The sequence below is a fragment of the uncultured Sphingomonas sp. genome, from assembly GCF_964237335.1.
Taxonomy (GTDB): domain Bacteria; phylum Pseudomonadota; class Alphaproteobacteria; order Sphingomonadales; family Sphingomonadaceae; genus Sphingomonas.
In genome coordinates, this window is record NZ_CAXSHM010000022.1 from 1 (window position 1) to 52321 (window position 52321).

Annotated in this window: 41 protein-coding genes and 1 tRNA gene; 20 read left to right on the top strand and 22 right to left on the bottom strand. The window is 68.0% G+C overall.

Features of this window, described 5'->3' with window-relative positions:
- Nucleotides 1-39: 39 nt before the first annotated feature.
- Nucleotides 40-1281, bottom strand: a complete 1242-nt coding sequence (locus ACFE65_RS11695; RefSeq protein ID WP_375382537.1) for a beta strand repeat-containing protein — start codon at nucleotides 1279-1281, stop codon at nucleotides 40-42.
- Between the two features lie 1184 nt (nucleotides 1282-2465).
- On the opposite strand from ACFE65_RS11695, the gene ACFE65_RS11700 reads away from it, so the two are divergent.
- Both ACFE65_RS11700 and ACFE65_RS11705 read left to right on the top strand, forming a co-directional pair.
- A complete protein-coding gene (locus ACFE65_RS11700; protein WP_375382538.1) occupies nucleotides 2466-2633 on the top strand; it encodes a hypothetical protein in 168 nt (55 codons plus the stop codon).
- 98 nt (nucleotides 2634-2731) lie between these two features.
- The gene (locus tag ACFE65_RS11705) at nucleotides 2732-2980 is read left to right on the top strand and encodes a hypothetical protein (protein WP_375382539.1); all 249 of its coding nucleotides are present in this window, start codon (nucleotides 2732-2734) and stop codon (nucleotides 2978-2980) included.
- A 320-nt stretch (nucleotides 2981-3300) separates the two neighbouring features.
- Here the strand turns inward: ACFE65_RS11705 and ACFE65_RS11710 are convergent, their stop codons facing one another.
- Entirely contained in the window at nucleotides 3301-5211 is a 1911-nt protein-coding gene (locus ACFE65_RS11710) for an energy transducer TonB (protein WP_375382540.1), read from the bottom strand.
- 209 nt (nucleotides 5212-5420) lie between these two features.
- On the opposite strand from ACFE65_RS11710, the gene ACFE65_RS11715 reads away from it, so the two are divergent.
- The 3 genes from ACFE65_RS11715 (at nucleotide 5421) to ACFE65_RS11725 (ending at nucleotide 9331) form a co-directional block, all read left to right on the top strand.
- Nucleotides 5421-5543, top strand: a complete 123-nt coding sequence (locus tag ACFE65_RS11715; protein WP_375382541.1) for a hypothetical protein — start codon at nucleotides 5421-5423, stop codon at nucleotides 5541-5543.
- Between the two features lie 294 nt (nucleotides 5544-5837).
- Nucleotides 5838-7358 (top strand): ATPase domain-containing protein, encoded by a 1521-nt coding sequence (locus ACFE65_RS11720; protein WP_375382542.1) that lies wholly within the window; start codon nucleotides 5838-5840, stop codon nucleotides 7356-7358.
- Nucleotides 7358-9331, top strand: coding sequence for an ATP-binding protein (locus ACFE65_RS11725; RefSeq protein WP_375382543.1), 1974 nt, complete (start codon nucleotides 7358-7360; stop codon nucleotides 9329-9331). The genes ACFE65_RS11720 and ACFE65_RS11725 overlap by 1 nt, the downstream gene beginning before the upstream one ends.
- Nucleotides 9332-9458: 127 nt before the next feature.
- On the opposite strand, the gene ACFE65_RS11730 is transcribed toward ACFE65_RS11725, so the two are convergent.
- Together ACFE65_RS11730 and ACFE65_RS11735 are read right to left on the bottom strand one after the other, a co-directional pair.
- A complete protein-coding gene (locus ACFE65_RS11730; protein ID WP_375382544.1) occupies nucleotides 9459-9728 on the bottom strand; it encodes a hypothetical protein in 270 nt (89 codons plus the stop codon).
- 144 nt (nucleotides 9729-9872) lie between these two features.
- On the bottom strand, nucleotides 9873-11360 hold the full coding sequence (locus ACFE65_RS11735) for a M20/M25/M40 family metallo-hydrolase (protein ID WP_375382545.1): 1488 nt from the start codon (nucleotides 11358-11360) through the stop codon (nucleotides 9873-9875).
- A 127-nt stretch (nucleotides 11361-11487) separates the two neighbouring features.
- Here ACFE65_RS11735 and ettA point away from each other — a divergent pair, with 127 nt between their 5' ends.
- Complete coding sequence (gene ettA, locus ACFE65_RS11740) at nucleotides 11488-13167, top strand: energy-dependent translational throttle protein EttA (RefSeq protein ID WP_375382546.1); 1680 nt, start codon at nucleotides 11488-11490, stop codon at nucleotides 13165-13167.
- A 135-nt stretch (nucleotides 13168-13302) separates the two neighbouring features.
- Here the strand turns inward: ettA and ACFE65_RS11745 are convergent, their stop codons facing one another.
- The 3 genes from ACFE65_RS11745 to ACFE65_RS11755 form a co-directional block, all read right to left on the bottom strand.
- Nucleotides 13303-13824 carry a hypothetical protein gene (locus ACFE65_RS11745; protein ID WP_375382547.1) on the bottom strand — a complete coding sequence of 174 codons (522 nt, stop codon included), beginning with the start codon at nucleotides 13822-13824 and terminating at the stop codon, nucleotides 13303-13305.
- 10 nt (nucleotides 13825-13834) lie between these two features.
- A complete protein-coding gene (locus ACFE65_RS11750; RefSeq protein ID WP_375382548.1) occupies nucleotides 13835-14398 on the bottom strand; it encodes a Uma2 family endonuclease in 564 nt (187 codons plus the stop codon).
- 62 nt (nucleotides 14399-14460) lie between these two features.
- A complete protein-coding gene (locus ACFE65_RS11755; RefSeq protein WP_375382549.1) occupies nucleotides 14461-15384 on the bottom strand; it encodes a neutral zinc metallopeptidase in 924 nt (307 codons plus the stop codon).
- 111 nt (nucleotides 15385-15495) lie between these two features.
- Between ACFE65_RS11755 and ACFE65_RS11760 the strand changes: the two genes are divergently transcribed.
- Both ACFE65_RS11760 and ACFE65_RS11765 read left to right on the top strand, forming a co-directional pair.
- On the top strand, nucleotides 15496-16281 hold the full coding sequence (locus ACFE65_RS11760; protein ID WP_375382550.1) for a 3-hydroxybutyrate dehydrogenase: 786 nt from the start codon (nucleotides 15496-15498) through the stop codon (nucleotides 16279-16281).
- A gap of 22 nt (nucleotides 16282-16303) precedes the next feature.
- Nucleotides 16304-17626, top strand: coding sequence for a chloride channel protein (locus ACFE65_RS11765; protein WP_375382551.1), 1323 nt, complete (start codon nucleotides 16304-16306; stop codon nucleotides 17624-17626).
- Here the strand turns inward: ACFE65_RS11765 and ACFE65_RS11770 are convergent.
- Genes ACFE65_RS11770 through ACFE65_RS11790 form a run of 5 tightly spaced genes read right to left on the bottom strand, consistent with a single transcriptional unit; the run spans nucleotide 17623 to nucleotide 20942 of the window.
- Nucleotides 17623-18411 (bottom strand): hypothetical protein, encoded by a 789-nt coding sequence (locus ACFE65_RS11770; protein WP_375382552.1) that lies wholly within the window; start codon nucleotides 18409-18411, stop codon nucleotides 17623-17625. The two genes, ACFE65_RS11765 and ACFE65_RS11770, sit on opposite strands and share 4 nt — an antisense overlap.
- A gap of 47 nt (nucleotides 18412-18458) precedes the next feature.
- Complete coding sequence (locus ACFE65_RS11775; RefSeq protein ID WP_375382573.1) at nucleotides 18459-19430, bottom strand: cation diffusion facilitator family transporter; 972 nt, start codon at nucleotides 19428-19430, stop codon at nucleotides 18459-18461.
- Nucleotides 19427-20389 carry an aldo/keto reductase gene (locus ACFE65_RS11780; protein WP_375382553.1) on the bottom strand — a complete coding sequence of 321 codons (963 nt, stop codon included), beginning with the start codon at nucleotides 20387-20389 and terminating at the stop codon, nucleotides 19427-19429. Before ACFE65_RS11780 ends, ACFE65_RS11775 begins: the two co-directional genes overlap by 4 nt.
- Nucleotides 20386-20589: a hypothetical protein gene (locus ACFE65_RS11785; protein ID WP_375382554.1), complete on the bottom strand. Its 204-nt coding sequence runs from the start codon at nucleotides 20587-20589 to the stop codon at nucleotides 20386-20388. The genes ACFE65_RS11780 and ACFE65_RS11785 overlap by 4 nt, the downstream gene beginning before the upstream one ends.
- On the bottom strand, nucleotides 20586-20942 hold the full coding sequence (locus ACFE65_RS11790; protein WP_375382555.1) for a hypothetical protein: 357 nt from the start codon (nucleotides 20940-20942) through the stop codon (nucleotides 20586-20588). The genes ACFE65_RS11785 and ACFE65_RS11790 overlap by 4 nt, the downstream gene beginning before the upstream one ends.
- 129 nt (nucleotides 20943-21071) lie before the next feature.
- On the opposite strand from ACFE65_RS11790, the gene ACFE65_RS11795 reads away from it, so the two are divergent.
- The 4 genes from ACFE65_RS11795 (at nucleotide 21072) to metH (ending at nucleotide 26732) form a co-directional block, all read left to right on the top strand.
- Nucleotides 21072-22040 (top strand): ArsR/SmtB family transcription factor, encoded by a 969-nt coding sequence (locus ACFE65_RS11795; RefSeq protein ID WP_375382556.1) that lies wholly within the window; start codon nucleotides 21072-21074, stop codon nucleotides 22038-22040.
- Nucleotides 22037-22978 carry a methylenetetrahydrofolate reductase gene (gene metF / locus ACFE65_RS11800; protein WP_375382557.1) on the top strand — a complete coding sequence of 314 codons (942 nt, stop codon included), beginning with the start codon at nucleotides 22037-22039 and terminating at the stop codon, nucleotides 22976-22978. The genes ACFE65_RS11795 and metF overlap by 4 nt, the downstream gene beginning before the upstream one ends.
- An 11-nt stretch (nucleotides 22979-22989) precedes the next feature.
- Nucleotides 22990-24036: a homocysteine S-methyltransferase family protein gene (locus ACFE65_RS11805; protein ID WP_375382574.1), complete on the top strand. Its 1047-nt coding sequence runs from the start codon at nucleotides 22990-22992 to the stop codon at nucleotides 24034-24036.
- 104 nt (nucleotides 24037-24140) lie between these two features.
- Nucleotides 24141-26732, top strand: coding sequence for a methionine synthase (gene metH / locus ACFE65_RS11810; RefSeq protein ID WP_375382558.1), 2592 nt, complete (start codon nucleotides 24141-24143; stop codon nucleotides 26730-26732).
- Between the two features lie 22 nt (nucleotides 26733-26754).
- Here the strand turns inward: metH and ACFE65_RS11815 are convergent, their stop codons facing one another.
- The 4 genes from ACFE65_RS11815 to map form a co-directional block, all read right to left on the bottom strand.
- Nucleotides 26755-27516, bottom strand: coding sequence for a TorF family putative porin (locus ACFE65_RS11815; protein WP_375382559.1), 762 nt, complete (start codon nucleotides 27514-27516; stop codon nucleotides 26755-26757).
- Between the two features lie 59 nt (nucleotides 27517-27575).
- Nucleotides 27576-28988, bottom strand: a complete 1413-nt coding sequence (gene glnA, locus ACFE65_RS11820) for a type I glutamate--ammonia ligase (protein WP_375382560.1) — start codon at nucleotides 28986-28988, stop codon at nucleotides 27576-27578.
- Between the two features lie 96 nt (nucleotides 28989-29084).
- Entirely contained in the window at nucleotides 29085-29423 is a 339-nt protein-coding gene (locus tag ACFE65_RS11825) for a P-II family nitrogen regulator (RefSeq protein ID WP_375382561.1), read from the bottom strand.
- A gap of 92 nt (nucleotides 29424-29515) precedes the next feature.
- The gene (map, locus tag ACFE65_RS11830; protein WP_375382562.1) at nucleotides 29516-30340 is read right to left on the bottom strand and encodes a type I methionyl aminopeptidase; all 825 of its coding nucleotides are present in this window, start codon (nucleotides 30338-30340) and stop codon (nucleotides 29516-29518) included.
- Between the two features lie 63 nt (nucleotides 30341-30403).
- Here map and ACFE65_RS11835 point away from each other — a divergent pair, with 63 nt between their 5' ends.
- On the top strand, nucleotides 30404-31171 hold the full coding sequence (locus tag ACFE65_RS11835) for a competence/damage-inducible protein A (RefSeq protein WP_375382563.1): 768 nt from the start codon (nucleotides 30404-30406) through the stop codon (nucleotides 31169-31171).
- Nucleotides 31172-31396: 225 nt separating this feature from the next.
- Here the strand turns inward: ACFE65_RS11835 and ACFE65_RS11840 are convergent, their stop codons facing one another.
- Nucleotides 31397-31807 (bottom strand): DUF2147 domain-containing protein, encoded by a 411-nt coding sequence (locus ACFE65_RS11840; RefSeq protein WP_375382575.1) that lies wholly within the window; start codon nucleotides 31805-31807, stop codon nucleotides 31397-31399.
- 252 nt (nucleotides 31808-32059) lie between these two features.
- Between ACFE65_RS11840 and ACFE65_RS11845 the strand changes: the two genes are divergently transcribed.
- A complete protein-coding gene (locus ACFE65_RS11845; protein WP_375382564.1) occupies nucleotides 32060-33055 on the top strand; it encodes a YncE family protein in 996 nt (331 codons plus the stop codon).
- A 23-nt stretch (nucleotides 33056-33078) separates the two neighbouring features.
- Here the strand turns inward: ACFE65_RS11845 and ACFE65_RS11850 are convergent, their stop codons facing one another.
- The 3 genes from ACFE65_RS11850 to ACFE65_RS11860 form a co-directional block, all read right to left on the bottom strand.
- Complete coding sequence (locus ACFE65_RS11850) at nucleotides 33079-36144, bottom strand: efflux RND transporter permease subunit (RefSeq protein WP_375382565.1); 3066 nt, start codon at nucleotides 36142-36144, stop codon at nucleotides 33079-33081.
- Nucleotides 36141-37085 (bottom strand): efflux RND transporter periplasmic adaptor subunit, encoded by a 945-nt coding sequence (locus ACFE65_RS11855; protein ID WP_375382566.1) that lies wholly within the window; start codon nucleotides 37083-37085, stop codon nucleotides 36141-36143. The genes ACFE65_RS11850 and ACFE65_RS11855 overlap by 4 nt, the downstream gene beginning before the upstream one ends.
- 101 nt (nucleotides 37086-37186) lie before the next feature.
- The gene (locus tag ACFE65_RS11860) at nucleotides 37187-38560 is read right to left on the bottom strand and encodes a TolC family protein (RefSeq protein ID WP_375382567.1); all 1374 of its coding nucleotides are present in this window, start codon (nucleotides 38558-38560) and stop codon (nucleotides 37187-37189) included.
- Nucleotides 38561-38742: 182 nt separating this feature from the next.
- Between ACFE65_RS11860 and ACFE65_RS11865 the strand changes: the two genes are divergently transcribed.
- The 5 genes from ACFE65_RS11865 (at nucleotide 38743) to ACFE65_RS11885 (ending at nucleotide 47170) form a co-directional block, all read left to right on the top strand.
- Nucleotides 38743-41166 carry a TonB-dependent receptor gene (locus ACFE65_RS11865; protein ID WP_375382568.1) on the top strand — a complete coding sequence of 808 codons (2424 nt, stop codon included), beginning with the start codon at nucleotides 38743-38745 and terminating at the stop codon, nucleotides 41164-41166.
- Entirely contained in the window at nucleotides 41163-41852 is a 690-nt protein-coding gene (locus ACFE65_RS11870; protein ID WP_375382569.1) for a phosphatase PAP2 family protein, read from the top strand. The genes ACFE65_RS11865 and ACFE65_RS11870 overlap by 4 nt, the downstream gene beginning before the upstream one ends.
- Nucleotides 41853-41971: 119 nt before the next feature.
- Nucleotides 41972-43240 (top strand): TolC family protein, encoded by a 1269-nt coding sequence (locus tag ACFE65_RS11875; protein WP_375382570.1) that lies wholly within the window; start codon nucleotides 41972-41974, stop codon nucleotides 43238-43240.
- A gap of 37 nt (nucleotides 43241-43277) precedes the next feature.
- Nucleotides 43278-46421 carry an efflux RND transporter permease subunit gene (locus ACFE65_RS11880; RefSeq protein WP_375382576.1) on the top strand — a complete coding sequence of 1048 codons (3144 nt, stop codon included), beginning with the start codon at nucleotides 43278-43280 and terminating at the stop codon, nucleotides 46419-46421.
- A 32-nt stretch (nucleotides 46422-46453) separates the two neighbouring features.
- On the top strand, nucleotides 46454-47170 hold the full coding sequence (locus ACFE65_RS11885) for a VIT1/CCC1 transporter family protein (RefSeq protein ID WP_375382577.1): 717 nt from the start codon (nucleotides 46454-46456) through the stop codon (nucleotides 47168-47170).
- Nucleotides 47171-47262: 92 nt separating this feature from the next.
- On the opposite strand, the gene ACFE65_RS11890 is transcribed toward ACFE65_RS11885, so the two are convergent.
- Nucleotides 47263-47336 (bottom strand) — tRNA-Gly (locus tag ACFE65_RS11890).
- Between the two features lie 163 nt (nucleotides 47337-47499).
- A complete protein-coding gene (locus tag ACFE65_RS11895; RefSeq protein WP_375382571.1) occupies nucleotides 47500-50136 on the bottom strand; it encodes a M1 family aminopeptidase in 2637 nt (878 codons plus the stop codon).
- 183 nt (nucleotides 50137-50319) lie between these two features.
- Here ACFE65_RS11895 and ACFE65_RS11900 point away from each other — a divergent pair, with 183 nt between their 5' ends.
- A complete protein-coding gene (locus ACFE65_RS11900) occupies nucleotides 50320-52179 on the top strand; it encodes a potassium transporter Kup (RefSeq protein ID WP_375382572.1) in 1860 nt (619 codons plus the stop codon).
- Nucleotides 52180-52321: the final 142 nt, after the last annotated feature.

A 52321-nucleotide genomic window follows, 5' to 3' on the forward strand; every position in this document is an offset into this window, starting at 1 on the left:
GACCCGGGTCATTTCTCGATGAAAACTCCGGGTCAACTCTCAGTGCAAATCAACAACGACATAGCTGTTGGTCGATCCGCCTCCAGTTATCGAGCCTTCGTTCGCGAACAGCCGCACGCTGTTGAAGCTGTAGTCGCTGCCGTCGTTGACGCTCTGGATCGCGGCTTGGTTCGTGACGCTGCCGGCGCCTCCCAGGATCAGTGCCGACGACGTCGTGAAGCCGGACTGGAGCGTGGCCGTGATGCCGGCCGCAGGCGCGAACACCAGTTGCTGGAAGCCAGCATCCAGGTCGATCGGCGTGGTAACGCTGGTGTTGCCGGTGAAAGCCACCATCTCGGTGTTGAAGCCACCGCCGGCGTTGATCGTGCCGGTTACGCCGGTCGCCAGCTTGCGCGTTCCCGCATAGCGGGCGATGAGCGTGTCGCTGCCGGAGCCGAACGTCACTGATCCTGTGATCGTGCCTGCCGACGAGTCGACCGTGCTCGCGCCGTTGCCGGTCGAGACGTTGCCGACGATCGTGCCTTGGTTGACCAGGGTGAGTGCGCTCGACGCGGCGATGGCTGTCGCGCTGGCGCTGGTGATCCGGCCGCCGGCTTGGTTCGTGACGACCACCAGGCCGCCGGACAGTGCGGCACCGTTCCCGGCGTTCGCGATGATCCCCGCGTTCGTGATCGACTGATAGCCGGTACCGGTAGAGATCGTCGCGCCCGTCGACGTCGACCGGATCGCGCCGGTGGCCACGTTGGTGACGGTGGTCGAGGACGACAGGCTGCCGGTATCGACGGCACTGACGCCTCCCCCGTTGATCGAACCGGCGTTCGTCAGCATCCCGACCGGTCCCAGGATGCCCCCGACGATGCTCCCGCCGGCGCGGTTGTTGATCGTGGTAAAACTGGCCAGCGACGCCGCGTAGCCGTTGGCGGTCGACACCACATTGCCCGTCAATGCCGTCCCGCCGGTACCGGTCAGGACGCCGGCGTTGTCCACCGTGGCGGCGACGGTCCCGCTCGCGTTTCCGGCCGACTGGATCAGGGCGAGCGCCGTCGTACCCGACACGCTGGCGCCTGATGCCACGGTGAGCGCGAGCTGCTGGTTGCTGTAGTAGTTGCCGGAAAGGGACAGCGTTCCACTCGTGGCGGTGATGCCGCTCTGTCCGGTGCCGGAGACGGTTCCGAGCACGTTGACGGTGTCGTAGATCGAAGATCCCGGACTGCGCGGCACGTCCACCAGTATCGCTGGGGTGGCGGATGAGGTTACGGAGGCGGTCGCGCCGACGATCACCGTCGTACCCGTCGTCGTCGCACGAATGCCGTCGCGATCGGTTCCCGTGCACGTCGTGGTACCGTACGCCACGGTCGGATCGGGTGCGCATTGCGCGTGGGCGGCCATGGGAGACGCAAGGCTCCACGCCAGCGCACTCGTGCCGAGCGCAAGCGTCGAACGGCGGAGCGGCCGCCCGTGACTTTTCATGTTGATATCCCCCGCTCACGACAATGTCTGCCGTCAGCCGCTTAGAACCAAACGCCTAGCGTTTGTCCAGTTTCGCAAGCAGAGACAGGATTGCTGTGATACGACCGGAAGCGGCAGGTTAACGGAGGACGCCGCTTCGGGTAAACAAGTCGTGCGCGGACACCGCGACGGTGCAGGCGCACATGGCGTCGGACCACGTCAAGGCGTTCGGCCTCGCCGTCCGGAAGCTGGCGTCGGCTCGCCCCACCATCGTCGTGACGCACCCGGTCGACGTCGAGCATGCATTAAACCGGGTATAGCGCAGGTCGACATTTCCGGGTTTCCCACGCCAAGGCGCTTTCGCTAGGGAACTCCTGATAGGCGGCCTTGGCGCAAGCTGGGAAGAGGCTGGGTCGCTGGGCAAGGTCGGGCGGAAACATCCCAAAACCCGCAGAAGTCCTCACTTTTCCACCTCGTTACCCGAGCCTTCGTAATGCGGGGGTCGCAGGCTCGAGTCCTGCAAGCGGCACCACCTACTTACAGGCACTTAGAGACAGTAGTTGCGGCTTTCCTTGCGCAGGGCCGTTGGCAATGGAACCCACGTGGGTCCTGGCTGGGAGGCCTTCCAGATTAGCGCGGCGACCTTTGTACCGGCCACGGAGCAGTTGCCGCCGCGGTGCGACCCTCGCATCGACAATGCGCGGCCGGGGTTCGGCTGTCTCACAATTCCTGCCTCAGAGCAGTCAGTCGAAGGGGAGCAGCGGTGCGCACGAAGCTAAGCGTCTGCCTCAGGAAGAGGCGCTTCCCGTCTGAGGAGGCCGCCCTCTCGGCCGCCCGCGAGGTCGAGCCGCCGCTCAGGCCCTACCGCTGCGACCGCTGCCGCCTGTTCCACCTGACAAGCCGCACGAAGGGCAAGCGGGTGCCACGGCTCTCGTGCTGACCGCGCGCGCCGCTTGCCGTCGCCAACCGGTCAGACAGTAGACACTCCGTTAACCGACGCCGCCGATAGCGCCCACATGACCGACTGCGACGACCTGATCGAACGTTTCCACGTCCAGGCGCAGACGCACGTCGCCCTCGCGGTAATCGCGGAGACAACCCCGGTGGTCGAGATGCACATCGACCTGGCGCTGTTCAGCGAGGAGCGGGCTCGGGCGTTCAAGGAACTGTGCGACGACGGCTGACGCCCGCCCCTTGGTCGGCCCACCGCGGTCAAGATCATGGCGCGCCCGGTGCGCCCGTGGTAGCTCGCCCGCCAACGTGCTGAGATTTGGGCCAGATAATGATCTTCGACAGGATGACAGCCGCCAAAGAGAAGAGCGTCTCCGAGCATGGGAAGCCGGAACAGTTCACCCTCGCCACCGCCGACTACCTGGCCTTCATCGGCACCCCGCACCCGCTGCGGACCGCCAACCACGCGGCCACGATCTGGCAGTTCGACAAGCTGTCCGTAACGGAGGACGCGGCGGGCAAGTCCAGCCTCCACTTCTTCAGCGGTAAGAGCGGCACGACCGAGACGATCGACTTCTAGGCACGATCGGGCACTCAGGCCTTCTCGCAGCCCGACATGAAGCCCTTGCGCGGCTTGCCGTACAGCCTTTTCAACGTCGGCTTGCCTGGAGCAGTCGATCGACTTGGCGGCTCGGACGACTGGCGCGTTCGGGGTGTGGGCAGGGGCCTTGGTGACGACGGCCGCGCGAGACGGCGTCTGGGCAGCGGCGGTTCCCGCCATCAGCGCGGCGGCGGCGAGCGCGGCAAGGGTGGGTGCGCATGGGAGGGCTTCGGTGAAGTTCTCAGGGTTCCCTTCCTACCCTCACCGGTCGTCCGCTCACTTCGTCGGCCCACCAAACGTCAATACGGTAGCTGCCAGCGTATCGCCTGTGTCTGCGCATGACAGCGGAACGCCGTTCCAGCCTTCTTCGCTGGCTCGTAAACGAGGGTCGAGGTTTTCGCGATGGCCACCGTGTCGAAGGCGAACGGCGGGTCCGACACAAGGATGCGCGGGCTTTTCGCGACGCCGACAGGATCAAGGTCGAACTCCAACACCGTTCGTCCCTGCAACAGGGCTTGGACCAGATCTGGCGGATAGTCTTCGGAGGTGATGTTGGATGAGGCGAACCGCACCGGAGGAACGGCGACGCTGCACAGATCGGTCGCGAACTTGTACTCGTCGACCAGGCTGGTCGCGGCAGCGACGTCACCCTGCTCCCCTCGAACGCTGATCAGGCGCAGGGCGAGGGCCAAGGCTCGGGGATCTTGTGACGTCGAGCGGGCGCGAACGACGGCGATGGCCTGTTCGAGCAGTTGAGCCCGCAAAGCGCTGGGCGCCTGCGAGGAAGCCGTGGCGCCACTCACGAGCATGTAAAGCGTATCGAGCGAGACGGCGGCGTTCTTCTCAGCCTGGCTCAGAAGCATTTGAAAATTGGCCTGCGCCGCGGCGACGGACTTCGTTTGCGCTGCCACATCGAGGGACGTGGTCGACAGCGTGCTCAGCAAGACAAGGTCAGGCGGACCGTCGTTCGCGGTGATGATGTCGACCACGCGATGCGAGAGCGCCGCTGCACGCGTTCGCCCTTCCTGGTCGCCGAAACCGCCTGCGACTGTCGCGGACAGGACGCGGAGGAGCACAGGCATCAGCATGACCGACTTGGGACCATAACGCCGTTCACGCTCGGCAAGCGCGCTCGCCAACGATGATGCGTCGCTTTCCTCGCCGGTCTCCAGGAGCGGATAGGCCCCGCGGCTCGTGCTCCAGCTCAGTATCTGGTCGCCGAGATTGGCATTGACCCGATAGTCGGCGGCAGGCCCGAGACGACACCGCAATATCACGGCCGTGGCCTGCCCATCTTCGATCTTGTACCCTGCAGATCGCGCGACGGCGTTGAGGAAGGGGGCAGCGATGCTGGCGCGACTGGCCCAGACGAGGGAGAATCTCGGGCGTCCGGGCGGTGCCTGCCGCACGAATTGTACGGCGACGCTGTCGCCCGGCGCGATGCCGGACGAGCCGCAGATCGGGGCGTCCGCCGCCAACGCATCCTGACCGGTGCTGATGCCGCGATTGAGGCGGTCTACGGTGAGCAGCGCGATCAACTGGTCGCGTCTGCCCGTCCGACCCGCCGCGACCAACATGTCGGAGGCGGTTCGCGCCGCGGCTCCCTGCTCGGCACCGGCAAGCGGAGCCTCCGCCCAGGCGCGGGCCAATGACGATCTGGCGGCGTCGTCATGTCCGCCCAGCGTCTCTGCTCGGGCACGCTGGAGGTCGACCTCCCATGCTTGCGCCGGCAGCGGCTGCGCGGCCTGCAACGCGGCGACGGCCTCGTCCGGGTTGGTCATCATCCGCAGACGTGCATAGCCTATCGCGGCGCTCGTGCGATCGCCTCCGGTTGCGTCGTGATTCATGCTTACGGCATGATAGGTCTGTTCCGCCTCGCCGAGCTGGCCAGCCTCTTCGCGCGCCGTCGCGAGCAACAGGCGATAGTGGCCGATGTTCTGCAGCTTAGGGTTCGACGTCAGCCTCGTGAGCAACGTGATCGCGCTGGCTGGCGATCCGTTGACGGAGATAAGCTCCGCGAACAGGCGATCCAGCAAGGGGTCGGGTCCTGCCTTGTCGGTTGCTGGCAGACGCCGAGTGACGAGAGAGTTCAGCTCGATTTCAGCGCGTCGATAATCGTGCGCCGCCAATGCACGCTCCACCGCACTGCCATCGTCGGGCGAGCTTACAGGGGCGGCGTGCGCTGGCGAACAGGTGGAGGCCAGCAGCATCCCTGCCCAGATTGCTCCGGTACGTCTCATTCAAATCTCCCCCGCGCTGGTGTCTCGCAGCCGAGTGCGACCGTCAAGCGAGGGCGGGCGACCTCGTTCAGTCGAGATGGAGCGGTCGCGGCAATCAATCGGCGACCGATGATTAACAAAACGTTGCGGTTGTCGCGCAGCGGCGTCGTCTTGTAGGCGAGACCAAAGGGGGAATAACGATGAGGGCGGACGGTGGGCATACGGAAGCGGTCGGCGCGCAGCTGGGCCTCGTGATCGGCGCGAACCTTTTCGTGCTGTTGCTGATAGGCATGTGCAAAGCGGCCTATGCGGCCCTTTATTGACGCATGAGATCGCCTTCGTCATCGATCTGACGACATACGGCGAGCTTGGAGGCGCAGCGTTCGGGGCATGGCACCCCCGCTTGAGTTAACATCGCGCGAGGTGCGCGCCTTCTGCCTGAGCGTACGCACGTTCGCGGACGTCCAAACCTCTGGCGGAACGACAGCCCTCCAAATGGCCGCGCGTCACTTACTTGATCTGCGTCAGTCCAGTGCCGGATCCGCTGTAGACATGACTGCTGGCAAGGATGCCCGCCCGTCCTTATGGATGGCGGGTGGGGCCGGGAGGGACGTGGGTTGACTGCAACGATAACGTATCGACGGGACATAGCGTCGACCGGCGTCGATGGCCTGGACGACATCCTGGACGGCGGCCTGACCCGCGAGCGCATCTACCTCGTCGAAGGCACGCCCGGCACGGGCAAGACGACACTGGCGATGGGGTTTCTTCTTGCCGGGACGCGAACCGGCGAAGCGGGGCTCTACATCACCCTGGCCGAAACCAAGGTCGAACTCCTGGCGGTCGCGCAAAGCCATGGCTGGTCGCTCGATGCGGTCGACCTCGTCGAGATGGTTCCGGTCGATGGTCTCGGCGAGGATCAGGAACAGACGCTGCTCCACCCCAGCGAGCTCGAACTCGGCGAAACCGTGCGGGACATCATGGCGAAAGTCGATGAGACCAAGCCCAGCCGCGTGGTCATCGACAGCCTGTCCGAGCTGCGTCTGCTTGCGCAGACCCCGGTGCGTTATCGTCGTCAGATCCTGGCGTTGAAGCATTTCTTCGCGTCGCGCCAGTGCACGGTGCTGATGCTGGACGACAAGAGCGCGAACGGCAGCGACCTTCAGTTGCAGAGCATCGCGCACGGCGTCGTCATGCTCGAACAGACGTTGTCCGGCTTCGGCGCGCAACGGCGCCGCGCCCATGTCGTCAAGATGCGCGGCGTGCGGTTCCGGGGCGGATACCATGATTTTGAGATCGAGCGCGGCGGCCTGTGCGTCTACCCGCGCCTGATCGCGGCCGAACACGGAAGCAGCTTCGACGATACACCGGCATCCACGGGATCGGAGCATCTCGACCAACTCCTTGGTGGCGGCCTGGTGCCCGGCACCGCGACCTTGCTGTCGGGCCCATCGGGCGTGGGCAAGACGACGGCGGCCGTCCAGGCGATGACCGCCGGGCTGAAGCGGGGCGACAAGGCGTCGTACTTCCTCTTCGACGAGCGTCTGCCGACGCTCCTCAAGCGATCCGCCGCTCTGGGCATGGACCTCGAGCCCCATATCGAGAACGGTCACCTCGACATCCGTGGGATCGATCCCGCCGAGCTGTCGCCCGGCGAGTTCGCCGGCAAGGTGCGCCACGCCGTCGAGCAGCATGGTGCGAAGACGATCGTGATCGACAGCCTGAACGCCTATCTCCAGTCGATGCCGAACGAGCAGTTCCTGACGCTCCAGATGCACGAGTTGCTGAGCTACCTCGGGCAGAAGGGTGTCGTCACGATCCTGATCCTCGGCCTGCACGGCCTGGCCAACGACGTTCGCGTGGACATCGATTTGAGCTACCTGGCCGACACGGTCGTCCAGCTGCGCTATTTCGAGGCGCGGGGCGAAGTGCGACAGGCGATTTCCGTCATCAAGACACGCACAGCCCGACACGAGCGGACGATCCGCGAGTTCCAGATTTCGGAAGACGGCCTTTCGGTGGGCGATGTCCTGCGCGACTTCCAGGGCGTGCTCACCGGCGTCCCGACCTTCTCGGGCGCGGGATCGACACTCATGCGTAGGACGGGCGAACCGGCGGTGGCAGCGGGCGCCGCCTGATGGAAGACCGTGTCCTGATCCTTGCGCCACGCGGTCGCGACGCCGAGGTCGCGGCGACGCTGCTGACCAGGAGCGGTCTGACGGTGCTGGTGTGCCATGACGTCGGCGACCTGCTCGACGCCATCGCGGCGGGCGCCGGCGCGGTGATGATCACCGAGGAGGCTCTGGCGGGGAGCGAGATCAGGCCGTTGTCGGAGTGGATTGCGGCGCAGCCGGCCTGGTCCGATCTGCAGTTCGTCGTGCTGGCGAACGGCCACAGGGCACCCCGGAGCGCAGCCGCACTGGAACGGCTACAGGCGCTCGGCAACATCGTGCTGCTGGAGCGGCCGCTGCATGCCGAGGCGATGATCGGCGTCGTGCGATCGGCGCTGAAGGGCCGCCAGCGGCAGTATGAGGTTCGTGGATTTGCCGAAGCGATGGAGCGGGCGGTCCTCGATCGGACCGTGGAGCTCGAGGCGGCGAGGGGCAGTCTCGAATTCGCGCTCGAAGCGGCCGGCATGGGAAGCTGGGACATCGACCTGGCGACGCACACGGTCACCCGCACCCTGCGGCACGACCAGATCTTCGGCCACGACACGCTTATTCCTGACTGGACCGTATCGGTATTTCTCGGTCACGTCGATGCGGATCAGCGCGACATGGTGGAGGCGCATTTCGCAGAAGCGCCCTCGACCGGCTTGCTCGATCTCGAATGCGGGATCACGACCAAGACCGGCGAGCACCGCTGGATCGCCGCGAAAGGGCGGACGCGATACGATGCGACGGGCAAGGCCGTCCGCATGACCGGGGTCGTCTCCGACATCACGGCCCGCAAGGAAGCTGACGCGCAGCTTGCCCAGGCGCACAAGATGGACGCGATCGGCCAGCTCACCGGCGGCGTCGCGCATGACTTCAACAACCTCCTGACGCCGATCGTCGGCAGCCTCGACCTGTTGCGGCGCCGCACCCTGCAGGACGAAAAGGCGCTTCGCCTGATCGGCAGCGCGATGCAGGCGGCGGAGCGCGCCGCGACTCTGACGCAGCGTCTGCTCGCCTTCGCACGCCGTCAGGCATTGCAGCCACAACCGGTGGATGCGGGTGCGCTCATCGAGGGCATGTCGGACCTGCTCAAGCGCTCGCTCGGGCCGACAATCGCGATCGTTCTCGAACTGCCGCATCATCTGCCGTCCGTTCGGGTCGATCCGAACCAGCTCGAACTTGCGCTCCTTAATCTCGCGATCAACGCGCGGGACGCGATGCCGGGCGGTGGCCGCCTGACGATCAGCGCCAGCAGCACCGACGCCGACGATCGCAATCTGCTGGATCTAAAGCCCGGCCGATACGTCCGGATCACCGCGACCGACATCGGCACGGGTATGGACAAGACGACGCTCGCCCGCGCCACGGAGCCGTTCTTCTCAACGAAGGGTGTCGGCAAGGGAACCGGCCTCGGGCTATCAATGATCTACGGCCTTGCCGCCCAATCGGGTGGAACATTGCAGATCGAGAGCGAGCCGGGGCGGGGCACCTCGATCACGATCTGGCTGCCCGTGACCGACGAGGCGGTCGCCACCGCGGCGGATGCCATCGGCGAAATGGTTCCTGCCCGCACGGCCGCGCGGATCCTGCTGGTGGACGACGAGGAGATCGTCCGGGTCGCGACCGCGGACATGCTGCGCGACATCGGCTATGTCGTGACGGAGGCGACATCCGCATCGCAGGCGCTGGCCGCGATCCGGGGCGGGATCGAGGTCGATGGGATCGTGACCGATTATCTGATGCCAGGGATGAACGGCGCGCAACTGATCCAGGAGCTGCGCCGCGCGAACAAGTGGCTGCCGGTGCTCCTGATCACCGGCTATGCCGCCAAGGGAGAGGACGTGCCGACCGGCGTCGCGGTCCTGTCCAAGCCGTTTCGGCAGTCCGATCTCGCTCGGCACCTCAACGAGGCGCTGCAACAGGTGAAGGGCGGAGCGAGGTTGCGCGCCGTCTGACCCGGCACCCGGCCGGCTCCACCGAGCTTCCGACACACCATCGCGTCAGCTCCGCGTGCACGAAAAAGGGCGCCACCCTCGCAGGTGGCGCCCCTCGATCGCTTGGCAGGCAGCGCCCGCCGGCGACTTACTGCATGTTCTTGGCGGTCGCCTTGCCGCTGTCGCGGACGTTGCTGGCCGCGTCGTGCAGGTTGTCGGCGGCGTTCGACATCATGTCCGACGCCATCGCGTTCGACGAGTTGTCGGCGAGGGCCGTGATGTTGTCGGCGCTGGCGTCGATGTTGTCGGCGACGGCGTCGGCATTGTTCTCGACCGCGCCGGCCTCCGGGGACTTGCTGTGGCAGGCACCGAGCGACATCAGTCCGGCAGCAACGAAAACGGTGGCAAACTTCTTCATGCGGGGCTCCCCCAAAGGACACAAAACCATTCGCGTCCGACCCCAACGTCGTCGCGAGGGGCCAGAATGCCGCGACAGCCCCCACCGGGTCAATGGGAAATCGTTCCGGCCTGCCGCGGCGTTCGGCCCCGCCCGGCACACGGCTCAACGATTGCGGACGACCTTGCCGATGTCCTCCGGCGCATCGGCGACGATCGCCAGCATGGTCGTCCACGCCGCGACGTTCTGCCGCAACTGCGCGGGGTCGATCCGATCGAGCGTATCCTCCGGCGTGTGATGGACGTCGAAATAGCGGGTGCCGTCCTGGCTCATGTCGACCGCCGCGACCTGATTGGCCTGGAGGATCGGGTCGACGTCCGTTCCCTCGCCGGCCGGATCGCGCCCGCGCACGATGCCGAGCGGCGTCAGAGCGGCCTGCAGCCGGTCGCCGATCGACTTGGCGGGATCGGCGAAGTTCGTCTCGAACCGCCAGACGCGATCGGCGCCGAAGTCGCTCTCCGCCGCCGTCGCGTGACGTTCGCCCGTGTGAGCCTTGGCATAGGCCTCACCGCCGAACCCGCCGGTCTCCTCATCGCCGAACCAGACGACGCGGATCGTGCGGCGGTGCGGGCCGGCGTCCATCATCAGCTTGGCCGCCGCCGCCGTGATCGCGATGCCCGATCCGTCGTCGATCGCGCCGGTGCCGAGATCCCAGCTGTCGAGGTGGCCGCCGACCAGCACGATGCCGGCTGCGGGATCGGTGCCGGGCACCTCGGCGACCACATTGCCCGAGTCGCGCATGCCGACCTGATGATCGTCGAGCACCAGGTGCATCGTCACCGGCTGGCCGGCCGCGAACATCCGCTCCAGATTTTCGGCGTCTGCGACCGACAGGGCGGCGGCCGGGATCGGCTTGACGCCCGCCGGGAAATTGGTGGTGCCCGCATGCGGTCCCCGGCCATGATCCGTGCCGATCGACCGGATGACGATTGCCGCCGCGCCCTTCTTCGCCGCGACGCCTGGACCGACGAAGCGCGCCGGACCCGCTGTGCCGTAACTCGATCCGTCCTGCGTCGGGTACATGACGTTGGACACGAAGGCGATCTTGTCCTTGAGGCTGCCGTCCGGCGCGAGCTGGAGATCGTTGAAGCTGGCGAAATACACCACCGGAAGCGTCAGCCCCTCACGCGGAGTCGCGCCCGAGTTGCCGAGGCCGACCAGCCGCAGCTTCTGCGGAAAGGGCGAGACGATCTCCGCGCTTTCGGCGCCGCGGGTCCAGACCGGCAGCCTGTACGGCTCGATCCGCACGTTGCGGAAGCCCATCGCCGTCAACCGGGCGACCGCCCAGGTCCTTGCTCGCGCCTCTGCCTCGGTACCGTCGAGCCGCGGCCCGACCTGTGTCGTCAGATCGCGCACGATGCCATAGGCGGTGTCGTCCGCCATCGCCTTGTCGCGCAGCGCAGCGACCTTGGGATCGATGGCAACTCCCGCCGGACCGCTGCGCACCCGCGACGGTGCCGTGATCGTCGACGCTGGGCCGCTGACGTTACCGGTCGCCGGGCCGGGCACCGGCCGCGTCGCGACCTGCGCACCGGCGGGCGTGGCGGTGAGCGCGAGCAGGGCGATCAGCGGAACGGTCGGCAGCAAGGTCATGGCAGCTCCTGGCGAAGGTCGATGACACCGGCCTAGCCCGCCGGCGCCCGCGTTGCCAACAGGAGGCCGCCCGACTATCTGCGGTCGCACACCCCGCATCACGATCATCCCAGGAGCGCATGGCCCCATGGCCGTCCAGTACAGCTACGTCATGAAAGGTCTGACCAAGACCTTCCCGGGCGCGAACAAGCCCGTCCTCAACAACATCAGCCTGCAATTCCTGCCCACCGCCAAGATCGCGATCATCGGGCCGAACGGCGCGGGCAAGTCGACGCTGATGAAGGTGATGGCGGGGATGGACCCCGAGTTCCAAGGCGAGGCCTGGGCGGCCGAGGGCATCCGCGTCGGCTATCTGCCGCAGGAGCCGCATCTCGATCCAACGAAGGACGTGATGGGCAACGTCAAGGACGGCGTCCGGCCGGTCGCGGACCTGGTCGACCGGTTCAACGCGATCTCCGCCGAGATGGGCGACCCGAAGGACGACACCGACTTCGACAAATTAATGGAGGAGATGGGCGAGCTCCAAGCCAAGATCGACGCAGTCGACGGCTGGGCGCTCGACAGCCAGCTCGAACAGGCGATGGAAGCGCTGCGCTGCCCGCCGTCGGAGGCGGACGTGACGACGTTGTCGGGCGGCGAGCGGCGCCGCGTCGCGCTGTGCAAGCTGCTGCTCGAGAAGCCGGAGATTCTGCTGCTCGACGAGCCGACCAACCATCTCGACGCCGAGAGCGTGTCGTGGCTGGAGAACTACCTGAAGGAATATGCCGGCAACGTGATCCTGGTCACCCACGATCGCTACTTCCTCGACAACGTCGTCAACTGGGTGCTCGAGCTCGATCGCGGCCGTTACTACACCTACGAGTCCAACTACTCCGGCTATCTGGAAAAGAAGGCCAAGCGGATGGAGCAGGAGGACCGCGAGGAAGAGGGCCGGCAGAAGGCGATCCGCGACGAGCTCGACTGGATGCGCCAGACTCCCAAGGCGCGTCAGACCAAGAGCAAGGCCCGCATCCGCGCGTTCGACGAGCTCGTCTCGAAGCAGGAGAACCGCGTCGCCGGCAAGGCGCAGATCCTCATCCAGTTGCCCGAGCGGCTGGGCGGCAAGGTGATCGAGGCCAAGGGGCTGACCAAGGCCTATGGCGACAAGCTGCTGTTCGACGGGCTCGACTTCACGCTGCCGCCGGGCGGCATCGTCGGCGTGATCGGCCCCAACGGCGCGGGCAAGTCGACGCTCTTCAAGCTCATCACCGGGCAGGAACAGCCCGACGGCGGCTCGATCGAGGTCGGCCAGACGGTGAAGCTCGGCTATGTCGACCAGAGCCGCGACCACCTCGATCCCAACAAGAACGTGTGGGAGGAGATCAGCGACAAACTGGAGGTGTTCCGCTTCGGCAAGCAGGAACTGGGCACGCGGGCTTACGTCGGCGCGTTCAATTTCAAGGGTCCGGACCAGCAGAAGAAGGTTGGCCAGCTATCGGGCGGCGAGCGCAACCGCGTCCACATGGCCAAGATGCTGAAGGAGGGCGGCAACGTCCTGCTGCTCGACGAGCCGACCAACGACCTCGACGTCGAGACGCTGCGCGCGCTCGAGGAGGCGCTGGAAAGCTTCGCCGGCTGCGCGGTGGTCATCAGCCACGACCGCTTCTTCCTCGACCGGCTGGCGACGCACATCCTGGCGTTCGAGGGCGACAGCCACGTCGAGTGGTTCGAGGGCAATTACGAGGCGTATGAGGAGGACAAGCGCCGCCGCATGGGCGATGCGGCGGATCGGCCGACGCGGCTGGCATACAAGAAGCTGACGCGGTGAGCGCTTAACGGATCCAGCGACGGTAAAGCCTAAACAAGAAGCCGGCGATAATCGGGAGGACGGCGACAACGAAGACGCGCAATGTCTCGTTGTTGCTCATCCTATCCCAGCCGCCGCCATCGAATGGGTCGAAGATCAGAGCATGCAACAGCGTACTACGAACCACACGGCCGAGAGGAACAGCCAAGATCGCAGGGGTCGGTCGCTGGTCAGCCAAGGCGGTGAGCTTGAGCGAACTTCATGGCGTGAGAAGATCGATGCGAACCGCTCGCGTTCCGCGGCAAGGTCCGCTTCCCTTTTACTGCCGATTTGATCGTCCGTCGCGAGCAGCCGGTCGAACACGTTCATCACGGCCGTTGGCGGCTTGTCCACCTTGGCTGCGCGGACCTGTTGCGCAAAGTGATCGAACGCCGGCTGCAATTCTCGCGAGGGTGCGAGGCCGACGGCTAGGTAGGCCGCCCATGCTCGCTCGACCCGCGTCTTCTCCGAAGGAACGAGCGGGCCCGATCCATGTTGCAACCATGTGGCAATCACCTGCCAATCCCGGCGAACGGCTGGCGGCGAATTGAGCTCCTCCGCGTCTTGCCGCAGTTCGTCGAGGAAATGCAGGCCGCTGCCGAGCAGAAAAGCGCTTTCATCAGCGAACGGGATGCGCATCACGTGCGGCTCACAAGGCGGTTGTTTCCACCGCCAAACCGTCGAGCGTCGCTGCGATGATCGACTGTTCGAACGGCACCTCGCGACGTTCCGCGTAAGTCACTTCAGCGGGCGCCCACATCTGGTGGATCAAGCGGCCGCTTACGTCCACGACCCAATACTCTGGAATACCAGCTAAAGCATAGCGTTCGGCCTTCTCCTTGAGATCGAACGAAAATGTCGAAGCGGAAACCTCCACGAACAACCGTACCGCCTCGCGCGGGACGGCCATCTCGCTCGTGAACGGCTCCGCAACGATGACGTCCGGCTGGGGACAATCTGTGTCCGACAAGGCGACGCTACCGCTGGTTCCGACAAATAGACCTAACCGTTCCTCTTCGATCAGGCGACGCAGACGGTAAGCGATTTCGTCCTTGATCCGCATGTGCGGCACCCATTCGGAACTCATTACGATGATGTCTCCATCAATCAGTTCGGTCTTCTCGCCCTTGAACACGCCAGTGCCGTCCAAGAGCAGGTAATCGTCCACCCGTAATTTGTATTTGCCGGCAGAGGGAAGCGCGTGCGCATTCATGAGTCATTTCCTATCACGACCACGTCGATCGGCCAATGAACTACATCCGATCCGGATATATTTTAGATTGCCCCCGAGAACGTATCGCATTGCGCCGGGTCACCCGAGTCCAGCCCTACCTGCAACCAGTGCTCGCGCTGCGCCGACGTGCCGTGGGTGAAGCTGTCCGGCACCACGCGGCCCTGCGCCTGCTGCTGCAACGTGTCGTCGCCGATCGCGTGGGCGGCGGTCATGCCCTGCTGGACGTCGCCGGGATCGAGCCGGTCCTTGTTGGCGTTCGCCCAGATGCCCGCGTAGCAATCCGCCTGCAGCTCCAGCCGTACCGACAGCCGGTTCGCGTCGGTCGGATCCGACGACTGTTCCTGCTGCGACACCTTGGCCGACACGCCGAGCAGGTTCTGGATATGATGGCCGAACTCGTGCGCGATCACGTAATCCTGGGCGAAATCGCCGCCGGCGTGGAAGCGGCTTTGGAGTTCCTGAAAGAAGCTGGTGTCGAGGTAGATGCCGTCGTCGGTGGGGCAATAGAACGGCCCCATCGCCGACTGCGCCGCGCCGCACCCCGATTGCCCGTTGCCGCTGTAGAATTGCAGCGAGGGCGCCTGGAACTGCTTGCCCTCGCGTTGGAAGATGCCCGCCCAGGTCTTGTCCGCACTGCTGAACGCGTTGCAGGCGGCCTTGCTCGATGCGTCGATCGTGCAGGCCTTGGTCGCGTCGGCATGTCCGGCCGGCGCGGTCTGCTGCGTCGGCGCGACGCCGCCGTTCCCGCCGCCGCCGCCGATCAACGACAGCGGGTTGACGCCCAGCACCGCCAGCACGATCAGCACGACGACGATCCCGCCGCAGCCGAACCGGCTGCCGATCAGCGGCAGCAGCCCGAGCAGCATCCCGCCGCCCCCGCCGCCGCCGCCGAGGAAACCGCCGCCCCCACCCTGGCCGCGCTGGTCGCCGACGTTGATGTCCGGATCGAAGTCGTCGAGACGCATGGGCCGCCCTGTTCCTTGTCGTTGCATCCCCAATGCGTTGGCCGCACCGGCGTTGCAACCGTGCGCGTTCGCGCGCATCGCGCGGGCGTCCTCTCATGGAAGCCTCCTTTTATGTTCCTGCGCGGCAGATCCGCCATCGTCACCGGCTCCACCTCCGGCATCGGCCTCGCGATCGCGACGGCGCTGGCAGGCGAGGGCGCGGCAGTGACGATCAACGGCTTCGGCGACCCGCAGGCGGTCGAGGCGAGCCGCGCGAGCCTCACCGAGGCGAGCGGCGCCCAGGCACGCTACGACCCGGCCGACATGAGCCAACCCGACGAGATCGCGGCGATGGTCCAGCGCACCGCGGCGGCGCAGGGCGGCGTCGACATCCTCGTCAACAACGCCGGCATCCAGCACGTCTCGCCGATCGAGAGCTTCCCGCCCGAGAAGTACGAGGCGATCATCGCCATCAACATGTCGTCCGCCTTCTACGCCATCCAGGCCGCGCTGGCTGGCATGAAGGCGAAGGGCTGGGGCCGGATCATCAGCACCGCATCGGCGCACTCGCTCGTCGCCAGCCCCAACAAGGCGGCCTATGTCATGGCGAAGCACGGCATCATCGGCCTGACCAAGACGGCGGCGCTGGAAACGGCGCGCGACGGCATCACCGTCAACGCGATCAGCCCGGGCTATGTCTGGACGCCGCTGGTGGAGGCGCAGATCCCGGACACGATGCGCGCGCGCAACATGACGCGCGAGCAGGTGATGAACGACGTCCTGCTCGCCGCGCAGCCGACCAAGGCGTTCGTCACCCCGGAGCAAGTCGCCGCGCTCGCTTTGTTCCTGTGCCGCGACGAGGCGAGCGCGATCACCGGCGCGAACCTGTCGATGGACGGCGGATGGACCGCGGCCTGATGGGCGCGGGCGATCTGCCCTGATGGCCGGCTCGCTCGATGCCCTGCTCGCCCGGCTGGCTCGGACGTCCGACCGGGGCGGCGACGCCTTGCGCCGGCTTCGGCGGCGACTGGCGACAGGCGGGGGCGCCGTCCTCCTCGGCCTCGCCGCGCTAGCGTTCGCACGCGGGGGCGATGCGGCGCAGGCCGCGTTCGCCCGGATCGTCGCGGCTGCGCCGTATGCGGCGCTGCTGCTGACGCCCGTGATCTTCGCGCTGGTGGTGCTGGTGACGGATCGGTGGGTGCCCGCCGCCCGGGGCTCGGGCATCCCGCAGGTGATCGCCGCCGCGCGTGACCCGCAACGGGAGGCCGGCGGCCCGCTCGTGTCGCTGCGGACCGGCGTCGCCAAGGTGGGGCTGACGCTCGCGATGCTGCTCGGCGGCGCATCCGTGGGCCGCGAGGGGCCGACGGTGCAGTTGAGCGCCGCGATCATGGTCGCGGTCAGCCGGCTGTTGCGCGTGCCGGTGGGCGCGGGGGTGCTGATCGCGGGCGGCGCGGCCGGTGTCGCGGCGGCGTTCAACACGCCGCTCGCGGGCGTGGCGTTCGCGATCGAGGAGCTCGCGTCGGCCTATGAGCAGAAGGTCGCGGTGCTCGTGATGGCGGCGGTGATGATCGCCGGCTTCGTCAGCCTCGGCATCGCCGGCGACTATGTCTATTTCGGGGCCATGGGCCAGACGTTGAGCGTCCGTACCGTCCTGCTGGTGACGCCCGTGGCAGCGGTCGCGGGAGGGCTGTCGGGCGGGCTGTTCAGCCGGATCGTGCTCGATGTCGCGGTCGCTGCCCATCCGGTGGTCCGCCGGGTGAAGGCGACGCCCGTCCTGTTCGCGGCGGGATGCGGCCTCGTCGTCGCGCTGCTCGGCTTGGCCAGCGGCGGCGTAACCTGGGGTACCGGCTATGCGGCGACGCGGCAGCTGGTGGGGGGGCATGGCCAGCCGCTGTGGTTCGGCCCAGCGAAGTTCGCCGCCGCGCTCGCGACCACGCTCAGCGGCGCGCCTGGCGGCGTGTTCGCGCCATCGCTGGCGGTCGGCGCCGGGGTCGGCAATCTGCTGACGGTGCTGTTCCCCGCCGACCCGCCCGGCGCGATCGTGGTGCTCGGGATGATCGCCTATTTCGTCGGCGTGGTGCGCGCGCCGCTGACCGCGGTCATCATCATCAGCGAGACGACCGCCAGCCGCGGTCTCATCATCCCGCTGTTCGCCACCGCGCTGATCGCCGACGCGGTCAGCGCGTGGGTGTGCCCAACTCGGCTGTACCACGGCCTTGCGAAGCCGTTCATCGCGGCGGCTGACGAGTGCGCGCGGGCCTAGTTCGTCTCGGTCGCCGCCTTGGCCGGCGTCTCAGCGGATGTGGCGGCTTCGGCGCCAGCCTTGCCCGTCTCCCCGGCCTTGCCCGTCTCCATCGACTTGGTCGTGATGACGGCGGTCGGCGCGGCGGTCGGGCGCGTGTCGGTGAAGGCCACGGCGGGGGCGACGGCGCCGGTCGCGGTCAGCACGGGCAGCTTGGGATCAAGCCCCGGGATCGGCGTCAGCGCCGCGATATACTCCTTACCGTGCAGATCGACCGGAACGACCCGCCCGACGTTCGCCGCCTCGACCGCGACGAGGAAGGAGCGCGGCCGCTTCATCAGCTTGGGCTGATCGGTGCCAGCAAGCCCAATCCGCTCGGCGGCGACCTTCACGAAGGTGACGCAGTTGCGCTTGTTCATGTCGTACCGCTGGTTGCCGGATGGGCCCCATTCGTCGAGCAGATTCAGCACCGCAAGATACTGGTCGTCCGTCATCGTCACCGAGAAATGCGCGTCGCTGCCCTTCATGTAGTTGAGCTCGGCAGGCTCCAGCATCCCGGGGACGGCGCCGAACAGGATCGCCGGGCTGACGTGCTTGGCGGTGAACCCGATGTTCATGTCCACCGGCGCGCCGCCGCGGTCGGGCTTACCGCGCATCGTGATGAACGCGTGCGGGAAGTTGTTGCCGAACTCGTGACTCCAGAAGGTGATCGTCACCGCCGCCGACGCGGGCAGGGCGGCACCCATCGATAACGCGAGCGCAAGTGCGACGCGGAACAGCGGGCGGGCGAGGAGGCGGAGCGGCATCATGTCGCCATGCTATCCGATCGCGTGCGGTGTCGGAAGCCATCTCTTCACGCGCTCATAACGGCGGCAGGATCGCCGCTGGGACCGAGGCGCGGCGCATCCTCTGCCCGTTCAGGGCGAATGTAGATCGACGACAGCATCGGCTCCGCCTCGCGGAGCGCGGCCTCCATCCGCTCGACCAGCAGTTCCGCCTCGCCCATCGTCACGTCGTCGCGGAAGTCGGCGCTGATCGCGGCGAATACCGATGACGGGCCGGTGTGGATGGTGCGGACATGGTTCACCGCCGTCACCTGCGGGAAGCCGGCGACGATCGCGCGGATGCTCGCGATCACGGCCGGGTCGGCGCGCTCGCCGATCAGCAGCCCCTTCGATTCGCGTCCGAGCAGCAAGGCGACGCCGCCCAACATCACGCCGATGACGATCGAGGCGGCGCCATCCACCCACGGCAGGTTCAGCGCATGCGACGCGAACACGCCAATCGCGGCGATCAGCAGCCCCGCTAGGGCCGCGGAGTCCTCGAACATGACGATGAACGTCGCGGGGTCCTTCGACCGGCGGATCGCCTGCCACCAGCCCGCATCGCCCTTGGTCCGTGCGAACTGGCGGACCGCGACCGTCCAGGAGGCACCTTCCAGCAGCGCCGAGACGCCGAGCACGACGTAGCTCAACGTCGCGCTGTGCAGCGGCTCGGGCGCGACTATGTGGCGGTAGCCCTCGTACACCGACACGCCCGCACCCACCGCGAAGATTAGGATCGCGACCACGAACGCCCAGAAGTACAGCTCGCGCGCATAGCCGAAGGGGTGGAAGCGGTCCGGCGGCCGGTTCGCGCGATGCTGGCCCCACAGCAACAACACTTGATTAAGGCTGTCCACCACCGAGTGGACACCCTCCGTCAGCATCGATGACGAACCGGAAAGCGCGGCCGCGACGAACTTGGCGGCCGCGATGCCCAAATTTGCGGCGAGCGCCGCGACAACGACGGTGGTGGACTCGGCCTTCTCCGCCACGCGGCTCAGCCGCCGGCCGCGTCGAGCGACGCGATCTGCTCGGCTGACAGCGACAGCGTCATCGCGGGCATCAGCTCATCGAGCTGCTTCGCGGTCGTCGCGCTGGCGATCGGCGCGGTGACGCCCGGCTTCGCCATCAGCCAGGCGAGCGCGATTTGCGCGAGGGTCGCGCCTGTGTCGGCGGCGATCGCGTCCATCGCGGCCAACACCGCCGGTCCCTTGCCGTCAAGCAACGCGGTCATCCGGCCACCGCGGACACTCTGGCCCAGATCGTCCGTGGAGCGGTATTTGCCGGTTAGGAAGCCCGATGCGAGACCGGAGTAGGGGAGCACGCCGATGGCTCGCGCGACACAATAATCCTGGAGTGCACCCTCGAACTTGGCGCGACTGACGACGTTGTATTCAGGCTGAAGAACCTGGAACGAGGGCAGGCCGTTCGCCGCCGCGATGTCCACTGCAGACTTCAGTCGCTGAGCGTCGAAGTTGGAGGCGCCGACTGCGCGCACCTTGCCCGCCTCGATCAGTCTGGCAAATGCCTCGACATACGCGTCCTGGGCCGTCTCGTCGCTGTCCTGGTGCGCGTAATAGAGGTCGATCCGATCGGTCCCGAGCCGTTCCAGCGACGCGTCCACGCCGGCGGCGATCTGCTTGGGGTGCAGCTTGCCGACTTCCGTGTCGTCCCATGGGATCATCCCGACCTTGGTCGCGATCAGCACCTGGTCGCGTTTGCCGCTAGCCTTCAGCCACGCGCCGATCATCGTCTCCGACTCGCCGCCTTTGTGGCCAGGAACCCAGGCGGAATAGACGTCCGCCGTGTCGATCATCGTGCCGCCGCCGGCGACGAACGCGTCGAGCACCGCGAAGCTCGCGTCGCGGTCCGCGGTCCAGCCGAAGACGTTGCCGCCCAGGACCAACGGCGCGATGGACAGGTCTGTCGTTCCGAGGCGGCGAGGCGTGATGCTGGTCATGATGGGTCTTCCGTGTTGCCGTCGGCGTCGGTGTCCACGTCGTTGGCGATCACCACATTGGCGTCGAGCGTCGCCGCCGCGTCGTTGAGCTGGCTCTGCTCGTCCGGCGTGACCGCGGCCGGGTCCTCGGCCCTGCGGTAGCAGGCCGACAGCGATAGCGCCGACGCCAGGCAACAGAGGATCAGGCGGCTGCGCGTCACTGGTCGAGCTTGTCGCCCGCCCGCTTGAGCGCGCGCCCGGTCGCATGGCTCGCGCGATCCGCGGTGTTGCCGATCGAGTCGCCGGCGCGGTCCAGCGTGTTGCCGACGCCGTCCAGCGAGTCACCCGTACGATCGATCGAGTTGCCGGCATGGTCCACCGATCGCTCCGCGTTGCCGAATGCCTTGTCGCTCGCCGCATCGACGCTGTTGACCGCGCGCGCCATCGTCGTGTTCGCGTCGGCGGCGATGCTGTCCGCGGCCTGAGTCGTGTCGTCACGCGACTTCTGGCTGCACCCTGCCAAGGCAACGAGGGCGAGCGTACCGGCGAGAGCGGCGGAGGGGAGCGACTTCATGGGCGATCCTCGATGATTGTAACGGGCATGGTGACGGAGTCGCAACGCCTTCTCTCCCGGTTCGCTCCCGGAGAGGCAACACACGTCGGCGATTGACGTCATATAAAGATATCTTTATACCGTAATGTCATGGCGACCGCGCTCGACATCTTCCGTGCCTTGGCTGATGCGACGAGGCTTCGCATCCTGGCGCTGCTGCGCACGATGGAGCTGTCCGTCGGCGAGCTGGCGCAGGTGTTGGGACAGAGCCAGCCGCGCGTGTCGCGCCATGTCAAGATACTGGTCGATGCCGGGCTGGCGGTGCGGCGCAAGGAGGGAAGCTGGGTCTTCGTCGCCTTGGGCGATACGAACCGGACCGGCCCGGTGCTGACGGCGCTCGATCAGTGGGACGGGGCGGAGGGCGATCACTGGACCGCTGCCGATGCCGCGCGGCTGACGGCGGTACGCGCCGATCGCGCCGCCGCGGCCTCGACGTGGTTCGAGGCGCATGCCGGCGAGTGGGACGCGATCCGGTCGCTGCATGTCGCCGAAAGCCAGGTCGAGGCGGCGATGAAAATGGTGCTCGGCGACGGTCCGGTCGGGCGGCTGATCGACATCGGCACCGGCACCGGCCGGATGATCGAGCTGTTCGGCGCCCGCGCGAAGAGCGCCATCGGGATCGACCGCAGTTCGGAGATGCTGCGCCTTGCTCGCGCGAAGCTCGCCGAATGCGGTCGTCCGGCGGACCTGCGGCAGGCGGACCTGTACCAGTTGCCGATGGCGGCGGGATCGGCGGACCTCGCGATCCTGCACCATGTGCTCCACTTCGCGCAGCAGCCGGCGGCGGCGATCGCCGAGGCGGCGCGCGTGCTGGCGCCGAGCGGGCGGCTGCTGATCGTCGACTTCGCGCCGCACCAGCGCGAGGAGCTGCGCGCGCAGGAGGCTCATGCGCGGCTGGGCTTTTCCGATGAGCAGATGCTCGGCTGGTTTCAGGCCGCTGGGCTTGCGCCGATGCGGATCGAGACGCTTGCGGGCGGCGAGCTGACGGTGACATTGTGGCTTGCTCGCAAGACTATAGCGGGAACTGTTGGCGCGGTGGATGAGGTGAAGGCGGCATGACACTCTCGATTCCGGAACTCGAAGAGGCGCGGTGCGCGCTGGAGGCGCCGTTGTTCGCCGACCTGGCCGGCGACATGGCGGTGTCGTTCGAGTTCTTCCCGCCCAAGACGGACAAGATGGATGTGGCGATGTGGGAGGCGATCCGAACGCTGGAGCCGCTAGCGCCCAGTTTCGTGTCGGTGACCTATGGCGCCGGCGGATCGACGCGCGAGCGGACGCACGCGACGGTGGCGCGGATCAGCCGCGAGACCGCGATCCCGGCGGCCGCGCACCTGACCTGCGTGGAGGCGACCAAGGACGAGATCGACCAGGTCGCGCAGGAATATTGGGCCGCAGGCGTGCGCCACATTGTCGCACTACGCGGCGATCCGCCGGTGCCGGGTGCGCCGTATCAGGCGCATGCCGGCGGCTATCGCAACGCGGCCGATCTGGTCGCGGGCCTGCGGCGGCTGCACCCGTTCGAGATATCGGTCGCCGCCTATCCGGAGTGCCATCCCGAGTCCGGCAGCCCGGACGCGGACATCGACAACCTCAAGCGCAAGATCGATGCCGGCGCCAATCGCGCGATCACGCAGTTCTTCTTCTCGCCCGAGGCGTATTTCCGCTTCCGCGACCGCGCGGCGGCGGCTGGCATCACCGCCGAGATCGTGCCCGGCATCCTGCCGGTCTCAAACGTCGCGCAGACGCGCAAGTTCGCGGGCATGTGCGGCGCGGCGATCCCGGGCTGGATGGATCGGCTGTTCGAGGGTCTGGACGACCGCCCCGCCGCGCGCCAGCTCGTCGCCGCGACGATCGCCGCCGAGCTGTGCCGCCGGCTCTACGCGGGCGGCGTGCGACATTTTCACTTCTACACGCTCAACCGCGCCGAGCTCGCCTATGCGATCTGCCACATGCTCGGCGTACGGCCCGGCACGGAGCAGCAGGCGGTGGCCGCGTGAGAGATACCGGCATGACCCCGCGCGAGACCTTCAACGCCCAAGCGGCGGACCGCATCCTTATCACCGACGGCGCATTCGGCACGGAGATCCAGAACTGGAAGCTGGACGAGGCGGCCTATGCCGGCACGCTCGGCCTGTCGAAGGATCAGAAGGGCAATAACGACATCCTCGCGCTCACCATGCCGAAGGTGCCCGAGTCGATCCACCGCGCCTATTTCGAGGCGGGCGCGGACATTGCGGAGACCAACACCTTTTCCGCCAACATCATCAGCCAGGCCGATTATGGCGCCGAGCATCTGGTGCACGAGATCAACGTCGAGAGCGCGCGGCTGGCGCGCCGGTTGGCGGACGAGTATCAGGCCCGTGATGGCCGCCCGCGCTTCGTCGCCGGTGCGATCGGGCCGACGAACAAGACGCTGTCGCTCTCGCCCGACGTCAACGATCCCGGATATCGCGAGATCGACTTTGACTATCTGACGGGCGTGTACCGCCAGCAGGTCGACGCACTGGTCGAGGGTGGGGCCGACTTCATCCTGATCGAGACGGTCTTCGACACGCTGAACGCCAAGGCCGGCATCATGGCCGCGCTCGACGCCGGCGAGGCGCTGGGCCGCGACCTGCCGATCATGCTGTCGATGACGTTGACCGACCTGTCGGGCCGCAACCTGTCGGGGCATACGGTGGAGGCGTTCTGGCATGCGGTGCGCCACGCCAAGCCGCTGACGATCGGGCTCAACTGCTCGTTCGGTGCGGAGCAGCTCCGCCCGCACGTGAAGGTCCTCTCCGAGCTGTGCGACACGCTGATCATGGTCTACCCCAATGCCGGCCTGCCCAACGAGCTCGGCGAATATGACGAGATGCCAGTGACCACGGCTGGCCTCGTCGGCGAGTGGGCGCATGCGGGGCAGGTCAACGTGCTGGGCGGCTGCTGCGGCTCGACGCCGGCGCACATCAAGGCGATTGCGGACACGGTTCGCGGGGTTGCCCCGCGGCGGATGCCGGTGCCGCCGGTGAAGACGCGGCTGGCGGGGCTGGAGCCGTTCACGATGGCGGCTTAGCGGTCGCCGATCACCCACCCCGTTCGTTTCGAGCGAAGTCGAGAAACGGGATCAAGGGACACCTCGCATGTGTCTCGACTTCGCTCGACACGAACGGGACTCCTGTGGCCTCTGCTCCCTCCTCCACCCAGTTCGTCAATATCGGCGAGCGCACCAACGTCACCGGTTCCGCCGCGTTCAAGAAGATGGTGATGGCGGGCGACTACACCCGCGCGGTCGAGGTCGCGCGCCAGCAGGTGGAGAACGGCGCGCAGGTGGTCGACGTCAACATGGACGAAGGGCTGCTCGACGCGCACCACGCGATGACGACGTTCCTCAAGCTGATCGCCGCCGAACCCGACATCGCCCGCGTCCCGATCATGATCGACTCGTCCAAGTGGGACGTGATTGAAGCGGGGCTGAAATGCGTGTCGGGCAAGCCGATCGTCAATTCAATTAGCATGAAGGAGGGCGAGGAGCCGTTCCTCCATTATGCTCGTAAGTGCATGAACTACGGTGCCGCCGCCGTCGTGATGGCGTTCGACGAAGTCGGACAGGCGGACACGCAGGCGCGCAAGGTCGAGATTTGCTCGCGCGCCTATGATCTGCTGATGACCATCGGTTTCCCGCCCGAGGACATCATCTTCGATCCCAATGTGTTCGCGGTCGCGACGGGGATCGAGGAGCACAACAACTATGCGGTTGACTACATCGAGGCCTGCAAGCAGATCAAGGCGCGTTGCCCGCATGTGCATATCTCGGGCGGCCTTTCGAACCTGAGCTTCAGCTTTCGCGGCAACGAGCCGGTACGCCGCGCGATGCACTCGATCTTCCTGTTCCACGCGATCCCGGCCGGCATGGACATGGGGATCGTCAATGCGGGCCAGCTCGACGTCTACGACACGATCGATCCCGAGCTGCGCCAGGCCTGCGAGGACGTCATCCTCAACCGCGATCCCGAGGCGGGCGACCGGTTGGTCGCGCTGGCGGAGAAATACCGCGGCACCGACGCGGTCGCGGAGAAGCAGGCGGCCGAGTGGCGTAGCCTGCCGGTCACCAAGCGGCTCGAATATGCGCTAGTGAAGGGCATCGACGCGCATGTGGTGGACGACACCGAGGAATGCCGCCAGCAGTTCGCGAGGCCAATCGAAGTGATTGAGGGCCCGCTGATGGACGGGATGAACGTCGTCGGCGACCTGTTCGGATCGGGCAAGATGTTCCTGCCGCAAGTCGTCAAAAGCGCTCGCGTCATGAAGAAGGCGGTGGCTCATCTGCTGCCCTTCATCGAGGCGTCGAAGGAGCCGGGATCGAAGGGCAAGGGCAAGATCGTGATGGCGACCGTCAAGGGCGATGTTCACGACATTGGGAAGAACATCGTCGGCGTCGTCCTCCAATGCAACGGCTTCGACGTGGTCGATCTGGGCGTGATGGTGCCGTGGTCGAAGATCCTGGAAGCCGCCAAGGAGAGCGACGCCGATATGATCGGGCTGTCCGGCCTTATCACGCCGTCGCTCGACGAGATGGTGACGGTGGCCGAGGAGATGACCCGCGCCAAAATGACGATGCCGCTGCTGATCGGCGGCGCAACGACCAGCAAGGTCCACACCGCGCTGCGCATCTCGCCCAAGTACGACGGACCGGTGGTCCATGTGCTCGACGCGAGCCGCGCGGTCGGCGTCGCGACGACGCTGGTCAGCACGACCGGCCGCGACGATTACGTCGCCGGCGTCGCGGCCGACTATGAGAAGGTGCGCCGAGCACGCGAGGGCAAGAGGCAGAACGACCTGTTGCCGCTGGCCGACGCGCGCGCGAACCCGTTCCCGGCCGACATGATGCTGAAGGCGCCCGATCCGGTGAAGCCGGGCGTCCACGTATTCGACGACTGGTCGTTGGAGGACCTGCGCGACCATATCGACTGGACGCCGTTCTTCCGCGCGTGGGAACTCGCCGGCAACTTCCCGGCGATCCTCGACGACGAGGTGGTGGGGGAGAGCGCGCGCGGACTGTACGAGGACGCGCAGGCGATGCTCGACCGAATCGTGGCGGAGAAGTGGCTGACGGCGCGCGGCGTCGCGGCGCTGTGGCCGTGCGCGCGCGATGGCGACGACGTGGTGCTGGACAGTGGAACGCGGCTGCCGTTCCTGCGCCAGCAGATCGCCAAGCGCGCCGGCCGCGCCAACATGTGCCTCGCGGATTTCGTCGACCCCGCCGGCGACTGGATCGGCGGCTTTGCGGTCGGCATCCATGGCATCGACAGCCACATCGCCGCCTACAAGGCCGGGCACGACGACTATAACGACGTCCTGCTCAAGGCCCTCGCCGACCGGATGGCCGAGGCGTTCGCCGAGAGCCTGCACGCGCACGTGCGCCGCGAGCTGTGGGGCTATGCGCCCGACGAGCAGCTAACCAACGAGGCGATGGTCCGCGAGCACTATCGCGGCATCCGCCCCGCGCCCGGCTATCCCGCCTGTCCCGAGCACAGCGTGAAACGGCAGTTGTTCGAGCTATTGGACGCGGAGGCGACGACCGGCCTGACGCTGACCGACAGCTTCGCGATGCTGCCGACGGCGGCCGTCAGCGGCTTCTATTTCGGCCATGGGCAGGCGGAGTATTTCGGTGTGGCGCGGATCGGCCAGGATCAGGTGGCCGATTACGCGCTCCGGCGCGGGGTGGACCTGCCGACCGCCGAGCGCTGGCTGCGCCCCAATCTCGATTGATCCTGTCCGGCAAAACCAGGTTTCAGAACGACAGGCCGACCGAAGCCAGAACCGTACCCGCCGCCAGATCATCCCGCGCGCCAGCGATGGCGGCCGGATATCGGTACGCGTGCGTGTCGGTATCGACATAGGCGAGCCCCACCGTAACAGCGCGGCGGGTCCAGGCCGCGCCCAGCCGCCAGTCGGTGTAGCGGCGGCCAAGCGTCGCCGCGTCGGCGTCGAATGCGTGGCCGGCGTGGATGCTGACGGTCACCGGCGTGCGAGGGATGCCCGCTTCCAGATCGCCGTGGACATAGGCGCCTCCGCGCCGATCGCCCCCGATCCCGAGCCCGCGTTGCGCCCAGGCAAGGTTTGCGCCCAGGTGGCCCGTGAGCGGTCCGTAGGATCGGCTGACGATCACGAACGGCTCGGCAAAGTCGGTCGCGCCGCCTCGGCTGCCGGGATAGAAATAATAGGTCAGCCCCGCGTCGACGCCCGTGCCGTCGAGCGTGGCGCGATAGCCTGCCGTCAGGTCCATCTCGGCGTCGGCATTCCGGGCCACATAGCTGCCGATGCTGCTCGCGGTGACGCTCAGATAGGCGCCGGCCAGCGTGTCGATGGCGACGCTCGCCCCCGCCGCCGGGTCGCGGTCGCTGCGCGACAGGCCGCGGAAGCGATAGTCGGTGACCAGCGTCACGTCGCCCGATACGGTCAACGGCGCGGGCGGGGCGGTCTGCGCCGCAATCGGCCCGGCGAGGAGGGCAGCGGGCGCCAGCAGCGCCAGCCATCGGAAGAAGGTCATCATCGCGCATCGCTGCCACAACGGACCGGCAAAGGGGAGGGCCGGAGCCCTCCCCGCCATCGTCAACCGCTGTAGTACATGTCGTATTCGACCGGGCTGGGCGTCATCTCCCAGCGCACGACGTCCTGGAACTTCAGCTCGATGTACGATTCGATCTGGTCGGCGGTGAACACGTCTCCCTTCAGGAGATAGTCGTGATCGGCCTTCAGGCTGTCCAGCGCCTCGCGCAGGCTCGCGCAGACGGTGGGCACTTCGGCCAGTTCGGCGGGGGGCAGGTCGTACAGGTTCTTGTCCATCGCCTCGCCGGGATGGATGCGGTTCTGGATGCCGTCGAGCCCCGCCATCAGCAGCGCGGCATAGGCGAGATACGGGTTAGCGAGCGCGTCGGGGAAGCGGATCTCGACCCGCTTGGCCTTGGCGCCCGTGCCGTAGGGGATGCGGCACGACGCCGAACGGTTGCGGCTGGAATAGGCCAGCAGCACGGGCGCCTCATAGCCCGGCACCAGCCGCTTGTAGCTGTTCGTCGACGGATTGGTGAACGCGTTCAACGACTTGGCATGCTTGATGACGCCGCCGATGAAGTACAGGCACATGTCGCTGAGGCCGGCATAGCCGTTGCCGGCGAACAGCGGATTTCCCTCGTTCCAGATCGAGAAATGCGTGTGCATCCCCGAGCCATTGTCCTCCTTGATCGGCTTGGGCATGAACGTCGCCGTCTTGCCGTAGGCGTGCGCGACCATGTGGACGACGTATTTGTAGATCTGCATGCGATCCGCGGTCGTCACCAGCGTGCCGAACGTCAGCCCCAGCTCATGCTGCCCCGCCGCGACCTCGTGATGGTGCTTGTCGCAGGGCAGCCCCATCTCGAGCATCGTCGAGACCATCTCGGCCCTGATATCAACCGCCGAGTCGACCGGGGCGACGGGGAAATAGCCGCCCTTGGCGCGCGGACGGTGGGCGAGGTTGCCGCCGTCGTAATCACGGCCGGTGTTGGTCGGCAGCTCGATGTCGTCGATCTTGAAGAAGCTCTCGTTGTAGCCGGTGTTGAACTTCACATCGTCGAACATGAAGAACTCGGCCTCGGCACCGACATAGACGGTGTCGCCAAGGCCGGTCGACTGGAGATACGTCTCCGCCCGCCGCGCGCACGAGCGCGGATCGCGGGCATAAAGCTCACCGGTGCCGGGCTCCACCACGTTGCAGAACAGGATCATCATCGGCGTCGCCGAGAAGGGATCGATATACGACGCGTCCAGATCCGGTTTCAGGACCATGTCGCTCTCGTTGATCGCCTTCCAGCCCTCGATCGACGAGCCGTCGAACATGAAGCCGTCGGTCAGCTCGTCCTCACTGCAGGCGGCGGCGACCATCGTCAGATGCTGCCACTTGCCCTTGGGATCGGTGAAGCGGAGGTCGACCCACTCGATCTCCTTCTCCTCGATCACGCCCCGGATGTCGCTCGCCGTCTTCGCCATGCTCGGTCCTTCGCTGGAACTGGTGTTCGCCGCACATTCCATGCTGCACCGCGTCGCGTCAAACGGGACGCGACGGTTTTCTGCCCGACGGCCTCGTCAGATCGCCGCGTCGTCGCGTTCGCCGGTCCGGATGCGCAGCGCGCTCTCGACGGACAGGACGAAGATCTTGCCGTCGCCGATCCGCCCGGTCTGCGCCGCCGCGGCGATCGCCTCCACCGCGCGGTCGCACAGCCTGTCCTCCACCACGATCTCCAGCTTCACCTTGGGCAGGAAGTCGACGACGTATTCGGCGCCGCGATAGAGCTCGGTGTGGCCCTTCTGCCGGCCGAAACCCTTGGCCTCGATCACCGTGATCCCGCTGACGCCGACCTCGTGGAGCGCTTCCTTCACCTCGTCGAGCTTGAAGGGCTTGATGATGGCCTCGATCTTCTTCACGCACGCGCTCCTCAACCGGCCCCAGTTCCCGAACTCGACCGTGCCAGCCGGCAGGCGAGGGGGCAAGGCCCGGCGGAGCGGTGGAGCGAGCGTCAGTAGGGCGGCTTGTGCAGCCCTGCGGGACTGAAGGTGAATACCTCGCATCCGTCGTCGGTGATGCCGACGCTATGCTCGAACTGCGCCGACAGCGACCGGTCGCGCGTCACCGCCGTCCAGCCGTCGTCGAGCAGCTTCACGTCGGGCCGGCCGGTGTTGACCATCGGCTCGATCGTGAAGATCATGCCGGGGCGCAACTCGGGGCCGGTGCCGGGCCGTCCGACATGCACCACCTCCGGCGCGTCGTGGAACAGGCGCCCGACGCCGTGGCCACAGAAATCGCGCACCACGCCATAGCGATGCCCCTCCGCGTGCCGCTGGATCGCATGGGCGACGTCGCCCATCGTGTTGCCGGGCCGCGCCTGCCCGATGCCGAGCATCAGGCATTCGTAGGTGACCTCAACGAGCCGGCGCGCCTTCAGCGGCACGTCGCCGATCAGGTACATGCGGCTGCTGTCGCCGTGCCAGCCGTCGACGATCGGCGTCACGTCGACGTTGACGATGTCGCCCGACTTCAGCGTCTTCTCGCTCGGGATGCCATGGCAGACGACGTGGTTGATCGAGATGCAGCTCGCATGGGTATAGCCGCGATAGCCGAGCGTCGCGGGCAGGGCGCCCTCGGCGCGCATGAGGTCGAGGATGATCCGGTCGATCTCGCCGGTCGTCACGCCCGGCACCATGTGCGGTACGATATGGTCGAGCGTCGCCGCCGCCAGCGCGCCGGCGCGCCGCATCCCGGCGAACGCGTCCGGGCCATAGAGCTTGATCGCACCCGTGCGGGCCTGCGGGGCGTCGGTGGAAACGGTAACATAGTCGGTCATGCCGCAAGATATAGCAGCGCGACGCGGCTTTGCGAGCGTTCCGCGAGCGGCTAGAAGGGAGCGATGAGCGAACGCATCTGGACCGCCGCGCTCGTCGTCATCGGCGACGAGATCCTTTCCGGCCGGACGCAGGACCGGAACGTCGCCCAACTCGCCACCTGGCTCAACGTGCAGGGCATCCGCCTGGCGGAGGTGCGCGTGGTGGCCGACCGGACGCCGGCGATCGTCGAGGCGGTGAACCAGCTTCGCGCGCGCAACGATTATCTGTTCACGACCGGCGGCATCGGGCCGACCCACGACGACATCACGGTGGACGCGATCGCCGAGGCGCTGGACGTCGGGGTGGTCCATCATCCGCAGGCCATGGCGATCCTGGAGAGCTACTACGCGACGCGCGGCGGGTTGACCGAGGCGCGGGCGCGGATGGCGCGGGTACCCGACGGCGCGGCGCTGATCGAGAACCGCGTGTCCGGGGCGCCGGGCATCCGCTGGGGCAACATCTTCGTCATGGCCGGCGTGCCGCACATCACCGCCGGCATGCTCGACACGCTGACCGGCACGCTGGAGGGCGGTCGGCCGGTGGTCAGCCGCACGATCGGTTGCTGGGTCGCGGAGAGCGAGGTGGCCGACCTGCTGCGCCAGACGGAGAAGGCGCACGCGGGCGGGGAGGGGCTCGTCGCGATCGGCAGCTATCCGTTCTTCCGCGACGGCAGGACCGGCGCCAACTTCGTCGTGCGCAGCGCCGACCCGGCGATCGCGGACGCGTGCATCGCCGAACTGACGGGCGTGCTCGAGGCGAAGGGTTGCACGGTGATCGCGGACGGGATCTGACCTGGTCGCTGCGCCGGGCGGTTAGATTCACTTCATCCTCCCCGAGCCCGTCTTGGGGAGGGGGACCGTTCGCCGGAGGCGAGTGGTGGAGGGGCCGGACTGGACGGGTCGCTCGCGAGTTGCCCCTACACCATCGGCTTTGCCGATGGTCCCCCTCCCCGAGACAAGCTCGGGGAGGATCAAAGAAGCGAATGACTGCGAGACCGTGGCTCGCTACGGACAGAATCAGTGGACGCGCGTCCAGACTTGCGTCTTGCAGACCGGCACGAAGACGCAGCCGCGCAGTTTCAGCTGGTTGGCATCGATCGGCGTGATCTTGGCGCTGTAGGTGCGGCCATCCTCGGCATTGTAGATCGTGCCGCCGCTCCACACGCCATCGCTCCAGGTGAAGCCTTTCAGGATCTCTAGGTTGTGCAAGGAGCGGCCTCGAGACGCGGCGTCCTTGTTGTTCGCATCCTTCATGTCGGGCTGGGCACGCATGTTGTCCGACGTCACGATGCGGCCGCAGATCGAGGCGCCACAGCGCTGGATGTCCACGATCCCGTTGTGCGTCTCGGTCTTCCAGCGACCGACGACGGTGTCGCTAGGGGCGACGGGAGCGGCGGCGGCCAGGAGCAGCGCAGGCAGAAGGCGGATCAACGATTACTCCCAAAGTCCACGGCCAGCATCTGGTCCGACCACCTCCCTTATATCACGCGCAAGCCACTTACGAGACTGCCCCGTGCGCCTCATCGTTCCTGCTCACACCTCGTGCAAGCACCCGCAGCGTCGTCCGGTTCAGCAAGTCGCCGAAGCTATACAGGCCGAGACTCGGCGTCCGGGTCTGGCGTCGACGCGTTGGAGTGCGCATGGGTGACGCCAATCCAGCGGGAGCTTCAAACGGTGCGCATGATCCTTCTCTCCAGCGTCGCCCTTCTGCTCGCGGCTGCGGCTCCCGCCAGCGCACCGACATACCGGGTCGCGGGCAGCATCGCGGGGCCGGACGGCTCGGGCTGGGATTATGCCGCCGTCGACCCCGACCGCCACCACCTCTACGTCACCCATGGCGATACGGTGACGGACGTCGACCTCGCGCAGGCCAACGCCGTCCGCTCGATCGGCGCCATCCAGCACGGTCATTCGGTCATACCCGTTCCCGGCACGGGGACGCTGCTCGTCACCAGCGGCCGCGACAACACCGTGCGCCTGCTCGACGAGGCGAGCGGCGCGGAGACGGCGCGGCTGGCGGCGGGCGACGATCCCGATGCCGCCACCTATGATCCGGCGACGCGGCACGTGCTGGTGATGAACGCCCACGGCGGCAGCGTGTCGGAGGTGGACGTGGCCGGCCGCCGGATCATCCGCACCATCCCGGTCAAGCCGGCGCTCGAAGAAGGGGTGATCGGCCGCGGCCGGCGGCTGTTCATCAACGACGAGGACGCGAACGAGATCGAGGTGGTCGACCTCTCGACCGGCAAGCTCGAGGCGCCGATCCCGCTCACCGGATGCGAAAGGCCGACCGGGCTCGCCTATGACGCCTCGCACGACCGGCTGATCAGCGCCTGCGCCAACGGCAAGGCGGCGGTGGTCGATGCGGGGCGGCGGCAAGTGTCCGGGTTGGTGGACATCGCGCCTGGACCCGACGCCGCGCTGCTCGACGAGCGCCGCGGCGTGGTGCTGATCCCATGCGGCAAGGCCGGCGTGCTAGAGGTCCTGTCGCTCGGCGGCACCGTGACGAAGATCGCGACCGTCCAGACCGAGCCGGGCGCGCGCACGGGGGCGCTCGATCCGTCGACAGGCGCGGTCTATCTGCCGACCGCCCGGCTCGGCGCGCCGGCGACGCCGGGCGGGAGGCCCGTCGGGCTGCCCGGCACCTTCCACTTCGTGGTCGTCCGGCCGAGCTGACCCTCGCGCCGCCGCGACGAGGGTCACGCGGAGGTCGCGGTGCCCGCCTGCGGGATCGTGAGACGCACGAGCGCCGGCATCGCGAGCAGCACGAGCGGATATTGCAGCAGCAGCCCCGCGATGATCGCGATCGCGAGCGGCTGCTGGATGCCCGACCCCTGACCGATCGCGAGCGCCAGCGGCAGGAGCGTCAGGATCGCGGCCAGCGTCGTCATCGTGATCGGCCGCAGCCGGTTGCGGCTCGCCTCGCGCACCGCCTGCCCGGGCGGCATGCGATGCGCCAGCGCCTCGAACTCCGAGACGTAGAAGATCGCCATCTCGGTGCCGATGCCGATGATCATCGTCATGCCCATCAGCGCCGTGATGTTGAGGTCGACGCCCGTGAGCCAGAGCGCGGTGAAGACGGCGGTGGTCGACAGCAGCGAACAGCCGATGATGATGACCGGCGTCGCGAACCGGCGGTAGAGCAGGAGCAACAGCACGAACTCGGCGATCAGCGCCGCGACGAACACCCGGGCGAGCCCCGCGAAGGCGATCTGCTGCTGCTGATAAAGCCCGCCCAGCTCGTATCGTATCCCCGGCGCGAGCACGCCCGGCCGCCCCAGCGCCGCCACCACGTCGCCCACCGCCGCGCCGATGCCCCGGCCCTCGATGCGGCCGGTGACGGCGACCATCGGTTCGAGGTTCTCGCGCGCGATCTGCGGCTGGCCCACCACCGGCTGGAGATCGGCGACCCGCGACAGCGCGAACACGTGCCCGTCCGCCGCCCGGATCGGCAGCCGGGCGAGCTCGTCGCGGGTCATCGTCGTCATGTCGGGCAGCCGCACGCGCACGTCGACCGACTTGGTCGCCTGCGGCAGCGCGGTCGCGACCGTGCCGGTCAGCGACGCGTCGAGCGCGGCCTGCACGTCGGCGGGGGTGGTGCCCTCGAACCCTGCGCGGATCGGATCGATGTGGACGTCGATCGCGTCGCCCGCCAGCTGGACGCCGTCCTTCACCTCCACGACGCCGTCGATCCGGCCGATCAGCGCGGCGACCTTCCTCGCCTGCGGGTAGAGCAGGGCGGGATCGGCGACGAACAGCTTGATCTCGATCGGCTGCGGCACCGCCGTCAGGTCGCCGATCAGGTCCTCCATCAGCTGCGCGACCTCGACCTGGACGCCCGGCACCTCGGCGGTCACCCGCCCGGCGATGGCGGCGGCGACCTCCTCGGTCGGCCTGGCATGCGCGGGCTTGAGCCGGACGAAATAGTCGCCGTGATAGCTCTGCCCCAGGTCGCCGCCGAGGCCGGTGCCGAGCCGCCGCGAGAAGGTGAGCACGTCCGGATCGGCGTGCAGCATCGCGTCCACCTGCGCCATCTCGCGCCCGGTCTCGTCGAGCGAGGTGCCGGCCGGCGTGTAATAGTCCATGACGAAGCCGCCCTCGTCGACCTTGGGCATGAAGCCGGTGGGCACGTGGGCATAGCCGACATAGCCGATCGCCAGCAGCGGCACCGCGATGACGGCAAGCAGCCACGGCCTTGCCAGCAGCCCGTCGAGGCCGCGATCGTGCCAGCGGCCGAGCCGGCCCGCGCCGGCCGCGCCCGGATCATGCGCCCGGTCGAAGTCCACCAGCCGCCGCACGAGCACCGGCACGACGAACGCCGTCATCGCCCAGGATATGGCGAGCGCCGCCGCCATCGTCACGGCCAGCGCCTTGGAGAACGCGCCGGTGACGCCGGTGAGGAACGAGAGCGGCAGGAACACGATCAGCGTCGCGAGGCTCGATCCCGTCAGCGGCACCATGAACTCGCGCGCGGCGGGCAGCACGGCGGCGGCTCCTCTCGGCTGATCGTCACCTGTCGAGGGTTCGCTGCCGCCCGCGCGGCGGACGATATGCTCCACCATCACGATCACGTCGTCGATCAGCAGGCCGACCGCGGCGGCGATGCCGCCCAGCGTCATGATGTTGAAGCTCATGCCGCAGACCAGCAGGACCAGCACCGTCACCGCGAGCGTCGCGGGCACCACGATCACCGCCACCAGCGTGATCCGCCAGTCGCGCAGGAACACCAGCAGCACCAGCGCGGCGAGCACGAGGCCGATCAGCACCGCATCGCGCACGCTGGCGACCGACTGCGTGACGAGCTCGCTCTGGTCGTACCAGTTCACCAGCCGGGTGCCGGGCGGGAGCGCGAGGCCGGCAAGCCTGTCGCGGACCAGTTGCGCGACGCGCACCGAATTGCCGTCGGGCTGCTGGTAGATGTTGAACAGCACGGCCGGCTTGCCGTCCTCCACCACGCGCAACCATTGCGGCACCACGCCCTGCTGCACGGTGGCGACGTCGCGCACGCGCACCACGCCGGCGGGATCGGCCTTCACCACCACGTCGCCGACCTGCGCGGCGCCGGCGAGCGTGCGGTCGGCGATCACCAGCGACAGCCGCCCGCGATCCTGCACCCGCCCGACCGCGCTCAGCACGTTGCCGTTGGCGATCGCCGTCGACAGGTCGGTCATCGCGAGGCCGTGACTCGCGAGCCGCAAGGGGTCGGCGAGCACCTCCACCTCCGCCGTCTCGCCGCCCTGCACGTCGACGCGCGCGAGCCCGGCGATGCCGCTCAGCAGCGGCGTGACCTGGAAACGGGCGAAGTCCTGGAGCTGGACCGGGCTCGTCCGGTCTGATTCCAGCGCATAGGAGATGATTGGGAAGACGGTCGGGTCCATCCGCCGGACGGTGTAGGTCGTGCCGGCCGGCAGCGTGGCGACCGCGCGCGACATGGCGACCTCGACCAGCAGCGTGCCCGCCGTCATGTCACGACCCCAGCCAAAATCGATCGACACCTGCGCCGAGCCGCGCGTCGTCTCCGATCGCACGTCCTGCACCCCCTGCACCGCGCGCAGCGCCTGTTCGACGGGGCGGGTGACGGCGAGCGCGGTCTGGTCCGCGGGCCGCGAGCCTGCGTCGATGTCGACGACCACGCGGGGGAAGGCCACCTGCGGGAACAGCCCGATCGGCAGCGATAGCGCCGCGACCGCGCCAGCGACGGCCAGCGCGAAGGCGATGACGAGCAGCGCGCGCGACTGATCCGCGAGCAGCCGGACGTAGCTCATGTCGCCGGACCGGTGCGGATCGCGTCGCCGGCCGAGAGCTGGAAGGCGCCGTCCACGATCACCGGCGCGCGCGCGTCGAGCGGACCGGCGACGCAGTCCTGGTCGCCCTCGCTCGCGCGGACGGCGACGCTCACCGACCGCGCCTTGCCGCGGACGGCCTGGTACACCAGCGCCTTGCCGTCGGCGTCGATCACGACCGCGCGGTGCGGGACGATCCAGCCGGACGCGCGACCGGACTCGATCCCCACCCGCACCGCCTCGCCCGACAGCAGCGCGCCGGCCGGATAGCCGATGTCGACGTCCACCTGCCGCGTGCGCGGGTTGAGGACCGCATCGACGCGGACGATGCGGCCGGCGACCGGCGGCGCGGTGCCGTCCAGCCGGCTGAGCCTGACGGGCTCGCCGGCCCTGAGCTCGCCGCGCCGGGCCGGATCGATGCCGACGGTGACGATCATCGCACCCGTGCGCGCGATCGTCGCGAGCGCCTGGCCCGGCTGGGTGCGGTCGCCCGGCGCGACGGGCACGGTGGCGACGATCCCGGCGTGGGGCGCGCGGAGCGTCACGGTTCCGGCGCCCGCACCCTCCTGCCGCAGCGCGTCGAGTGCCGCTTGCGCGTCCGTGACCGCGCGATCGGCCTGGACGAGCTGATCGTTGGTCGCGAGCTGCTGGCCCAGCAGCGTCTGCGTCGTCCGTCGCTGCTTCTGCGCGGCGCGCAGCGCGTCGGCCGCCTGAACATAGCCGCTGCGGGCGGTCGGCGAAACGGTGAAGCTGGCGATCGGCTGACCGGCCGCGACGCGGGCCCCGGCGACCACCGCCACCGCCACCACCTGACCCGGCTGCGGCACGCTCAGCGTCGTGACGCCATTGGCCGCCGGCGCCGCCTGGCCGTAGCTCTCGATCAGCAGCGCCAACGATCCTTGGCGCGGCGCGATCGTGGTCACCAGGGTCGTTGGTACGGGCGTCGCGTCGGGTGCAGGCTGCGACGATCCGCATCCGGCCAACAGCGCAGCCCCGAGGCAGGGCAGGAGTGCGTGCGCCGCCCTCATCGCGCGGCTCCGGCCCGGCCTGGGTTGGGGCCCGGATCGGGCAAGCCCAGCGTGTCTACCTGCGGAAGGCCGGCACCGATCAGCGCTTCGATCGCGACCTGGCGATCGAGCAGCGCGAGCTGGAGGGTCAGCACTTCCTGTTCCTTGGCGAAGCGGTTGGTGACAAGGTCGACATAGGCCCGCTCGTCGAGCGCCGACGCCCCGAAGGCGGTGCTCGCGCGCGCCGCCGCGATGCGGGCGGCCGGCAAATCGCGCTGCACCACAGCGAGCTGCCGGCGGATCTGCTCGGTCTCGGTCAGCAGCGCCCCGACCTCGCCGACGACGGTACCCAGACGAGCCGCGTACTCCGCAGCGAGCTGCGCCCGCGAGGCCCGCGCGATCGCGACGTTGCCCTGGTTGCGGTCGAACACCGGCAGGCCGAGCTGGACGTTGGGACCGGCGTTGATGACCCGGCTGTTGTCGCTGGACGCGGCGCCGCCCAGGACCAGGTCCGGGAACTGCCCCAGGATCGCGGCCCGGAGCGTCTCGTCCTGCGCGGCGTAGCCCAGCCGGAGCGCGAGCAGGTCCGGCCGGCGCGCGGGCAGCGTGGGGATCAGCGCGCGCACCGCTGCAATGTCGAGCGGGGCGACGTCGTCCGTCGTCGCGAGCGGCAGCACCGCATCGGGCACGAGTCCCAGCAGGGCGTTCAACTGATGCCGGGCGCTCAACTGCGCCTGGTCGAGCGCCTGGAGATTGGCGCGCGCCTGCTGATACCCCAGCGCGCTCGGCGCCGTCGTCACCAGCGTGGCGTTGCCGGCGGCCAGGGCGGCCTGCGTCACCCGGTATCGTTGCTGAAGGAGAGCGAACGCCTGATCTAACAGCGCCCGGCTGCGCTCGCGCTCGATGATGTCGACGGCGAGCTGGCGGGCCGCGCCAGCCACCTGCCATTCCTGCCAGAGGAGATCCGCCTGCACCTGATGCGCGCTGTCGCGTGCCGCACGACGGCGGGGCTTGTAAACGAGCAGCGACTTGACGTCCTGGGCCAGCCCCACGCTCCAGGCGGGTACGTCGCCGACCCCGGAGATCAGCGGCAGGAATGCGCCGGACACGATCGGGTTGGGGAGCACCCGCGCCTGGACGAGCTGCGCCTCGGCCACTCCGCGTCGCTGGCGCGCGGCGACGAGGACGGGCGCGCGGCGGATGGCGAGCGCCACGACATCGCCGACGCCGAGCGGCCCGGATGGCATCCCTGCCAGCGCCGCCGCGTCCGGTGCCAGCGCTGCCTCCGCGGCGAGTGGTGCCGGCGTGTAGTGGGCGCAGCCGGCGGCCGTCGCGGCCATCACCAGGGCCGCGAGCGTGGAAGGAGGTACGGCGGAGGCAATGCGGTTCATCGTCACGCGTCGTATGGCAGTCCCGCCCCGCCGACCAGGTGCGCCACTCCGTGCGCCGAACCGAATCCTTCGCCGGCTCTTCAGGGCTGGCGGCGTGCTGCCATCAATCCGTCACAAAACTGAAGCCGGCCTGTCATCAGCCGATCGTAGCGCGCCAAGTGTAGTTGGGTCGGGGAAAGTTAATGTGCATTTCGTTCCATAGGCGGCTGACGCTCGGCGTCAGCGCGATCGGCCTGCTTGCCGTCGCCCAGCCGGCTCTCGCGGCGCCGACCGACAAGGCCGCCGCCGCAGCCATCGTTCCCACGGCGCCCGTGGTGCCGGACGACCAGCTGGCTCAGGCGACCGCCAAGGCCGACCCGCAGGCGGCGCGCGCGCAGGAGCAGGCGAGCGGCATCGCCGAGGGATCGGACGTGATCGTCACGGCGACGCGGCCCAACGAGGTCGCGCCGGTCACCGCGTCGCTGCAGACGACGCAGCCGCAGTCGATCATCTCGCGCTCGTTCATCGAGGACTCGCTGCCCGCGACCGCCGACTTCAATCAGATCGCGCTCATCAGCCCCAGTGTGTCCAACTTCGGAGCCGCCAACGGCCTCGGCCTGTCGGAATCGAAGGCGCAGATCCGCGGGTTCCAGGACGGCGAGTACAACATCACCTATGACGGCGTGCCGTTCGGGGACACGAACGATCCGACGCACCATTCGAACACGTTCTTCCCGTCCAACACGATCGAGACGCTGATCGTCGACCGCGGCCCGGGCAATGCGAGCCAGTTGGGCCAGGCGACGTTCGGCGGCAATTTCAACCTGTTCAGCCGCGCGACCCGCGCCACCTCCTCGCTGGACGTCCTGGGCAGCTATGGCTCGTTCGACACCTATCTGGTGCGCGCGGTCGCGCAGACGGGCGCGATCGACAAGCTCGGCGGCACGGAGGCGGTGTTCAGCGCGCAGCATATCGGCTCGCAGGGCGCGCGGACGTACAGCCCGTTCTCGTCCAACAACGTGTTCGGCAAGATCGTCGTGCCGATCGGCTCAAAGGCGCGGCTGACGATCCTTGGCACGTACAACGAGAACAGCTTCAACCAGCCCGACAAGGACGGCGTGACGCTGTCGCAGGCTGCGCTGTACGGCAAGTATTTCAGCCTGAACAACGATCCCAATTCACAGGACTATTACAAGTACAACTACACGCACAAGACGACCGATTTCGAGCTCGTGAAGTTCGAGGCGCAGTTGGCGCCGGCGTCCACCTTCGAGAACACGGCCTATACGTACAGCTACGACAACGAGACGCTGTCGGGCAACGACACGACCCTCTACGGCACGACCACACCGCTCGCGACGACCCCCGCGCAGGTCGCCGCCGCGGTGACGGCCGCGAACGTGGTCACGATCGCGCCCGCGGTCGGCAAGATCGCCGCGGTCACCGGGTTCGGCGTGCCCGGCTATACCAAGTCGAACCGGTATCGCATGTTTGGCGACATCGCCAAGACGCGGCTCGACTTCGGCTTCGGCGCGCTAACCGTCGGGGCCTGGCTGGAGTTTTCGAATACCTATCGCCAGCAGCGCGACGTCAACCTGATCGACCTGTCGCCCAACTTCATCGAAAAGGCCGTGACCAACCCGACCACGGGCGCCGCCACCCCGCAGAACATCCGGTTCGACCAGAACAGTCAGACCAACCATACCGAGGAGTTCGCCGAGCTGGAGTTGAGGCCGATCACGGGCCTGACGATCACGCCGGGGTTCAAGCATGTCGACTTCAACCGCAAGGTCGACGCAGCTTACAACCAGACCACCCGCTATGCGCAGACACTCAGCAGCGACTATACCGCCAATCTGCCGTTCGCGACGGTGAACTACGCCGTGACGCCGACCCTGTCGGGCTATTTCCAATATGCCAGGGGCTTCCTGGCCCCGTCGCTGAGCGTGCTGTACGTCGCCAACCCCGGTTTCTCGACCGTCGTGCCGGAGCGGTCGACCAATTACCAGCTCGGCAGCGTGTTCCACGGCCGCAGCCTGAGCATCGACGCCGACGTGTACAAGATCGATTTCGACAACAAGTTCGCCTCGTTCACCTCGGCGACGCCGGGCGTCGGCATCGTTTACTTCAACCAGGGCGCGGTGACCTACAAGGGCGTCGAGGGTCAGGCGACCTATGCGCTGCCGCATGGGTTCGCCGTCTTCGCCAACGGATCGCGCAACTATGCCAAGACGAACAATCCGGGATCGCCGCAGCAGCAGGTCGCCAATGCGCCCGAATGGACGGCGGCGGGCGGCCTACTCTACAAACAGGGCCCGATCCGCTTCTCGCTGATCGACAAATGGGTCGGGCACCAGTGGTTCCTGCAGCCCGGCGCCGGTCTGTACGATGCGCCGACCTACCAGAGCAACGGCTACAACACCGCGATCCTTTCGGTGCGCTACGAACTGAAGCGCATCCGCTTCGGGGTGGAGATCACCAACCTGTTCGACTCGACGCCCGTTAACAACATCACGCAGAATAAGAGCGTCACCGATCCCACGACCAAGGCGCTGGTCTATCCGTACGATCAGTACATCTTCCAGGTCGGCCGTGCGGTCACCGGCGACATCACGATCACGCTGTGACGAGGACATCGATCGTCCTGGCGCTGGCCGGGATGGGGCTCACGGCGGCGGCGCCGAAGCCCGCCGGGCTGCTCTCGCCCGCCGACCTCGATCCCGCGCTCGTGCTGCCGGCACCGCCGGCGGCGGGCAGCGCGCAGGCGATGGCGGAACTCGCCGAGCTTCATGCCGTCGAGCGCGCGCGGACCCCCGATCAGGCCGCCGCCGCGCGCGCCGAGGGCGACGTCAAGGACGCAAGCATCTTCGCAGACGCGATCGGGCCGGGGTTCGACCTCGCACGGCTCCCGGCGACCGCGCAGCTGATGGCGATGGTGCGGGCGAGCGAGAAGGGCGTGGTCGATCGCGGCAAGGACGAGTTCCGCCGCCCACGCCCGTGGATCGTCGATCCTGCGATCGCCACGTGCAAGCGTAACGGCGAGGAGCCGCTGTCGAGCTATCCGAGCGGCCATACGAGCAGGGCGTTCGCCTATGCGGGCGTGCTGGCGCGTCTGTTTCCGGACCGCGCCGCCTCGATCCTCGCGCGCGCGTCACTTTATGCGGAGAGCCGCATCACCTGCGAGCAGCATTTCCGGAGCGATCTGGCGGCGGGGGAGGCGCTCGGCCTGCTCGTCGCGGAACGGCTGATGCAGAAGCCGGCGTTCGTGGCAGCCTATGACAAGGCGGCGATCGAGTTGCGCCAGCGCCGTTAGGGCGGTCCGATCAGGTCGATCCAACCAACTCCGTTTGCCGTTCACATTCTGGCAGCGGACTTAGGCGACGAAGCGCAAGATGGTTCGTTAGAGGTTGCGAACAGCGGCCGGGAACCATCATGCGTCACTTCTGGCTCGGCACTGCGCTGTTGCTTGTCGCCCCCACGATCGCCGCGGCGCAGGAGCGACCCGCGATGTCGCTGGATGCGCTGGCGCGCGATGTCGTCGCCAACAACCCCGAGCGCCAGTTCTACGTCCGCCAGATAGACACCGCGGGGGTCGAGCGCGACGCGGCGCGACGGCCCACCGATCCGGAGGTGACGGTCGAGTTCGGCCAGCGACGCTTGGAGGACCCCACAACGGGCGCCCGGACCGGCGATGCCGCGGCCTATGCGGTCTCGGTCGTGCAGCCGATCGAGTTCGGCGGCCGGATCGCGCTGCGCCGCGCCATCGCCGAGCATCAGGTGACGTTGGCGCGGATCGGCCTCGCCGCGTTCGACGCCACGCTCGCGGCGCGCGCCCGCTCGCTCGGCTATGCGCTGTTCGCCGCCGACGAGAAGGCCGCCGCCGCGCGGGTCGTGGCGGGACGGATGCGCGAGCTTGCCCACATCATCGTGTCGCGCGATCCCGCCGGACCGGCGCCGACGCTCGACGCGGCGGTGCTGCGCGCCGGAGCGATCACCGCCGAGCGCGATGCCGCGACCGCCGATGCCGCAGCGAACTCGGCGCTGTACGAGCTCAACCAGTTGCGCGGCGCGTCGTTCGTCGCCCGCATCCGCATCATCCACCCGGACATGAGCTTGCCGGCGCTCCCGTCGGGAACGGCGCTGGCGGCGCGGATCGACGAACGCAGTTTCGAGCTCCAGTCGCTCCGCGCGCAGTTCGAGCAGCAGGGCCCGCGCGTCGACCTCGCCCGCAAGGCACGCATCCCGGTCGTCGCGATCGGCCCTTATTACGACCACAGCGGCGCGGACCGGCAGACCAACTATGGGATCCGGCTGACGACATCGCTGCCGGTGTGGAACGCGCAGGCGGGGCCGGTCGCGCAGGAGCAGGGCCGGCAGGCGCAGGCCGACGCCACGCTCGTCAACGCCCAGCGACGGATCGCACGCGAGGTGTTCGACCAGTCGGCGCAGTACGAGGCGAAGCGCACCGCGCTGCTGCAGTGGAGCGCGGACACCCCGCAGTCGTTCGCGGACCGTGCGGCGGAGGCGGACCGCAACTTCCGGCTCGGCGCGATCCCGCTGACGACCTACACGCAGATGCAGGACGCCTATCGCTCCGCGCTCAACGCCGTGCTCGACACGCGCGCCGAGGCGCTGGACGCGCTGCTGCAACTGCGCGCGCTCGCCGGCGGCACCCTCGACGGCGCGCCGGCCCAGCCATGAACGCCCAGCCATGGTGGCCAGCCATGAAGGGCCAGCCATGAACGGCTGGCTCGGCTGGGTCACCGGCCACCGGCTGGCGGTCGCGATCATCGCCGCCATCGTCGCGATGGTGGGCATCTGGTCGTTCTCGACGCTCGAGATCGACGCGATCCCGGACGTGACCGGCGTGCAGGTGCAGATCAACACCACCGTCCCCTCGCTCGCGCCCGAGGAGATCGAGCATCTGGCGACGCTGCCGATCGAGCGCGCGATGGGCGGCCAGCCCGGGCTCGACGAGATCCGTTCGCTGACCAAGACCGGGCTGAGCCAGGTGACGCTGCTGTACAAGGACGGCACCGACCAGTTCCGCGCGCGCCAACTCGTCACCGAGCGGCTGAACGCGGTGCAGAGCCAGTTGCCGCCCGGATCGGAACCGCAGCTCGCGCCGATCACCACCGGGCTTGGCGAGATCTATTACTATACGCTCGAATGGCGCCAGCCGCCGCGCGGCATGGCTCCGATGCGCCAGTTGATGGAGCTGTACGAGGCGCAGGAATATACGGTCCGCCCGATGATGCGCGCCGTGCCGGGCGTGGCGGACGTCAATTCCAACGGCGGGCTGGAACAGCAGTTCGTCGTCGAGCCCGATCCGCGGCGGCTGGCGATGCACGGCGTCACCGCGGCCGAACTGGCGGACGCGGTTGGCAAGAACCTCGCCAACGCCGGCGGCGGTACGGTCAGCCGCGGGACCGAGCGCTTCACCGTGCTGACGAATGCCCGGGTCAGCGACGCCGCGATGATCGAGGCGATCCCGGTCAAGTTCGCCGGCGGCGCCCTCCCGCTGACGGTGCGCGACCTTGCCGACGTCGCGATCGGCTCCGCGCCGCGACAGGGAGCCGCGACGCAGGACGGGCGCGAGACGGTGCTGGGCACGGTGATGATGCTCGTCGGTCAGAACAGCCGCGAGGCCGCGGTGCGCGTCCACGACGCGCTGCCCGACATCCAGGCGGCGCTGCCCCACGGCATGGTGCTGCACGAGCAATACAGCCGCGCCGACATCGTCGAGCGGACGATCCATACCGTCGAGCGCAACCTCGGCGAGGGCGCGCTGCTCGTCGCCCTCGTGCTGTTGCTGGTGATGGGCAATTGGCGCGCGGCGGTGATCGTGGTGCTGGTGATCCCGCTCGCCTTCCTCGTCACCGTGACGGGCATGCACATCATCGGCCTGTCGGGAAACCTGATGAGTCTCGGCGCGCTCGACTTCGGCCTGATCGTCGACGGCGCGATCGTGGTGGTGGAGAACAGCCTGCGGCTGATGACGGAACGCGCCCGCGACAAGGAGGATGAGCTCAGCCCCGAGCAGCGGCGCGCCATCGTCATCGAGGCGGCGCGCGCGGTCGCGCGGCCGACGCTGTTCGGCATCGCGATCATCACGCTCGTCTATGTCCCGATCCTCAGCCTGGGCGGCGTCGAGGGCAAGCTGTTCCAGCCGATGGCGAAGGCGGTGATGCTCGCGCTCGCGTCCGCGCTGGTATGGACGTTCACCGTCGTGCCGATGCTGGCGAGCCTGTTGCTCCGCGCGCCCGCGCAAGCGACGGACGACAGTCGGCAGCGCGGGCTGATCGGCCTCGCCGAACGTGGCTACCGCCCGACGCTGGAGCGCGCGCTGGCGCATCCGGCGATCCTGTCGCTGATCGCGGTCGCGCTGATCGCGGGCGCATTCGTGACGTTCAAGACGCTGGGATCGCAGTTCACGCCGCAGCTCGACGAAGGCTCGATCACTGCGATGGTCTACAAGCCGGTCGGCCAGTCGCTGGAGAAGAGCCTGGCGACCGAGCAGGCGACCGAGCGCGACCTCCTGCGCCGCTTCCCGCAGATCACCCACACTTTCTCGCGCATCGGCACCAGCGAGGTCGCGACCGATCCGATGCCGCCCAACGAGAACGACCTGTACATCTTCTACAAGCCGGAAAAACAGTGGCCCGCCCAGGGCCCGCAGACCAAGGAGGCGCTCAACAGCGCGATCGACAAGATCGAGGGAAAGCGCGGCCAGACGTTCGAGTTCGCCCAGCCGATCCAGATGCGCTTCAACGAGATGCTCGAGGGCACGCGGTCGGACATCTCGGTCAAGATATACGGCGACGATTATGATGTGCTCGAAAAGGCGGCGCAGCAAGCGAAGAAGGTGCTCGAAGGCCTGCCCGGCACCGGCGACGTCGAGTTCGAGGCGGCGGGGCGGACGCACAGCATCGTCGTCGAGCTCGATCGCGCCGAGCTGGTGCGGCTCGGCCTCGGCACGGGCGAAGTGGACAAGGCCATCGCCGACGCGGTCGCGGGCGCGGAGGTCGGCTTCATCCCCGAAGGCGAGGCGCGCCATGCGGTGGTGATCCGCATGCCCGAGAGCCTGCGCGCCGACCCGGCCGCGATCCTGGCGCTGCCCTTGCGCGTCGGCCAGTATGGCATGGTGCCGTTGTCGCGCGTCGCGCACCTGAAGACCACGCGCACCGTCGAGCCGATCCTGCACGACGACACGCACCGCCGCGCCGCGCTGATGGTCAACCTCAAAACCAGCGACCTCGAAGGCTATGTCGACAAGGCGCGCGCGGCGGTCGCCCAGCAGGTGAAGCTCCCGCCCGGCTACCGCGTCGAGTTCGGCGGCCAGTTCCACCAGCTCGAAGCCGCGAAGAAGCGGCTGAGCCTCGTCGTCCCCGCCGCGCTGATCCTGATCTTCGGGCTGGTCTACGCCGCGCTCGGCAGCGTGCGCGACTCGCTGATCGTCTATGCGGGCATACCATTCGCGGTGATCGGCGGCGTGTTCGCGCTGGCGCTGCGCGGCATGCCGTTCTCGATCACGGCGGCGATCGGCTTCATCGCGCTGTCGGGCATCGCGATGTTGAACGGGCTGGTGATGATCGACCACATCAACGCGCTGCGCCGGGACACCGACGTCGACGAGGCGGTGCGCCGGGGCGCGCGCGACCGGTTGCGGCCGGTGTTGTCGACCGCGCTCGTCGCCTCGATCGGCTTCGTGCCGATGGCGATCGCGACCGGTGCGGGCGCGGAGGTCCAGCGCCCGCTCGCAACGGTGGTGATCGGCGGGATCGTCAGCTCGACATTGCTGACGCTATTGCTGTTGCCCAGCCTGTATCGCTGGGTCGAGGCGCAGAATGCCGGACAGCAGACCAGGAACGCAGCTACGTGATGGCGGACCAGCGGGGACTTGCCAGCGTGACGATGCCAGCCGGAGCCGATCCCGACGTGCAACAGCGCGAAGGCCATTTCGTCACCCGCATCGGCTGGCTGCGGGCGGCCGTGCTCGGCGCAAACGACGGCCTGTTGTCCACGGCCAGTCTGATGGTCGGCGTCGCAGCGGCCGCCGCCGGACCGTCGCAGCTGATCCTGACCGGCGTGGCGGGCATCGCGGCCGGAGCCATGTCGATGGCGGCAGGCGAGTATGTCTCGGTGAGTTCGCAGGCGGACGCCGAGAAGGCGGACATCGAACGTGAACGACGCGAGATCGAAGCCGACCCGGAGCACGAGAAGCGGGAACTCGCCGCCATCTACGTCGCGCGCGGCCTTCCCGAAGACCTAGCCGCCAAGGTGGTGGACGCGCTGTCCGCGCGCGATGCGCTTGAGGCCCACGCCCGGGACGAACTTGGCATCACCCAGACCTCGACGGCAAACCCGACCCAGGCCGCGATGGCGTCGGCGGCGTCGTTCATGGCGGGCGGCCTGGCGCCGCTGCTCGCGGCATTGCTGTTGCCGGGAGCCGAGGCCTTGCGCGGCATCGTCATCGTCACGGTGCTCACGCTGGCCGTCCTGGGGGCGGCCGGAGCGCGCGCCGGCGGCGCACCCTTGCTGCCGGGCGTCGTCCGTGTCGTGATCTGGGGATCGGCAGCGATGGCGGTGACGGCGGCCGTCGGGCATGTGTTCCATGCGGCGATCGGCTGATCCCGCTACTGGTACGCTCGATCCGCGACCCGAACGCTGAGTCGAAACGGCTTCAAGCGGCCAAAGAGGCTCTAAATACCAGTGCCCCGGGGTGGAGCGGGTGAAGGGAATCGAACCCTCGTCGTAAGCTTGGGAAGCTTCTGCTCTGCCATTGAGCTACACCCGCGCGCGACAACCGACGAGGCCCTCGATCAAGCGAGGAGCATCCGGTTACCGAACGTCAGTACGTTTGGCAGCAGGGGACCACCTAGTCAACGGCGGGACGGCGCCACGTCCTGCGTATCACATTCGTTCTACCGGTCTGAGATGGCTCGCCGCGTCACCGATCGTTATCGCGCCGCCAGGATCGCGGCGTTCATCTCGGCCTGTTTCGCGTCGCGCAGGACGCCGCAGTGACGGATATTCTCCACCGTCCGCTGGAACTCCAGCACGCCGGCGTTGACGGCCCGGACCTTGGGGCCGAGCGTCGCCTCGATCCGATCGGCCCGATCGGCGCCGCATTGCAGGCCGAACATCCCGGGCAGCCGGCTGGTCGTGAAGATGCCGTTGCCGCCTGCCGTGAGCGCGGCATAGTTGGCGAGGATCCAGTTACCGGCGAGGTCGGCCGTTTCGGGCGTTCCCGCAAGGCCGGCCAGAAGCTGCAGCCGCTCCAGCGATCGCAACCGCGGGTCCTGGAACGAGAGCAGCCAGCCGGCGACGTCCGGTCGGCCGGTCGTGCCGATCGCGCCGAGCGCCGCCGAGCGGAAGGTGGCGTCCTCGCTTGCCAACGCCCGCGCCATCAGCGCCTTCGCGTCCGCCAGACCGCCTGCGGCCAGATGGACATCCAGCGCGGCACCGACGAACGCCGGATCGAGCGCGCCGCGGTTGCCGGCCAGATAGGCGGTCGCAGCGCGGTCCAGCGTCGCCCGGACGCCCGCGTCCTGGCCCTCGCTCGCCAACAAGCCGACGAGCTGCTGGCGGATGTCCTGCCGGTCTGGCGCATCCGAAGCATAGGTGCCGGCGCGCGGATCGAAGCCGAGCGCCGTCAGCTTGGGTCCGTAGATGGCGTCCAGCAGCGCGCGATAGGCGGGCAGCGTCGCAGGCAGGAGGAAGCCCCGGCTATGCCATCCCGCCAGGATAGACGCCGGCTGCAGGCTCACCTCCGAACTCGGGTTGTCGGCCATCACGCGCGCCGCGGTGACGATCCAGTCGGCGGGCGCGGAGCCCGCGCGGAAGGCGGCGTTCAGGCTGTCGACCGTCGCCAGCGCCTCGCCCGGCTCCAGGCTCGCGCCCTGCGCGATCAGCGCCTTCCAGTCGGCGGGCGACAGGGTAAAACGGTAATAGCCGGTGCCGCCGGCGTTCGGCACGATGACCGCCGCCGGCCTGGCGTCGATCGTCATCGTCGGCTTGTCGAGCAACGTACAACTGCGGGTCGTGCCGGTGCGCACGCACAGCGGGATCGTCCACTGTTCGGCCGCGGGACGGCTGCCGAGGTAGGCGTAGCGCGATTGCGTGGCGAGCAGCCGGTCGCCCTGGCGGGCGATCGCCACGGTCGGCACGCCCTGCTGATCGACGAAGCTGCGCATCGCGGTGACCACGCGCGGGTCCTTCGCCGAATCGGCGAGTGCCTGGAAGAACTGCTCGGACGTCGCATTGCCATACGCATGGCGCGACAGGTGGAGCCGCACGCCGTCGCGGAACTTGTCGTCACCCAGATAGGCGGCGATCATCGTGATGACCTGACCGCCCTTGCCATAGGTGATCGTGTCGAACGCGTTGTCGATCTCGCTGTTCTGCGCGATGTGCTGGTGGATCGGCCGCCCGACCTCCAGCGCGTCCGTGCTCATCGCCGAGAAGCCTTCGGCGAGGCCGCCGACGCCGATGTTGAGCTCGGGCCGCCACTCGTTGCCGATGCGGTAGCCCATCCAGTTGGCGAAGCTCTCGTTCAGCCAGGTGTCGTCCCACCAGGCGGGCGAGACGAGGTCGCCGAACCACTGGTGCGACAGCTCGTGCGAGACGACCATGCCGAACACCTGCTTCTGCCGCGTCGGCGCGGTGCGATCGACGAACAGGATGCCGTCGCCATAGATGTCGGCGCCCGCATTCTCCATCGCGCCCGGCATCACCGGCGAGCCGATCTGATCGAGCTTGGGAAAGGGGAAGGCCTGGCCGAAATACCGCTCCAGCAGCGACACGATCCGCGGGCTCTCGGCCATCGCATAGTCGAGCTTGCCGTTCTGCGCCTGCGTCGCGACGACGCCGAGCGGGAGCGGGGTCGAGCGGTTCGCGTTGGCGGGCACCGCGCCCATCGGGTGCAGGAACGGTCCGGTCACCATCGCGACGAGATAGGTCGGCAGCGGCTTCGTTACCTGGAACACGTGCTTCTCGAGCGGTCCCACCCCCTTTGGCTCGACAGGGGTGACGCTCGCCTCGGGCGCGTTGCTGATCGTCTTGTTGCCGGGCGCCGTGGTGATCGAGATCGCGAACGGAGTCTTGCACCCCGGCTCGTCGAACGACGGGTAGGCGGCACGCGCGTCGATCGACTCGAACTGCGTCCAGCTGTACCAGGTTCCGCCGACGTTGATCCGGTACAGCCCGGACGGATTGGCGCCGAACGCCGCGTCATAGTCGAACGTCAGCGTGATCGGCCCGGTCACCGGTGCCGGAAAGTCGAGCCGTACCACGCCAGTATCGTCGACCTGCGTGTAGCGGACCGGCATCGTCGCCCCCCGGACGGTCGCGACCGAGCGCGTGACGTGCAGGTCGCGCCCGTGCATGTAGAGCCGTGCCGTCGGCGCCTTCACCGTCACGTCGATTTCGTCATGGCCCGAGAACCGCGGCTGGTTGGGCAGGATCGTCATGTCGAGGCGATAGGCGGTCGGCGTGGCGGCATCGGGCAGCTTGCCGACGGGCGCGGCCGGATCGGTCGGCGCCGCGAGCGCGCCGCTTGCACAGGAGAGAAGCAGGGCGGCGAGCATCGGGCGCATCGGTTGGTGTCCAGGTTCTGGAGTGTCGTGGCCGACTAGAGCGCGCCGTCTTTCCCGGCAAGGCGGGCGACGCTGGAACGGCCTTGGCTCCCCCTGCGTATTCGCCAGGGCAGCAGCGGCTACGAGCCGCCTAGGGGGAAGACGCGAGTGCAGCAGCCGGCAGGACGCAAGGGCGCCCGTTCCATGTTCCGCCGCTCGACGCTCGCGGCGAGCCTAGCGGCACTCGGCATCGTCTACGGCGATATCGGCACCAGCCCGCTTTATGCGTTCAAGGTCGCCGTCCAGGCGGCGGGTGGCACGCCGGGCGTGGCGGCAGTCGGCACGGCATCGCTCATCATCTGGTCGCTCGTCCTCGTGGTGTCGCTCAAATATGCCGCACTGATCCTGCGGGCCGACAACCATGGGGAGGGGGGCGTCGTCGCTATGCTGGCGCTGCTGGGCGCGCGGGATGCCGCGCCCCGCAGCCGCCATGCGGCCTTGCTCGTGCTCGGCCTCGTCGGCGCGGCATTGCTCTATGGCGATGGCGCGATCACGCCCGCGATCTCGGTGCTGAGCGCGGTGGAAGGGTTGAAGGTCGACGCGCCGCACCTTGGGCCCGCGGTCCTGCCGATCACGGTTGCGATCCTGGTCATGCTCTTCGCCGTTCAGTCGCGCGGGACGGGCTTCATCGGCCGTGTCTTCGGGCCGGTGATGCTCGTTTGGTTCGCGCTGCTGGCGCTGTTGGGAGTGGTGGCCATCACCCGGCATCCGGCGGCCCTGGAGGCGCTCGATCCTCTCTTCGCGATCAGGTTCGTCGTCGGCGCGCCTCTTGCCGTCAGCTTCGCCGTCCTTGGTGCGGTATTCCTCGCGGTGACCGGCGGCGAGGCGATGTATGCCGACATGGGCCATTTCGGTCGCTTCCCGATCCGGCTCGCCTGGTTCGCGGTGGCGCTGCCGGCACTGGTGATCAACTATCTCGGTCAGGCGGCGCTCGTGGCCGCCGATCCCGCCGCGCTGGCCAACCCCTTCTACGGCTTGGCGCCGGCCTGGGCGCACTATCCGTTGATCGTGCTCGCCACGATGGCGACGGTCATCGCCAGCCAGGCGATCGTGTCGGGCGTCTTCTCTTTGACGCAGCAGGCGATCCAGCTCGGCTTCCTGCCGCGTCTCTCGATCCTGCACACGGCCGCGGATCAGGAGGGGCAGGTCTATCTGCCACTCGCGAACTGGCTGCTCGCGGTCGGGACGCTGGCGGCGGTGCTGACGTTCCGCTCATCGGACGCGCTGGCGGGCGCCTACGGCATCGCGGTGTCGGGATTGATGGCGATCTCTACCTTCCTCGCGGCGCTCATCGCGATCCGCTGGGGCTATAACCCCGTGCTAGTGATCGCGGTGAACGGCGGATTTTTCCTCCTCGACCTCGTGTTTTTCTCGGCAAATGCCGTGAAGCTGCTCGAAGGCGGCTGGTTCCCGCTCCTCATCGCCGGCGTCCTTGCTTTCCTGATGCTCACCTGGCGCACCGGCGTCCGACTGGTCGAGGAGGCGCGCGCCGATCTCCGCGAAGACGAGGCCGAGTTCCTGGCCGCCTTGCCAACGATGGCGCCATGCCGAACGCCCGGCATCGGCGCGTTCCTCAGCGCCGCGGAGACGGGTATCCCGTTGTCCTTGTCGCAGCACGTCCGGCACAACCGGGCGTTGCAGGAGCGGGTGGTGCTCGTCTCGGTCGCCACGGTCGAGACGCCGTTCGTGGCGGAAGGTGAGTGCGCGACGGTTCAGAAGGTCGCGGACGGGGTCGACCGGGTGATGCTGCGCTTCGGTTTCATGGAAGATATCAACGTGGCGAGCGGGCTGGCGGCAGCGAAGCTCTTTTCAACCGAGGAGCTTGGCAGGATCAGCTATTACATCGGCCGCGAGACGGTGGTCGCCGACGCGCGTATTCCGGGGATGGCCACGTGGCGCGAAGGGCTTTTCGTTTCCATGCAACGCAATTCAACGCCGACCGGCAGCTCGTTCCGTATACCGTCGCGCCAGCTTGTGGAGGTTGGCACCGAGGTTCGGATTTGAGCACCGATCGCGTTGGTGGGCGAGCGCGTCAGATCAGGCAACGCTGCCGATCCTCACCTTCTTCGTTGGTATCCCTCAGATTTGCTGTTGACGTTTATCCTGTGGCCGCCTAGATCGCTGTCACCGCGGCGGCGTGGGCCAT

Coding starts and splice junctions, on each gene's coding strand:
- ACFE65_RS11760 (WP_375382550.1), top strand. CDS start 15,496: ATGTTCCTGCGCGGCAGATCCGCCATCGTCACCGGCTCCACCTCCGGC.
- ACFE65_RS11805 (WP_375382574.1), top strand. CDS start 22,990: ATGACCCCGCGCGAGACCTTCAACGCCCAAGCGGCGGACCGCATCCTT.
- ettA (WP_375382546.1), top strand. CDS start 11,488: ATGGCCGTCCAGTACAGCTACGTCATGAAAGGTCTGACCAAGACCTTC.
- metF (WP_375382557.1), top strand. CDS start 22,037: ATGACACTCTCGATTCCGGAACTCGAAGAGGCGCGGTGCGCGCTGGAG.
- ACFE65_RS11710 (WP_375382540.1), bottom strand. CDS start 5,211: ATGCTGCTGGCCTCCACCTGTTCGCCAGCGCACGCCGCCCCTGTAAGC.
- ACFE65_RS11835 (WP_375382563.1), top strand. CDS start 30,404: ATGAGCGAACGCATCTGGACCGCCGCGCTCGTCGTCATCGGCGACGAG.
- ACFE65_RS11885 (WP_375382577.1), top strand. CDS start 46,454: ATGCCAGCCGGAGCCGATCCCGACGTGCAACAGCGCGAAGGCCATTTC.
- ACFE65_RS11880 (WP_375382576.1), top strand. CDS start 43,278: ATGAACGGCTGGCTCGGCTGGGTCACCGGCCACCGGCTGGCGGTCGCG.
- ACFE65_RS11790 (WP_375382555.1), bottom strand. CDS start 20,942: ATGAAGTCGCTCCCCTCCGCCGCTCTCGCCGGTACGCTCGCCCTCGTT.
- ACFE65_RS11770 (WP_375382552.1), bottom strand. CDS start 18,411: ATGCCGCTCCGCCTCCTCGCCCGCCCGCTGTTCCGCGTCGCACTTGCG.
- ACFE65_RS11850 (WP_375382565.1), bottom strand. CDS start 36,144: ATGAGCTACGTCCGGCTGCTCGCGGATCAGTCGCGCGCGCTGCTCGTC.
- ACFE65_RS11860 (WP_375382567.1), bottom strand. CDS start 38,560: ATGAACCGCATTGCCTCCGCCGTACCTCCTTCCACGCTCGCGGCCCTG.
- ACFE65_RS11730 (WP_375382544.1), bottom strand. CDS start 9,728: ATGAAGAAGTTTGCCACCGTTTTCGTTGCTGCCGGACTGATGTCGCTC.
- ACFE65_RS11815 (WP_375382559.1), bottom strand. CDS start 27,516: ATGATGACCTTCTTCCGATGGCTGGCGCTGCTGGCGCCCGCTGCCCTC.
- ACFE65_RS11755 (WP_375382549.1), bottom strand. CDS start 15,384: ATGCGTCTCGACGACTTCGATCCGGACATCAACGTCGGCGACCAGCGC.
- ACFE65_RS11745 (WP_375382547.1), bottom strand. CDS start 13,824: ATGCGCATCCCGTTCGCTGATGAAAGCGCTTTTCTGCTCGGCAGCGGC.
- ACFE65_RS11795 (WP_375382556.1), top strand. CDS start 21,072: ATGGCGACCGCGCTCGACATCTTCCGTGCCTTGGCTGATGCGACGAGG.
- ACFE65_RS11845 (WP_375382564.1), top strand. CDS start 32,060: ATGATCCTTCTCTCCAGCGTCGCCCTTCTGCTCGCGGCTGCGGCTCCC.
- ACFE65_RS11875 (WP_375382570.1), top strand. CDS start 41,972: ATGCGTCACTTCTGGCTCGGCACTGCGCTGTTGCTTGTCGCCCCCACG.
- ACFE65_RS11895 (WP_375382571.1), bottom strand. CDS start 50,136: ATGCGCCCGATGCTCGCCGCCCTGCTTCTCTCCTGTGCAAGCGGCGCG.
- ACFE65_RS11725 (WP_375382543.1), top strand. CDS start 7,358: ATGGAAGACCGTGTCCTGATCCTTGCGCCACGCGGTCGCGACGCCGAG.
- ACFE65_RS11900 (WP_375382572.1), top strand. CDS start 50,320: ATGTTCCGCCGCTCGACGCTCGCGGCGAGCCTAGCGGCACTCGGCATC.
- glnA (WP_375382560.1), bottom strand. CDS start 28,988: ATGGCGAAGACGGCGAGCGACATCCGGGGCGTGATCGAGGAGAAGGAG.
- ACFE65_RS11705 (WP_375382539.1), top strand. CDS start 2,732: ATGATCTTCGACAGGATGACAGCCGCCAAAGAGAAGAGCGTCTCCGAG.
- ACFE65_RS11865 (WP_375382568.1), top strand. CDS start 38,743: ATGTGCATTTCGTTCCATAGGCGGCTGACGCTCGGCGTCAGCGCGATC.
- ACFE65_RS11715 (WP_375382541.1), top strand. CDS start 5,421: ATGAGGGCGGACGGTGGGCATACGGAAGCGGTCGGCGCGCAGCTGGGC.
- ACFE65_RS11750 (WP_375382548.1), bottom strand. CDS start 14,398: ATGAATGCGCACGCGCTTCCCTCTGCCGGCAAATACAAATTACGGGTG.
- ACFE65_RS11700 (WP_375382538.1), top strand. CDS start 2,466: ATGACCGACTGCGACGACCTGATCGAACGTTTCCACGTCCAGGCGCAG.
- ACFE65_RS11735 (WP_375382545.1), bottom strand. CDS start 11,360: ATGACCTTGCTGCCGACCGTTCCGCTGATCGCCCTGCTCGCGCTCACC.
- ACFE65_RS11780 (WP_375382553.1), bottom strand. CDS start 20,389: ATGACCAGCATCACGCCTCGCCGCCTCGGAACGACAGACCTGTCCATC.
- map (WP_375382562.1), bottom strand. CDS start 30,340: ATGACCGACTATGTTACCGTTTCCACCGACGCCCCGCAGGCCCGCACG.
- ACFE65_RS11765 (WP_375382551.1), top strand. CDS start 16,304: ATGGCCGGCTCGCTCGATGCCCTGCTCGCCCGGCTGGCTCGGACGTCC.